The sequence below is a fragment of the Pontibacterium granulatum genome, assembly GCF_029961155.1.
Lineage (GTDB): Bacteria > Pseudomonadota > Gammaproteobacteria > Pseudomonadales > Balneatricaceae > Pontibacterium > Pontibacterium granulatum.
Genome location: NZ_JASBRH010000029.1, coordinates 1 through 49,288 on the forward strand (window position 1 = coordinate 1; position 49,288 = coordinate 49,288).

Annotated in this window: 41 protein-coding genes; 24 read left to right on the forward strand and 17 right to left on the reverse strand. The window is 53.6% G+C overall.

Features of this window, described 5'->3' with window-relative positions; all coding sequences use genetic code 11:
* Positions 1-226: 226 nt before the first annotated feature.
* Positions 227-715 (reverse strand): ubiquinone anaerobic biosynthesis accessory factor UbiT, encoded by a 489-nt coding sequence (gene ubiT / locus QKW35_RS18665; protein ID WP_282355590.1) that lies wholly within the window; start codon positions 713-715, stop codon positions 227-229.
* Positions 716-869: 154 nt separating this feature from the next.
* On the opposite strand from ubiT, the gene QKW35_RS18670 reads away from it, so the two are divergent.
* From QKW35_RS18670 to QKW35_RS18680, 3 genes are read left to right on the forward strand one after another with little or no spacing between them, the layout of a single operon-like run.
* A complete protein-coding gene (locus QKW35_RS18670; RefSeq protein WP_282355592.1) occupies positions 870-2,594 on the forward strand; it encodes a ribonucleoside triphosphate reductase in 1,725 nt (574 codons plus the stop codon).
* Positions 2,595-2,650: 56 nt separating this feature from the next.
* Complete coding sequence (gene nrdD, locus QKW35_RS18675) at positions 2,651-2,818, forward strand: anaerobic ribonucleoside-triphosphate reductase (protein WP_282355595.1); 168 nt, start codon at positions 2,651-2,653, stop codon at positions 2,816-2,818.
* Positions 2,819-2,859: 41 nt separating this feature from the next.
* A complete protein-coding gene (locus QKW35_RS18680; protein ID WP_282355596.1) occupies positions 2,860-3,564 on the forward strand; it encodes an anaerobic ribonucleoside-triphosphate reductase activating protein in 705 nt (234 codons plus the stop codon).
* A 15-nt stretch (positions 3,565-3,579) separates the two neighbouring features.
* Here the strand turns inward: QKW35_RS18680 and QKW35_RS18685 are convergent, their stop codons facing one another.
* Together QKW35_RS18685 and QKW35_RS18690 are read right to left on the reverse strand one after the other, a co-directional pair.
* Entirely contained in the window at positions 3,580-5,307 is a 1,728-nt protein-coding gene (locus QKW35_RS18685) for a bifunctional protein-serine/threonine kinase/phosphatase (protein WP_282355598.1), read from the reverse strand.
* Positions 5,308-5,415: 108 nt separating this feature from the next.
* On the reverse strand, positions 5,416-6,888 hold the full coding sequence (locus QKW35_RS18690; protein ID WP_282355600.1) for a NarK family nitrate/nitrite MFS transporter: 1,473 nt from the start codon (positions 6,886-6,888) through the stop codon (positions 5,416-5,418).
* A gap of 1,027 nt (positions 6,889-7,915) precedes the next feature.
* On the opposite strand from QKW35_RS18690, the gene QKW35_RS18695 reads away from it, so the two are divergent.
* Positions 7,916-11,650, forward strand: a complete 3,735-nt coding sequence (locus tag QKW35_RS18695; protein ID WP_282355602.1) for an EAL domain-containing protein — start codon at positions 7,916-7,918, stop codon at positions 11,648-11,650.
* Positions 11,651-11,723: 73 nt separating this feature from the next.
* Here QKW35_RS18695 and narL read toward each other — a convergent pair whose 3' ends face one another.
* Positions 11,724-12,389 (reverse strand): two-component system response regulator NarL, encoded by a 666-nt coding sequence (gene narL, locus QKW35_RS18700; protein ID WP_345774508.1) that lies wholly within the window; start codon positions 12,387-12,389, stop codon positions 11,724-11,726.
* Positions 12,390-12,408: 19 nt separating this feature from the next.
* Complete coding sequence (locus tag QKW35_RS18705; RefSeq protein ID WP_282355603.1) at positions 12,409-14,229, reverse strand: type IV pili methyl-accepting chemotaxis transducer N-terminal domain-containing protein; 1,821 nt, start codon at positions 14,227-14,229, stop codon at positions 12,409-12,411.
* 297 nt (positions 14,230-14,526) lie between these two features.
* Here QKW35_RS18705 and QKW35_RS18710 point away from each other — a divergent pair, with 297 nt between their 5' ends.
* The 17 genes from QKW35_RS18710 (at position 14,527) to ybaK (ending at position 33,665) form a co-directional block, all read left to right on the forward strand.
* The gene (locus QKW35_RS18710) at positions 14,527-15,777 is read left to right on the forward strand and encodes a nitrate/nitrite transporter (RefSeq protein WP_282355604.1); all 1,251 of its coding nucleotides are present in this window, start codon (positions 14,527-14,529) and stop codon (positions 15,775-15,777) included.
* A gap of 95 nt (positions 15,778-15,872) precedes the next feature.
* Positions 15,873-17,477, forward strand: a complete 1,605-nt coding sequence (locus QKW35_RS18715; RefSeq protein ID WP_282355605.1) for an MFS transporter — start codon at positions 15,873-15,875, stop codon at positions 17,475-17,477.
* 777 nt (positions 17,478-18,254) lie between these two features.
* A complete protein-coding gene (locus QKW35_RS18720; protein ID WP_282355607.1) occupies positions 18,255-22,010 on the forward strand; it encodes a nitrate reductase subunit alpha in 3,756 nt (1,251 codons plus the stop codon).
* A complete protein-coding gene (gene narH, locus QKW35_RS18725) occupies positions 22,007-23,563 on the forward strand; it encodes a nitrate reductase subunit beta (RefSeq protein WP_282355608.1) in 1,557 nt (518 codons plus the stop codon). The genes QKW35_RS18720 and narH overlap by 4 nt, the downstream gene beginning before the upstream one ends.
* A gap of 11 nt (positions 23,564-23,574) precedes the next feature.
* Complete coding sequence (gene narJ, locus QKW35_RS18730) at positions 23,575-24,339, forward strand: nitrate reductase molybdenum cofactor assembly chaperone (RefSeq protein ID WP_282355609.1); 765 nt, start codon at positions 23,575-23,577, stop codon at positions 24,337-24,339.
* Between the two features lie 19 nt (positions 24,340-24,358).
* On the forward strand, positions 24,359-25,033 hold the full coding sequence (gene narI, locus QKW35_RS18735; RefSeq protein ID WP_282355611.1) for a respiratory nitrate reductase subunit gamma: 675 nt from the start codon (positions 24,359-24,361) through the stop codon (positions 25,031-25,033).
* A 165-nt stretch (positions 25,034-25,198) separates the two neighbouring features.
* Positions 25,199-26,014 (forward strand): peptidylprolyl isomerase, encoded by an 816-nt coding sequence (locus QKW35_RS18740; RefSeq protein WP_282355612.1) that lies wholly within the window; start codon positions 25,199-25,201, stop codon positions 26,012-26,014.
* A gap of 19 nt (positions 26,015-26,033) precedes the next feature.
* Positions 26,034-26,657, forward strand: coding sequence for a carbonate dehydratase (gene can, locus QKW35_RS18745; protein WP_282355615.1), 624 nt, complete (start codon positions 26,034-26,036; stop codon positions 26,655-26,657).
* 369 nt (positions 26,658-27,026) lie between these two features.
* Positions 27,027-28,028, forward strand: a complete 1,002-nt coding sequence (moaA, locus tag QKW35_RS18750; protein ID WP_282355618.1) for a GTP 3',8-cyclase MoaA — start codon at positions 27,027-27,029, stop codon at positions 28,026-28,028.
* A 7-nt stretch (positions 28,029-28,035) separates the two neighbouring features.
* Positions 28,036-28,740 (forward strand): Crp/Fnr family transcriptional regulator, encoded by a 705-nt coding sequence (locus tag QKW35_RS18755; protein ID WP_282355620.1) that lies wholly within the window; start codon positions 28,036-28,038, stop codon positions 28,738-28,740.
* Complete coding sequence (locus tag QKW35_RS18760; protein WP_282355622.1) at positions 28,737-29,234, forward strand: putative zinc-binding protein; 498 nt, start codon at positions 28,737-28,739, stop codon at positions 29,232-29,234. The genes QKW35_RS18755 and QKW35_RS18760 overlap by 4 nt, the downstream gene beginning before the upstream one ends.
* Positions 29,180-29,728, forward strand: a complete 549-nt coding sequence (gene moaB, locus QKW35_RS18765) for a molybdenum cofactor biosynthesis protein B (protein ID WP_282355623.1) — start codon at positions 29,180-29,182, stop codon at positions 29,726-29,728. Before QKW35_RS18760 ends, moaB begins: the two co-directional genes overlap by 55 nt.
* A gap of 36 nt (positions 29,729-29,764) precedes the next feature.
* The gene (locus tag QKW35_RS18770; protein ID WP_282355626.1) at positions 29,765-30,994 is read left to right on the forward strand and encodes a molybdopterin molybdotransferase MoeA; all 1,230 of its coding nucleotides are present in this window, start codon (positions 29,765-29,767) and stop codon (positions 30,992-30,994) included.
* Between the two features lie 12 nt (positions 30,995-31,006).
* Positions 31,007-31,597: a molybdenum cofactor guanylyltransferase MobA gene (mobA, locus tag QKW35_RS18775; protein WP_282355627.1), complete on the forward strand. Its 591-nt coding sequence runs from the start codon at positions 31,007-31,009 to the stop codon at positions 31,595-31,597.
* Between the two features lie 411 nt (positions 31,598-32,008).
* Positions 32,009-32,557 (forward strand): BPSL1445 family SYLF domain-containing lipoprotein, encoded by a 549-nt coding sequence (locus QKW35_RS18780; RefSeq protein ID WP_282355628.1) that lies wholly within the window; start codon positions 32,009-32,011, stop codon positions 32,555-32,557.
* A gap of 6 nt (positions 32,558-32,563) precedes the next feature.
* Positions 32,564-33,094 carry a hypothetical protein gene (locus tag QKW35_RS18785; RefSeq protein ID WP_282355630.1) on the forward strand — a complete coding sequence of 177 codons (531 nt, stop codon included), beginning with the start codon at positions 32,564-32,566 and terminating at the stop codon, positions 33,092-33,094.
* A 97-nt stretch (positions 33,095-33,191) separates the two neighbouring features.
* A complete protein-coding gene (gene ybaK / locus QKW35_RS18790; protein ID WP_282355632.1) occupies positions 33,192-33,665 on the forward strand; it encodes a Cys-tRNA(Pro) deacylase in 474 nt (157 codons plus the stop codon).
* Here the strand turns inward: ybaK and QKW35_RS18795 are convergent.
* Positions 33,662-34,126, reverse strand: a complete 465-nt coding sequence (locus QKW35_RS18795) for a hypothetical protein (protein ID WP_282355634.1) — start codon at positions 34,124-34,126, stop codon at positions 33,662-33,664. The two genes, ybaK and QKW35_RS18795, sit on opposite strands and share 4 nt — an antisense overlap.
* Before the next feature lie 629 nt (positions 34,127-34,755).
* Positions 34,756-35,721 (reverse strand): GlxA family transcriptional regulator, encoded by a 966-nt coding sequence (locus QKW35_RS18800; RefSeq protein ID WP_282355636.1) that lies wholly within the window; start codon positions 35,719-35,721, stop codon positions 34,756-34,758.
* A gap of 156 nt (positions 35,722-35,877) precedes the next feature.
* On the opposite strand from QKW35_RS18800, the gene QKW35_RS18805 reads away from it, so the two are divergent.
* The 3 genes from QKW35_RS18805 (at position 35,878) to QKW35_RS18815 (ending at position 38,619) form a co-directional block, all read left to right on the forward strand.
* Positions 35,878-36,768 (forward strand): alpha/beta hydrolase, encoded by an 891-nt coding sequence (locus tag QKW35_RS18805; protein ID WP_282355638.1) that lies wholly within the window; start codon positions 35,878-35,880, stop codon positions 36,766-36,768.
* A gap of 54 nt (positions 36,769-36,822) precedes the next feature.
* Positions 36,823-37,704, forward strand: a complete 882-nt coding sequence (locus QKW35_RS18810) for an amidohydrolase family protein (protein WP_282355639.1) — start codon at positions 36,823-36,825, stop codon at positions 37,702-37,704.
* A 177-nt stretch (positions 37,705-37,881) separates the two neighbouring features.
* Positions 37,882-38,619, forward strand: a complete 738-nt coding sequence (locus QKW35_RS18815; RefSeq protein ID WP_282355640.1) for a hypothetical protein — start codon at positions 37,882-37,884, stop codon at positions 38,617-38,619.
* 160 nt (positions 38,620-38,779) lie between these two features.
* Here QKW35_RS18815 and QKW35_RS18820 read toward each other — a convergent pair whose 3' ends face one another.
* The 10 genes from QKW35_RS18820 to QKW35_RS18865 form a co-directional block, all read right to left on the reverse strand.
* Positions 38,780-40,099 (reverse strand): MmgE/PrpD family protein, encoded by a 1,320-nt coding sequence (locus QKW35_RS18820; RefSeq protein ID WP_282355641.1) that lies wholly within the window; start codon positions 40,097-40,099, stop codon positions 38,780-38,782.
* Positions 40,100-40,170: 71 nt separating this feature from the next.
* Positions 40,171-41,001, reverse strand: a complete 831-nt coding sequence (locus tag QKW35_RS18825; protein WP_282355642.1) for a type 1 glutamine amidotransferase — start codon at positions 40,999-41,001, stop codon at positions 40,171-40,173.
* A gap of 64 nt (positions 41,002-41,065) precedes the next feature.
* Entirely contained in the window at positions 41,066-41,947 is an 882-nt protein-coding gene (locus QKW35_RS18830) for a glycine betaine ABC transporter substrate-binding protein (protein ID WP_282355643.1), read from the reverse strand.
* Positions 41,948-41,982: 35 nt separating this feature from the next.
* Positions 41,983-42,714 carry an ABC transporter permease gene (locus QKW35_RS18835; RefSeq protein ID WP_282355644.1) on the reverse strand — a complete coding sequence of 244 codons (732 nt, stop codon included), beginning with the start codon at positions 42,712-42,714 and terminating at the stop codon, positions 41,983-41,985.
* 15 nt (positions 42,715-42,729) lie between these two features.
* The gene (locus QKW35_RS18840; protein ID WP_282355645.1) at positions 42,730-43,890 is read right to left on the reverse strand and encodes an ABC transporter ATP-binding protein; all 1,161 of its coding nucleotides are present in this window, start codon (positions 43,888-43,890) and stop codon (positions 42,730-42,732) included.
* Between the two features lie 38 nt (positions 43,891-43,928).
* The gene (locus QKW35_RS18845) at positions 43,929-44,552 is read right to left on the reverse strand and encodes an ABC transporter permease (protein WP_345774509.1); all 624 of its coding nucleotides are present in this window, start codon (positions 44,550-44,552) and stop codon (positions 43,929-43,931) included.
* A 347-nt stretch (positions 44,553-44,899) separates the two neighbouring features.
* Positions 44,900-46,240, reverse strand: a complete 1,341-nt coding sequence (locus tag QKW35_RS18850) for a sigma 54-interacting transcriptional regulator (protein WP_282355647.1) — start codon at positions 46,238-46,240, stop codon at positions 44,900-44,902.
* Positions 46,237-46,731: a hypothetical protein gene (locus QKW35_RS18855; RefSeq protein ID WP_282355648.1), complete on the reverse strand. Its 495-nt coding sequence runs from the start codon at positions 46,729-46,731 to the stop codon at positions 46,237-46,239. The genes QKW35_RS18850 and QKW35_RS18855 overlap by 4 nt, the downstream gene beginning before the upstream one ends.
* A gap of 2 nt (positions 46,732-46,733) precedes the next feature.
* Positions 46,734-48,134, reverse strand: a complete 1,401-nt coding sequence (locus QKW35_RS18860) for a sensor histidine kinase (RefSeq protein WP_282355649.1) — start codon at positions 48,132-48,134, stop codon at positions 46,734-46,736.
* A 182-nt stretch (positions 48,135-48,316) separates the two neighbouring features.
* Entirely contained in the window at positions 48,317-48,613 is a 297-nt protein-coding gene (locus QKW35_RS18865) for an EF-hand domain-containing protein (RefSeq protein WP_282355650.1), read from the reverse strand.
* Positions 48,614-49,288 lie beyond the last annotated feature (675 nt).

The window sequence follows — 49,288 nt, forward strand, 5'->3', positions numbered from 1 at the left end:
CATTGGGTGACCTCACCCCCTGGGAATATCTGGCCAAACATGACCCGCTGGAAAACTCTAATTATGCGTGTAACTAATTAGGGGAGGTTTACATATACATCACTGCGACTTGAATATTCCGGTCAGCTCAAGGATTACTGGGCTTCGTGGCGTTTACATTACTTTGATACGTTATGGGTGAAGGCATAATCTGTTGAGAAAACGACACTTTCAAGCCGGTACGTGGTTAAACCGGCAGCTTACTCACCAACTCAACCCCTTTACGCATCATCTGCGGCAGGTCGTCCCAATCGATGCTGTCGAGCAGGTTCTTTACCGCCAGTCCCAGTTCCGTATTGCCTTCGATCAGCAGGCGGCGTTGGAAGAAGAGGGTGTCCGGATCCTGTTCCCGGTTGGCCAGTTTTAAAAAGTCGCGTGCTTCACCTTTAACCCAGGCATCGGCGCTGTCTGAATTGCACACCACCAGTTGTTCCGTTTCGCAGCTGAGTACAACTTTAATACCCAGATCGGTCACTTCCAGACCCAGCTGGTGGTCTTCCAGAAAGTAAAACTCGTCATCGGCCAGCGGTTGCGAAAAGGCCTGATTCAGGGCTTTCTCCAGCAGTTGTTTCTTTACGCTGAACGGGATCAGGGACTCGGTTTTGCTGATCACCCGAGTCATCAGTTTTACCCTGTCGGGGCGGGTAAACGCTAAGCGTGCGGTGAGAAAGGCCATCTGATTACTCCTCTAAAGTGGCAGCCATCATAAGGGAAAATAATTTTTGGCCCCTTGATAACAATCAAGGCTATCTAGTGGTTGGGTTACGCACAATGCACTACATATTGTGCTAAGTTGTAAATAACCAACCATATATAGTGTTGAGGGTGTCATGGATAACCATCAGTCAGTAGCCGTCAGAAGTACCGTGGATGAGTATCTTGAGCGTAGCGACTGGCGTGTAAACGCGAATGCCAACCAGGGGTACTCGTTGGGAGGTCTGATTCTGAACGTTTCAGGCAAAGTGATCGCTAACTACTGGCTGAATGAGGTGTACACACCCCAGATCGGCCTGGCGCATCGTGAAGGGGATCTGCATGTCCATGACCTGGATATGCTGTCCGGTTATTGTGCCGGTTGGTCGTTACGCACACTGTTGCACGAAGGGCTGAACGGCATTCCGGGTCGCCTGGAAAGTGGTCCACCCAAGCACCTGAGCAGTGCGGTGGGGCAGATCGTTAACTTCCTCGGCACGCTGCAAAACGAGTGGGCGGGTGCGCAGGCGTTCAGCTCCTTCGATACCTATCTGGCGCCGTTTGTACGTAAAGATCAGATGAGCTACGAGGCTGTGCTGCAGTGTATGCAGGAGCTGATCTACAACCTCAACGTGCCGTCCCGCTGGGGGACTCAAACCCCGTTCACCAACCTGACCTTCGATTGGCACTGTCCGGAAGATCTGGTCGAGCAGATCCCGGTGATCGCCGGTGAAGAGATGCCGTTTAACTATGGCGAGCTGCAGGCAGAGATGGACATGATCAACCGCGCTTACCTGGAGGTGATGGATAAGGGCGACGCGATGGGGCGGGTGTTCACCTTCCCGATCCCCACCTACAACATCACCAAGGATTTCGACTGGGAGTGTGATAACGCCGAGCGTCTGTTCAGCCTTACCGCCAAGTATGGCCTGCCGTACTTCCAGAACTTTATCCGTTCCGACCTGGAGCCGAACATGGTGCGTTCCATGTGCTGCCGCCTGCAGCTGGATCTGCGCGAGTTGCTGAAGCGGGGTAACGGCCTGTTTGGATCTGCCGAACAGACGGGCTCTATCGGTGTAGTGACCATTAACTGCGCCCGCCTGGGGTATCGCAACAAAGGTGATTGGGATGAGTTGTACGAACAGCTGGACCACCTGCTGTACCTGGCAAAAGACTCGCTGGAACTGAAGCGCCAGCGTATTCAGCAGTTGATGGATGAAGGCCTGTTCCCGTACAGCAAACGTTACCTGGGCACCCTGCGTAACCACTTCTCCACCGTGGGCGTGAACGGCATCAACGAGATGCTGCGTAACTTCAGTGATGACCGTATGGATATCACCGGCGAGGAGGGGATGCGTGAGGCGATCCGCCTGCTCAACCATATCAACGAGCGCCTGACCGAGTTCCAGCAGCAGACCGGCCACCTCTACAACCTGGAGGCCACCCCGGCGGAGGGCACCACCTACCGCTTTGCCCGTGAAGACCAGAAACGCTTCCCGGATATCCTGCAGGCCGGTACCCGTGAAACACCTTATTACACCAACTCTAGCCAGCTGCCGGTGGGTTACACCGACGATCCGTTTACGGCGCTGGAGATGCAGGACGAGCTGCAGACCCGCTATACCGGCGGCACTGTACTGCATCTGTATATGCGCGAGCGGATCTCCAGCGTGCGGGCCTGCAAGCAGATGGTGAAAACCGCACTGAGTCAGTTTGCGCTGCCCTATATCACCATCACACCAACCTTCTCCATCTGCCCGGTACACGGTTATCTGGCCGGAGAACACGAGTTCTGTCCACGTTGTGACGAAGAGCTACTGCAGAAAAAGCAGGAGCAGATGAAGGCCCTGCTGGCCCACTGAAACGAACACTAAGCCAACAAAATTACTGAATACTAGAAGCGAACAAGGAGTTCACCATGAACGCACATATCGACGAAGCGAATACCCTGTTGAAACCGGAAGAACGCCAGCGCTGCGAAGTCTGGACCCGTGTCATGGGGTACCACCGCCCGGTGGCACAGTTTAATGCGGGCAAAAAAGCCGAGCACGCCGAGCGCTGCCACTTTGTCGAAACTAAGGCATAAGTAAGGCGTAAGTAAGGCCTAGAAAGCAGCGAGGAAATAGCATGACGGCAGCCCTGCAGATCAGTGGTCTCACTCCCCTCACCACGATCGACTACCCCGACCACCTTGCCTGTGTGGTGTACACGCAGGGCTGTCCGTTGCGCTGTGCCTATTGCCAGAACTCACACCTGATCCCCTTTCGGGAGGAACCGGGCCAGTTGAGTTGGTCGCGGGTGGTGAGTTTTATGGAGCAGCGCAAGGGGATGCTGGAAGCGGTGGTCTTCAGCGGTGGTGAGCCGACCCTGCAACCGGGTCTGCGTGAAGCAATGCTCAGTGCCATCGAGCTGGGCTATAAAGTGGGTTTGCATACTGCCGGTGTCAGCGCCAGTTCGCTGTCGAAGTTGCTGGGTCTGGCCGACTGGATCGGCCTGGATGTGAAAGCCCCGGATGATCTCTATCAGACAGTCACCGGGCGCGCCAACCAGCATATCCAGAACCAGCGTTGCCTGGACCTGCTGCTGGACAGCGGCACCCATTTTGAATGCCGCACCACGGTGGACTGGCGTCTGATGCAGCCGGACGATCTGTTACGTCTGGCAGAGCAGCTGATGACACGGGGGGTACGGCGCTATGCCTTGCAGATCAACCATGGAGGGCAGTGCCTTGATCCGAAACTGTGTGAACCGGCGGTGATCGCCACGTCCGAAAAGGTTCAGCTCAAAGCGGTACTGAATACGATGTTCCCGCACTTCGAATGGCGGGAATGAGCGGTTATCGATTGGTTATTTCAGCCAGAAAGCGATCAGGGTAAACAGGGCGATCATAAACCACACCAGCGACATCAGCTGCCAGAAGATCAGTGCGTTAGGGGATTTCTGCGCGGCTTCACGCGGTACCAGGAAGGCCGGGTTGGGTTCGGTCAGATCCTGCATAAAGTGGTTGATAGTGTCGTAACGTTGTTGCGGGTCGATCATCATTGCTTTTTCCAGTGCGCGGTCGAACCAGATCGGGATGATCGGATTGTAACGGTCCGCAGGGATGTATTTCAGTTTTTGCAGTTGCTGTGGCTTTTCGCAGTTTTCCAGGCCGTCGCCAAACGGCAGGTGGTGGGTAAAGATCTCGTAGGTGATCGCCGCCAGGGAGAACATATCCCCCTTGATTCCGGTGTTCTGGCCCAGTCGGAAAACCGGGTCAGAGTAGTTCATGGTGCCGAGGATCCGGTCGCGCTCGATCGGCACAAAAATCTCGTTAATCCCCGCCACAAACACCGAACCAAAGTCGACGATAACGGCTGTGTTATCCGGCCGGATCATCACATTGCTCGGCTTAAGATCCTGGTGCAGGGTTTCCCGTTTATGGAACGCCTTCAGACCATTGGCGATCTGCTTGACGATCTCAATGGCCAGTGCCGGTTTCGGGGTGGGATTGGCTTCGATCCACTCATCCAGCGGCACCCCTTCGATGGGCTCCATTAAGTAGTAGAGGAACGTTTTGGCACGGTTGGGGATATGCACTTTCACCACGTTGGGGCTGTGGATGCGGCTACCGACCCATTCCTCCATTACAAAGCGCTCGATGTAGGCGGCGTCGTCTTCGTAGTTGCGTGACGGGGTTTTCATCACCCAGAGCTGTTCGGTTTCCAGATCACGCACCCGGTACAGCTGGCTGCGGTTGCTGGCGTACAGTTCAGATTCGACAAAGTAGTTATCGATCTTCATGCCCGGTTCCAGATCCGGCGGGAAGGGCAGGTCGGTGAGGCGGTCGGTGATCTCGTCTACTGTGTTGTCAGAGAGTTTCTCCACACGGACCAACTGACAGCTCAGGTTATCGGTGCTGCCGGCGTCGTAGGCAGCCTGCACCAGCGCTTCGCTGCAGGCTTGCAGGTCGCGGTCGGCCAGCGCCATATTTTTCAGGACCGACGGTTCCAGCGTATCGTGGATGCCATCGGTGCTGAGCAGGAACAGGTCACCCTCTTCGATATCGATAGAGCGGTAGTCGATCTCCAGATGCGTATCCATGCCCATCGCCCGTGACAGGCAGCTGTTGCTCTCGCTCAGGCGGGTGATGTGATCCTCCGTCAGGAGCTCCAGGCTCTGGTTGCGGATCAGGTAGATGCGGCTGTCCCCGATATGGAACAGGTGTGCCTTGCGGGACTTGATAACCAGCACGGACAGGGTGCAGACGTGGCCGCGGCTGGTGGAGAGGTATTCGTGGCTGCGGGCATAGAGCAGCCGGTTGATGGAGGTCAGCACCTTCTGGGCGGACTTGCTGACCGTCCAGATATCCGGGGTATCGAAGTAGTCGCTGAGGAACTCCTGCACACAGTATTGTGCAGCTTCCGCGCCGGCTTCGGCGGTGCTCACACCGTCTGCAATGATCGCGACCGCGCCTTTGGTGGTGAGCAGGTTGCCCTCCGGTTGATAGGTCCCCAGGCAATCCTCATTGCGTTCTTTACGGCCCTTTTCACTGCACTGGCCGGTTTCAAGCTCAATTTCGTTGCTGAGATACATATCAAATTCCTGTTTTCTAGGAGCTTGTCTGGCTCCAGGCTTCCCAAAACAGCAAAAGGCAGGGCCAGAAGCTGACCCCACCTTTTAATTTAGCTGTGGAGTAATCGCTTATTCCACATCGATAAGCTGTACGGTGCCATCCGGCAGAACCTCAGCCATCTTGCCGCTTGGCTCATCCATGAACTGCACCATGCCGAACACGACAGCAGCAGAGGCGGCGATTACCATGAAGAAGGTAGAGTAGTCCACGAAGCTCAGTACTGTCAGGTAGCACACCGCACCGACGTTACCGTAAGCACCCGCCATACCCGCGATCTGGCCAGTCATGCGACGCTGGATCAGAGGCACCACTGCGAATACTGCACCTTCACCTGCCTGCACGAAGAAGGAACACGCCATAGTTGCGATCACTGCCAGAGGAATCCACCAAGTACCGTCGATCTGGCTCAGGATCATGTAACCAACGGCCAGACCCAGGATCAGCACGCTCAGGGTTTTCTTACGGCCGATCTTGTCACTCAGGTGACCACCGGTAGGACGTGCCACCAGGTTCATGAAGGCAAAACCGGATGCCAGCAGACCTGCTTTTACCGGGTCCAGACCGTCGAACGTCTCCAGGAAGAACAGGGGCAGCATGGATACTACCGCCAGCTCGGAGCCAAAGGTTGCGAAGTAAGCCACGTCCAATACCGCCACCTGCTTGAACTTGTAGCGGTGCAGTTCTGGTACGCCGTTTTTCAGGTTCTCTTCGTTAACGTGGTAGATCGCACGTACCTGAACCAGGAACAGGATCACCAGCGCCGCGTAGATTGCGTTAGTCGCGAATCCATCCAGCAGCCCGATGTTTGTTGGCGACAGTTTCCAGGTCAGAACCGCCAGTGCCACATACATCGGGATGTTCATCAGAATGTAGAAGACGAAATCGCCTTTGCTGGTAACTTCCAGGCCACCGCTTTTCTTCGGCTTGAAGTACGTGGAGCCTTTTGGAGTGTTGCGTGCCATACGGTAGTAGATCAGACCGTACACAATCGCGATCACACCGATAGACGCCAGAGCGTAACGCCAGCCGTTCTCACCGCCGTATATCAGGGCGATGGTTGGCAGGGTCATTGCCCCGGCTGCGGAACCGAAGTTACCCCAGCCACCGTAGATACCTTCAGCAACACCGACCTGTTTCGCTGGGAACCACTCGCTCACCATACGGATACCGATTACGAATCCGGCGCCGATGAAACCGCTGAGGAATCGCATGATCGCCAGCTGTTCATAGGTCTGTGCGGCCGCGAAGCCAAGACAAATCGCACCGCCAATGACCAGCAGGATGCTGTAGATCAAACGAGGTCCGTACTTGTCCACCAGTGTACCGATGACAATCCTCGAAGGAATCGTCAGTGCCACGTTCAGTATCAGCAGTGCCTTAATTTCCGCGCCCGACAGACCAAAGACGTCCTTGATGTAAGCCATCATCGGCGCGTGGCTGAACCAGACCACGAAGGTCAGAAAGAAAGCGAACCAGGTAATGTGCAAGGTTTTAATTTTGGGGTCGCCAAAATTCAGTAACCTTATTCCGCTAGTGGACATGTGACTGCTCCTAAATATTAACAGCGATTTTTGCAGTTTTACCGGCTAACAGATGGTGTGTAATTTCGTGGTTTACCGTTTGAGCAATCAAAAAGGTTTGAAGGTTTTTAAGTTGATAAACACACGATTTTTTACAGCAGTTATTCCAGTTGAGTCGGTAGTGATTAAGAGTAACTTGCAGTAAAAATATGCCCTTTCTAAAAGACGGATATTGACATATATCAACGGTTTTTCAGGCCGGTTTGAGGATGTAAAGGTGATATACCACCTTCGTGGTATTGGATGGGTTGATGTTTAATCCTTTGAATTTAAAAGGATATTTTTGTTTTTATAAGTGGGTGTTAGACTTTTTTCTACCCCTAGTAATCTTAAGGGGTACAGTGTGGCAAGAGAGGGGAGCAAATCGATGAATTTGGGGACGTAAAGTTCAGCCTCAATACACCCTGTCTGTAATTGATAAATATTAATTACAGGTGATTTTTTGAAGGGGTATATAAAACTTATCTCTTCAGAGGTATTGGTCAAATAATAAACCGGGTTTATCGTTGACAGCGTTCTGAAGGTTGTTGCACGTGCTGATCTAGATGCTCGGATCAGGTTCTGGATAATACCCTCTCTCCTCGTTATCCAGTGACGTGCAATGGCTTATCAGAAACCTTGACTCATGAGGTGTTCAGGGCCTCATATCAACTGGCAAGTCACCGGCGGAATCTGACCTATTCCGCCGGTTTTTTTCTAACTGAGATCACGTGATATTTGTCCGGATACTCGGCCCCCATTACTTGCATATATGCCTGTTGTTTTTTGCAACGTCTTTTTGTCCCCGGGCAATATATCTGTCTGAATTCAATTGGATAAATTGCGCTTGCCAGCGATGTTGTGCAACCATTCAACATGTTCGTAGTTCGGTATTCAGCCGCCCACGCAGTCGAATGCGATGATTCAAGGAAAATCAATGCGGAATCGCGACAGAGCCTCCGATAGAGATCGTGCTCAGATGCAATCTCACTCGTTAGCATCGCTAAACTTGACCCCGCCCGCTGTGTACGTGTTGGGCTTTATCTTGCTTCTTTCCTTCGTTACTGGCGCGTACTTCACTGAAAAATTCATTTACGAGCGGCATGCCATCCAAGTCCGTTCTGAAGTGCAGCAGCACCTGTACACCACCCGGGACCGTATCGATAACAACCTGAAAGGTGATATGCAGCTTGCCAGGGGGCTGATCGCTGCGATAGCCGCCGATCCTTATATGGATCAACTTACCTTTGAGCAGGCTGCAGAGGCGTTGATGGAAAAGAATCAACGTCTTAAGGAGATGTCGGCGGCGCCGGGGCTGGTGATCAAATTTCTTTACCCGATAGCAGGGAATGAAGGGGCTTTAAATCTGGACCTCGCAAAAGTCCCCGAACAGTTTGGAGCAATCCAGCGGGCACGCAGTACCGGTGAGATGGTGTTGTCGGGGCCTGTTGATCTGATCGAAGGTGGTACTGCGTTTATTTCCCGGATGCCCGTGTTTCTGAGCGATGAGGGTGGGCCTTACTTCTGGGGAATCGCCAGCGCCCTGATTGATGAGCATGCATTGTATATGAACAGTGGCCTTCTGAATGATGATATGCCCATCGAGATCGCCATTCGCGGTAAAGATGCGTTAGGGCCGGAAGGGGAGGTGTTCTTCGGGCGTGCCTCCCTATTTGATGAACACCCGGTGCTGACCGAGATTCTGTTGCCCAACGGCAGCTGGCAACTGGCAGCGGTCGCAAAAGGAGAGCAGGCACTGCCAGGCGTTATCTGGCTGATTCGCGGCGGATTTGCTCTGCTTGCGCTCGTAATACTGTTGGCTTTTGTTGCGATCGTGAATTCTCTGAGACAAGCCCACCTGGCTCAAGCCCAGTTGAGTCTATCCCTGCGTGCGCTGCACGAACGAGAGGCGTTGTTGCGTACCGTCGTCGATGAAATGCCTGATGTGGTGGTACTTAAAGACAAGGACGGTAAATTCCTGCTGGGTAATCAGGCGGTCGCTCAACTTTACAACACGACCCCGGACGAGATGCTTGGTAAGGACGATGCCGACTTTGGCGTGCCCAAAGAGATGGCCGATTTCTTCCGCGAGAACATACAGGCGGTGATCGCTAGGGGTGAAACAGAGGTTGTCTTTGAGGACAGTACGGATGCCGTAACCGGCGAAGTGCGCCACTTTAAGTCGATCAAGCGTCCTTTTAAGGATGTGGACGGTAACGACCAGATTCTGGTCATCGCACATGACATCACCGATATCGTTGATGCACAGGATCAGGTGGCCGCCAATGAAGCCAAGTTGAGCGCCATCCTGGATAACGTGGACGCTTATATTTACCTCAAGGATTCGGACGGCAAGTACCTGTTCGCCAACAAAAAGGTCTTGGATTTGTGGGGTGTATCGATGGATGAAGTGATCGGTTACACCGATGACCAATTCTTCGATGCTGAATCTGTTGTGATTATTAAACAGAATGACCGACAGGTCTTTGAAACAGGTGAAACCTTCCGGGAAGAGGAGTCAGCCACCAACCTGCGCGATGGCAGTGTAGGAATCTACCGCACGACCAAGCTTCCTTTACGTCGGGACGATGGATCTATCTACGCCCTGTGTGGGATTTCAGTGGATATCTCTGAGATCAAGCGGATCGAGCACGCCCTGCGTGAGAGTGAGCAGCGCTTTAAGGTGGCCGGGAAGGCGGCTTATGATCTGATTTACGAATGGGAGGTCGCAACAGACAGCTTGCGCTGGTTTGGTGATATCGACCGTATTCTGGGCTGCAAACCCGGAGAAATCTCTCATGAGGTAGACAGCTGGTTGGCGTTGATCCATCCGGATGATCGGCCAAGGCTGGCCGGTGTTGTGGAACAGCATCGTAATAGCATCCAGCCGATCAATTACGAGTACCGTATTCGCCATAACAACGGCACCTACCGTTATTGGAGTGACCATGCACTGCCGTTGCTGGATGACAACCGTAAGCCCTACAAGTGGATTGGTGTGTGCACCGATATCACCACCCAGAAGCAGCAACAGCGCGAACTGGAGTTCAGTGCTTATCATGATCGCCTGACCAGCCTGCCAAACCGTATGTTGTTGTCGGATCGCTTGCGTCAGGCGATGTATCAGGAAGCCCGTCGTGGGCAGAGTTTGGCGGTGGTCTACATCGATCTCGATGGCTTTAAAGAGATTAACGATACTCACGGTCATGAGATGGGAGATCACTTGCTGGTAGCGATAGCAAAACGTTTCCAGCGTGTGCTGCGTGAGGGCGATACGGTTGCCCGCCTGGGGGGCGATGAGTTTGTGGCGGTACTGATCGATATCGAAACCACTGCCAGTGCCATTCCTCTGCTGCGCCGTCTGTTGAAAGTCATCGGCGAACCGGTGTTGGTGGATGATCTGATCTTGCATGTATCGGCCAGCATCGGTGTCTCGTTCTATCCACAAAATGATGACGTGGATGCGGACCAGCTGTTACGTCAGGCGGACCAGGCGATGTACCAGGCCAAGCTGGAAGGTAAAAACCGCTACCACTTCTTTGATGCCGAGCACGACCGTAGCTTACGTGGACAGCATGAGATTCTGGAACGGATTGGAGAAGCCCTGTTGCGCAACGAGTTTGAGCTCTACTACCAGCCGAAAGTGAATATGCGCACCGGCCAAGTACTGGGTGTGGAGGCGTTGATTCGCTGGAACCATCCGGTGGAAGGGCATCTGCAGCCGGGTGAGTTCCTGCCGGTGATCGAGGATCACCCGCTCTCTATCGAATTGGGCGAGTGGGTGATCAATCAGGCACTTAAACAGTTACAGTGCTGGAGCCGCATGGGGCTGAATATACCCGTCAGTGTGAATATTGGCGGCTTGCAGCTACAGCAGAGTAATTTTGCAGAGCAGCTGCAGCGCCTGCTGGCGCAGTATCCGGATGTGGAGCCGGCGGACCTGGAGCTGGAGGTACTGGAAACCTGCGCGTTGCAGGATATCGTCAAGGTATCTAAGGTGATGCGGGCCTGTCAGCTGATCGGTGTAAATTTCTCGCTGGATGACTTTGGTACCGGGTATTCATCCCTGACCTATCTGAAATCGCTGCCGGCAGCGGTGCTGAAGATCGATCGCTCCTTTGTACGCGACATGCTGGAAGACCCGGATGATCTGGCGATTCTGGAAGGGGTTGTCGGCATGGCTGCGGCTTTCCGCCGTAAGGTGATTGCGGAAGGTGTAGAGTGTGTTGAACACGGAAAGCTTCTGTTGCAGTTGGGCTGTGAACTTGCCCAAGGTTACGCGATCGCAAAACCGATGCCGGCAAGTGAGGTTCCGCAATGGATTGAATCCTGGCAACCGCCAAAGGAGTGGCGTACGCAGAAGCCGATCAGCCGGGATGATCTTTCTCTGTTATTTGCAGCGATCGAACACAAGGCGTGGATGCGTACACTGGATTATTATCTGAGCGGTGATGTTGAACAAACGCCGCCACTGGCACCGGACACCTGCCGTTTTGGTCAGTGGTTGGATACCGAGGGCAAGAGACGTTACGGTGGTACGGCCTTGTTCAGTGAGGTTATTGAGCTGCATCGTCAGGTGCATCTGACAGGTCAGGATATCTGTCGTTTGTATGAAGCGAATGAAGTGCTTGCGGCACAGGCGAAGTTGGATGATCTGACGGATCTCAGCGATGACCTGCTCAGTTGCCTGGATGTGTTGCTCAGTGGTTATTCGCTGGAACGCTTGAACGTGGTATCAGATTAGACCGTTCCTGTTCAACTACACAGTACTGCGCTGCTTTTTGGATATAAGCGGCGCAGCACTGTGCCAAATCGATCTATTTAATCCCTTCCTGAACGGCCCAAACTGCGACCTCTACGCGAGAGCGCAGGTTCAACTTCTTCAACAGATGTTTCACATGCACCTTCACGGTGCCTTCGGTGATGCTCAGTTTACGGGCGATCAGTTTATTCGGAAGGCCTGCGGCGATCAGTTTGATGATCTGACGTTCGCGTGGGGTCAGGCTGCTGATGTCCGGGCCCTTGGCGGTACGTTTGCTCTGCAGCGCCTGGGCGAGCAAGGTGGTGAGGCGGTCGCTGATCACCATCTTACCCAGCGCGGCTTGGTTGAGGTTGTTCAGCAGCTCCTCCGGCTCCATATCCTTCAGCAGATAACCGTCGGCACCGGCTTTTAGCGCGGCGACCACATCCTCTTCATTATCGGAGACGGTAAACACCACTACACGGGAATCCACACCCTCTTCGCGCAGCATCTTGAGGGTTTCGATGCCGTTGATCTCTGGCATGTTGAGATCCAGCAGAATTAGATCGGGCTCATGCTCCAGCGCAGCGGCAACACCATCGTTGGCGTTGCTGGCTTCGGCGACTACTTCGAGATCCGTATCCAGTTCGATCAGCTGCTTCACGCCCTTGCGCAGCAGGGGGTGGTCATCAATCAGCAGAATGGATGCGGGGCTGCCTTGCTCACTGCTCATGTCGTTCATTGGGATTCCTGTAAATCAGTTATCTCTGTTTGGGTTGAAAGCGCATCAGTACCTGAACACCGCCCTCACTGCGGTTCTGAACCGACAGGTTACCATTCAGGGTGCTGGCGCGGTCACGCATAATGACCAGACCGTAATGGTTCGTCAGGTCTTTGTCGTCCGGCAGACCGATGCCGTTATCTTCGATAGAGACCTCTACCTCGCCGTTCGGTTGCATCACGCGTACTGATACATCGCTGGCTTCACTGTGTTTGACCACATTTGCGAGGGCTTCACGTACCAGTTGTAGCACATGTACCTCTTCATTAGGACTCAGACTTTGATGACGCAAGCCATACTTCAAACCGATATCGATGTTGAGGCGTTCGGAGAACTCTTTAATAGTCGCTTCCAGCGCAGGCTTCAGTCCCGGCTGATCCAGTGTCAGGCGGAAGGTGGTCAGTAGTTCACGCAGCTGACGGTAGGCGTTGTTGAGACCTTCCTTCAGTTCGTTGGTGACGTCATCAATCTGTTCTTCACTCGCTGCTTTATTGCGCAGGATCTGAAGACGACTCACCTGCATCTTAAGGTAAGAGAGGGACTGGGCGAGGGAATCGTGCAGCTCGCGGGCGATCACGGCACGTTCCTCCATCAGGGACATCTGCTGCTCTTTCTCTGCTTTCAGTTCCAGCGACAGTACGGTGCCCAGGTTCTCCACCAGGGTGGTGAGCAAGCGGATCTGTTCGTTGCTTGGTGGGCTCTCCGGACCAAACTCCACCTCAAACTCGCCGAAGTACGCCTCACGGGTTTGGATTGGGATACTTAGAGTGTCGTGCTCTTTGTTGTCTTGACGGGACACCAGGCAGTCGTTGCAGGCCTGATTGGCACAATCTGTCGGGCGTTCCAGTGACTGGGTGGTAAGGGTGCGGTAACTGCTGCGCTGGTTGGGTTCACACAGGGTTACACGTACGGGGCCGACCGGAATCACCTCTTCCAGCTTCTTCATCACCGGCATCAAACGGCGGCATATATCTTCGTCACGGTTAAAGCGACGGGTTGCCTCATAAAGCAGTTGCAGGGATTCGTTGGTGTAGCGCAGCTGGGCGGTTTTCTTCTGTACCCTGTTTTCCAGATCGGTGTAGGTCTTGGAAATCTCTTCAGCCATGTGGTTGAAGGTGGTGCCGAGCAAACCTAGCTCGTCATCACTCTGGTAATAAACGCGGGCGTCCAGCTTGCCCTGGCCGGCTTGTTTTGCCGCATCCAGTAGTTGCGCCAGTGGTTCGATCACGTTGCTTTTAATGTCGTACATAGCGATGAAGATGATCAGGATGGTCATGAACAGGCTGATGCCCTGAATCAGACTGAGTAGCTTGATCTTGGATTCGGTGCTTTCCTCTAACAGCTGTACCAGATGGTCGATCTTGGGCACGAACTCTTCAACGCGTTTCAGGTATTCCGCATTACCCTGGGGGCCTGCCTGGATTGCTACTGTCAGGGCGGGAGCGAGTTCATCCTGCCATTCCATGATCAGGCTTTCATAAAACTGACGTTGGTTGTGGTCGCTGTCGGTTGGGATCACGTTGGCCAGCTTCGGGCTTTTGATGCGTTGCTCAAACTCATCCAGCGAGGTTTGTACCTTAGACCGGGTCTCGGTGGTGCCGATGCTTTCGTGTTGCTGGGTTTCAGCGACGATACGGTACGACATCATACGCAAAGAGCCGGCCAGGTTTATGCCGGCCGCGTCGCCCTGGGTGCTTTCGGCCACGATCACCGAACTGATCATGCTGATCAGTGCCATCAGGCTGATGGCAAACATTGCGGTGCCCAGTCGGGTGATAATCGATTGGTTGAGGAAATTCATGCTCTGATCCCGTGTTATGTCCGGCGGTACTCATAAAGAACCGGCGGGTAAAAAGCCTTTTCCTGCGACTTAAGTTGGAGTCCACAAATTATCAGTTAAAACAGCGGCTTACAAAAGGAATAAGAGGTACCACCAAAGGGGTAATTCCAGAAAACCGCCATTTTTTCAGTAAGTTAGAACTTGATACGGATCAATACCCGAAGGGCCTCTCAGAGCTAGTTTTTGATCTAAAGCAAGTTCGACTTTCCCGAGATTGTGATGGCCCAGGATACTCAAAAGCAAATTTCAGCACTGATCATGAGCACACTGATGTTCGCGGCGTGCTTTGCTGCCTGGACGCTCATCTCCGTGATTGGGGTACAGATCAAGTATGAACTGCAGCTAAGCGAAACGGAATTCGGGATTCTGGTGGCTACCCCGATCCTGACCGGTGCGCTGGCCCGTCTGCCTATGGGCATGCTGGCGGAACGATTTGGCGGTCGTCGCCTGATGACCAGCTTAGTGTTGCTGGTCAGCATACCATTGTATGCCTTCTCTTACGCCGAAACCTACTGGCATTACCTGGCGCTGGGCCTATGTATCGGTCTGGTGGGTAGCAGCTTCGCCATCGGTATTCACTATGTTTCTGCTTGGGCCTCCCGCGATAACCAAGGGTTGGCGATGGGGGTTTTTGGCGCCGGTAACCTGGGGGCTGCACTGACCAACCTGGTCGCGCCACTGATCATTATCGCGTACGGCTGGCGTATGGCGCCGATTGCGTATGCCTTCGTGCTTGTGTTGCTGGGGATGTTGTTCTGGCTGTTGACCCAGGATGATCCCGTGCATCAGAAGCGCAGTGCGCGGCACGCTGAGCCGGGCTTGAAACAGCTGTTTTTGCCACTGATGGATCTGCGCGTGTGGCGGTTTGGCCTCTACTATTTCTTCTGTTTTGGCGGCTATGTGGCGTTGACACTGTGGTTGCCGGAGTATTACGTCAGTCAATATGGACTGGACCTGAAAACCGCGTCATTCCTGACGCTGCTGTTTACCGTGCCGGGTGCGCTAACCCGCGTGATTGGCGGCTGGTGTGCCGATCAGATTGGGGCGCGCCGGGTGAACTGGACGGTTTTCTGGGTCTGTCTGGTATGTCTCTTTTTCCTTTCCTATCCCCCTACAACCATGACTATTCATGGCATCGAGCGTGACATGACGTTCCTGCTCGAGATGCCGGTCTGGATGTTTACTGTGCTGGTGATGGTTGTGGGTGTGGCAATGGGATTTGGCAAAGCCAGCGTGTTCCGCATGGTGTACGACTACTACCCCGATCATATGGGGACTGTAGGCGGCGCTGTCGGGCTGCTGGGGGCGATTGGTGGTTTCGTACTGCCGATTAGCTTTGGTCTGGTGACAGACCTGTTTGGGGTTCGTAGCTCTTGCTTCATGTTGCTCTACGGATTGCTGGCCCTGTGCATGATCACCATGTACTACGGTATCAGCCTTCAGGACCAGCGACAGCGTTTGCAGGAGGCGATCCAGAATAACTTTCTGAAAGAGAACCTGGACGCTTAGGAAGGCCTTGGGTTTTGCCACCTCAGAAGGTGCCATTTTGAAATGTTTTAGGGGCGGGACTGTATCCTGTCCTGTTCTAGCCTGGAGAGTCAGTCATGTCTGATTTACGTTCGTGGGATGTCGAGGACACTAAGTTCTGGGAATCCGAAGGCAAGAAAGTGGCGAACCGTAACCTGTGGATCTCTATCCCGAGTTTGCTGTGTGGTTTCGCCGTTTGGTTGTATTGGGGCATCATCACGGTGCAAATGCTGAACCTGGGGTTCCCATTCGCCAAAGCCGAGCTCTTTACCCTGGCGGGTATCGCCGGTCTGACCGGTGCAACGCTGCGTATTCCGAGCAGCTTCTTTATCCGAATCGCGGGTGGCCGTAACACCATCTTCTTCACCACCGCGCTGTTGATGCTGCCAGCAGCAGGTGCAGGTTTCGCGCTGCAGGACAAAGATACTCCACTGTGGGTGTTCCAGATCCTGGCGTTCCTGTCCGGTATTGGTGGTGGTAACTTCGCGTCTTCCATGTCCAACATCAGCTTCTTCTTCCCGAAACGCCAGCAGGGTCTGGCATTGGGTCTGAATGCGGGTCTGGGTAACGCGGGTGTAACTACCATGCAGATCCTGGTACCGCTGGTGATGACCATGGGTATCTTCGGTGGCACGCCGATGATCCTGGAAAACACCTCCGGTACGCTGATCGGTAAGATCCCTGCAGGTTCTGAGACCTACATCCACAACGCGGGTTACATCTGGCTGGTGCTGTTGGTGCCGCTGGCGATCGCGGGCTGGTTCGGTATGAATAACATCCGTACCGAAGCGGTGTCCCCGGACATCGGTTCCCCGATGGGTGCGATGGGCAAAATCACCGGCCTGCTGTTGATCGGTTTCTTCACTGCAGCCTGTGGTCTGTACGTGATTCTGCCTGCGCCGCTGGGCATGGGCGCACCAGGCTGGGCTAAATGGCCTGTTATCGCCGGTATCCTCTTCAGCACCATTATGCTGATGAAGATGATCCCGGGTGATATCCGCCCGAACCTGCAGCGTCAGTTCAAGATCTTCAACAACAAGCACACCTGGGTGATGAGCATCATCTACACCATGACCTTCGGTAGCTTCATCGGTTACTCTGCAGGTTTTGCCCTGGCGATCAAAGTGGTATTCGGTTACCAGCACCTGATGGTTGACGGTGTGATGACCCATAACACTGTCAACGCCAACGGCCCATCTGCACTGATGTACGCTTGGATGGGGCCTTTCATCGGTGCTCTGATCCGTCCGATCGGTGGCTGGATGGCCGATAAAATGGGTGGTGCAAAAGTGACTCAGTACGTTGCAGTCGTGATGATCGCAAGTGCGCTGGGTGTGGCTTACTTCCTGAAAGCGGCTTACCAGTCTGCGACTCCGGAAGAGTTCTTCGTACCGTTCCTGATCCTGTTCCTGGTGCTGTTCGCAGCCACTGGTATTGGTAACGGTTCCACTTTCCGTACTATTGCGATGGTATTCCCGAAAGAGCAGGCCGGTCCTGCACTGGGTTGGACTTCCGCGGTAGCGGCGTACGGTGCCTTCCTGATTCCTAAGATCTTTGGTGAGCAGATCAAGCTGGCGACTCCAGAGGTTGCGTTGTACGGCTTCGCAGTATTCTACGCTGTGTGTCTGCTGCTGAACTGGTGGTATTACCTCAGCCCTAAAGCTGAGTTCAAAAACCCTTAAGGTTTCCCCTTAAGTTCGATCAGGCGGGGTCTTCGGACCCCGTTTTTTGTGTCTGTTTGAAGGGGAAGGGTGTTGGGCAACGCTTCATGTTGGCCGGGTTCCGATGCTCCGTATGGGGAGTCTATGTTGGGCAACGCTTCGCGTTGGCCAACCTACATACGGTCCGTAGGTTGGTCATTGCCATCGGCAATGCCCAACGTCGATTTGTAGCAGCCCTCTTTTATGCCCTTTAGGGTGCTGAAGGCGGCAGGCCTCAACACCGGAAATGTCGCGGTCGGAGACCGCTGCTACGTGTATTTCTGTCCAAATCTACACCCTTGTGGCAGCACTCTCCGAGCGCGACCAGCCCGTCTTGCAACCCTTTTTCACCCTTATTCCCGCTCTTCGGCCGAGGGGTACCCACTAAGAATCCCAGGTAGTACCCCGTATGCCCCTTCCTCTGTCCCCTGTTTGGGAAAGTCTTTGTAAATCAGCTATTTAAGCGTGAATTTCGATATACCTCTAAGGTGGTAAATCATTGATTTTCAAGGTTTTTCCGCTTTTCGAGTGTTGATCTGCGTCAACAGCCTCCGGCCGATAGTGGCGTAGTTTTGGTTACACAGTAAACGCAGATAGACCTGCAGGGATGTAGAGATATCTGTACAGACCAGCCGTCATCCGGCTGATGCAACAACCCAATCCGTGAGCAGATTGGTTTGTTGCACACCGGGTAAAACCGCCGGGTCCTTCAGAGGTGTGGGACCCAGTCCTGACCAAAGGGGTTTCAGGAGATAAGACATGAGCCATTTGCTTGATCGATTAAAATATCTGAAAAAAGAAAAACCGGAGAAGTTCTCCGATGGTCACGGGCAGACTACAGAAGAAAGCCGTGACTGGGAGGACGGTTACCGTCAGCGCTGGCAACACGACAAAGTTGTGCGCTCCACGCACGGTGTAAACTGCACCGGTTCCTGTAGCTGGAAAATCTACGTTAAGAACGGCCTGATCACTTGGGAAACCCAGCAGACCGACTATCCACGTACCCGTCCTGATCTGCCTAACCACGAGCCGCGTGGTTGTCCACGTGGTGCGAGCTACTCCTGGTATATCTACAGCGCAAACCGCCTGAAGTACCCAACAGTTCGTAAGCGCCTGCTGAAACTGTGGCGTGAAGCGAAAGCGCGCAACAGCGATGCGGTAACCGCGTGGGCGTCTATCGTTGAAGATTCTGGCAAAGCTCAGTCTTATAAGTCTGTACGTGGTCAGGGTGGTTTCGTTCGTTCCACCTGGGAAGAAGTGAACGAAATCATCGCAGCGGCGAACACTTACACCATCAAGCAGTACGGTCCTGACCGTGTCATCGGTTTCTCCCCGATCCCTGCAATGTCCATGGTGTCCTACGCGGCTGGTGCGCGCTACCTGTCTCTGATCGGTGGTGCATGTCTGAGTTTCTACGATTGGTACTGTGACTTGCCGCCGGCGTCTCCAATGACCTGGGGTGAGCAGACCGACGTTCCTGAATCCGCCGACTGGTACAACTCCAACTACGTAATCGCATGGGGTTCCAACGTACCTCAGACCCGTACCCCGGACGCGCACTTCTTCACCGAAGTACGTTACAAGGGTACCAAGACTGTCGCAGTGACTCCGGACTACTCCGAAGTTGCGAAGCTGTGTGACCAGTGGATGAACCCTAAACAGGGTACTGACGCAGCACTGGCGATGGCGATGGGGCACGTCATCCTGAAAGAGTTCCACGTCGACAAGCCAAGCGAGTACTTCACTGACTACGCCCGTCGTTACACCGACATGCCGCATCTGGTTCAGCTGGATCAGCGTGAAGACGGTAGCTACGTACCGGGTCGCTTTATCCGTGCCGCTGACTTCGATAAGAATCTGGGTCAGGACAACAATCCTGAGTGGAAGACTGTCGCGTTTGATGAAGCTAGCAACAGTTTTGTTACGCCAAACGGCTCCATCGGTTTCCGTTGGGGTGAAAAAGGTAAGTGGAACATCGAAGCGAAAGAGGGTGGTGAAGGCAAAGACACCCACCTGGCACTTACTTTCCTCGAAAACCACGACGAAGTGGTGTCTGTCGGCTTCCCATACTTCGGTGGTGTAGAGAACGAATACTTCACCAACAACAAGTTTGAAGACGTTATCCACCACAACATGCCAGCCAAGAAGATCAAGCTGGCCGACGGTAGCGAATCCCTGCTGGTAACCGTAGGTGACCTGATGCTGGCGAACTACGGTGTTGACCGTGGTCTGGGCGGTGACTTCGTCGCGAAGAGCTTCGATGACAACGCACCATACACTCCAGCATGGCAGGAACAGATCACCGGTGTAGACCGCAAGGTTGTGATCCAGATCGCACGTGAGTTTGCAGACACTGCAGATAAGACCAAAGGTCGCTCCATGATCATCGTGGGTGCCGGTATGAACCACTGGTACCACATGGACATGAACTACCGTGGCCTGATCAACCTGCTGGTAATGTGTGGCTGTATCGGTCAGACCGGTGGCGGCTGGGCGCACTACGTAGGTCAGGAAAAACTGCGTCCACAGTGCGGCTGGTTGCCTCTGGCATTCGGTCTGGACTGGCAGCGTCCACCACGTCACATGAACGGTACCTCCTTCTTCTACAACCACTCCAACCAGTGGCGTTACGAGAAGCTGGAAGTGGACGAGATCCTGTCTCCACTGGCGGACAAGTCCAAGTACACCGGCAGCCTGATCGACTTCAACGTACGTTCCGAGCGCATGGGCTGGTTGCCATCCGCACCGCAGCTGGGCACTAACCCACTGGAGTTGACCAAAGCGGCAGAAGCGGCAGGCGTGACGCCACAGGAGTACACCGTCGATCAGCTGAAATCCGGCGCACTGGGCTTCGCAGCGGAAGATCCGGACAACCCGCAGAACTTCCCGCGCAACATGTTCATCTGGCGTTCCAACCTGCTGGGTTCCTCCGGTAAGGGCCACGAGTACATGCTGAAGTACCTGCTGGGTACCAACCACGGCGTACTGGGTAAAGACCTGGGCGAAGAGGGCGGTAAGAAACCGGAAGAGGTGAAATGGCACGACAAGGGTTCCGAAGGCAAGGTTGACCTGTTGGTAACCCTGGACTTCCGTATGTCCACCACCTGTCTGTACTCCGATATCGTGTTGCCAACTGCAACCTGGTACGAGAAGGACGACCTGAACACCTCGGATATGCACCCGTTTATCCACCCACTGTCCGCAGCAACCGACCCAGCTTGGGAAGCGCGCTCTGACTGGGATATCTACAAAGGCATCGCTGAGAAGTTCTCCGAAGTCTGCGTCGGCCACCTGGGTGTAGAGAAAGACCTGGTAACCGTGCCTCTGCAGCACGACACCCCAGGGGAACTGGCGCAGCCATACGACGTTAAGGACTGGAAGAAAGGCGAAGCTGATCCGGTACCGGGCAAAACCATGCCAAACTTGGCGGTGGTTGAGCGCGATTACCCGAACACTTACAAACGCTTCACCTCTGTAGGTCCATTGCTGGAGTCTCTGGGCAACGGCGGTAAAGGTATCACTTGGGATACCAAAGAAGAGGTCGATTTCCTCAAGAAACTGAACTGGACTCACACCGAAGAGGGCGCTCACGAAGGCCGCGCGAAGCTGGATACAGCGATCGATGCCGCCGAGATGATCCTCAGTCTGGCTCCTGAAACCAACGGACAGGTTGCTGTGAAGGCATGGGAAGCACTGGGTGAAGCCACCGGTCTGGACCACACGCATCTGGCGATTCCTAAAGAGGAAGAGAAGATCCGCTTCCGCGATGTACAGGCGCAGCCACGTAAGATCATCTCCTCCCCAACCTGGTCGGGTCTGGAAGATGAGCATGTGTCCTACAACGCCGGTTACACCAACGTACATGAGCTGATCCCTTGGCGTACCCTGACCGGTCGTCAGCAGTACTACCAGGATCATGAGTGGATGCGTGACTTCGGTGAGAGCCTGCTGGTGTACCGTCCGCCGATCAACACCAAGGCTGTTGCACCGGTGATGGATAAGAAGCCGAACGGCAACCCGGAAATTGCGCTGAACTGGATCACCCCGCACCAGAAATGGGGTATCCACTCAACCTACTCCGATAACCTGATCATGCTGACCCTGTCCCGTGGTGGCCCGATCATCTGGATGTCTGAAGTAGACGCGAAGAAAGTGGGTATCGAAGACAACGACTGGGTAGAGATCTTCAACTCCAACGGTGCGATTGCTGCCCGTGCGGTTGTCTCCCAGCGTGTGAACGAAGGTATGACCATGATGTACCACGCCCAGGAACGTATCGTGAACGTCCCTGGTGCGGAAACAACCGGTACCCGTGGTGGTATTCATAACTCGGTAACCCGTGCGTGTCCGAAACCAACTCACATGATCGGTGGTTACGCACAGCAGTCCTACGGCTTTAACTACTACGGCACCGTAGGTTCTAACCGAGACGAGTTTGTTGTGGTTCGTAAGATGAAGAACATCGACTGGCTCGACGGTGAAGGCAACGATTACGTTCAGGAGGCAGCCAAATGAAAATTCGCTCCCAAGTAGGCATGGTGCTGAACCTCGATAAATGTATCGGCTGTCACACCTGCTCGATCACCTGTAAGAACGTCTGGACCTCTCGCGAGGGTATGGAGTACGGCTGGTTCAACAACGTTGAAACCAAGCCGGGCATCGGTTACCCGAAAGAGTGGGAGAACCAGGACAAGTGGAAAGGTGGCTGGATCCGCAAGGCGGACGGCTCCATCGAACCACGCATCGGTGGTAAATGGCGTGTGTTGGCGAACATCTTCGCCAACCCGGACATGCCGGAGATCGACGACTACTACGAGCCGTTCGATTTCGATTACCAGCACCTGCACAACGCACCCGAAGGCAAACACCAGCCGGTGGCTCGTCCACGCTCACTGATTACCGGTGACCGTATGAAGAACATCGAATGGGGCCCTAACTGGGAGGAGATTCTCGGTACCGAGTTCTCCAAGCGTTCCAAGGATAAGAACTTCGACAACATTCAGAAGGAGATCTACGGCCAGTTCGAGAACACCTTCATGATGTACCTGCCGCGTCTGTGCGAGCACTGTCTGAACCCTGCCTGTGTAGCATCCTGCCCATCCGGCGCGATCTACAAGCGTGAGGAAGACGGCATCGTACTGATCGACCAGGACAAGTGTCGTGGCTGGCGTATGTGTGTCAGCGGCTGTCCGTACAAGAAGATCTACTACAACTGGAAAACCGGTAAGTCCGAGAAGTGTATCTTCTGTTACCCACGTATCGAGTCCGGTCTGCCAACCGTCTGCTCCGAGACTTGTGTAGGGCGTATTCGTTACCTGGGCGTGATGCTCTACGATGCGGACCGCATTAAAGAGGTCGCAGCATCCGGTAACGAGCAGGATCTGTACGAGAAGCAGCTGGAGATCTTCCTGGATCCATTCGATCCGGCCGTAATCTCCCAGGCACGCAAAGATGGCGTTGAAGACAACGTGATCAAAGCGGCCCAGCAGTCCCCGGTGTACAAGCTGGCAATGGACTGGAAACTGGCGCTGCCGCTGCACCCTGAGTACCGCACCCTGCCAATGGTTTGGTACGTGCCACCACTGAGCCCGATTCAGTCGGCAGCTGATGCAGGCCAGATCGGCATGAACGGTGCAATCCCGGATGTGGACAGCCTGCGTATCCCGGTTAAATACCTGGCTAACCTGCTGACCGCCGGTGATGAGAAACCGGTTGTGTCCGCGCTGAAACGTATCCTGGCGATGCGTGCCTACAAGCGTGACGAGCAGGTGGAAGGCAAGATCAATCTGGAAGTACTGGAAGATGCGGGTCTCACCGAGGGCCAAGCGAAAGAGATGTACCGCTACCTGGCAATTGCGAACTACGAAGACCGCTTCGTGATTCCAACCAGCCACCGCGAACTGGCGAAGGAAGCCTTCCCTGAACGCAACGGTTGCGGCTTCAGCTTCGGTAACGGCTGCGCCGGCGGCGAGACTGAGTTCAACCTGTTCGGTGCCAAGAAGCAGAACGTCACCATGGTCGAGAAGATCAGCGGCGTGAAGCAGGTTGATCCTGCCCAGTTGGACTAGGAGATTAAGCGATGCGTAATCTGAAAATCCTCTCCGCCCTGATGGACTATCCGGAAGCCGAGCTTCTGGAGGGCCGTCAGGAGCTGATCGCCGAACTGCGTAATGACGCGTTCCTGGCGGCGGAGCAGAAGGAAGCGCTGATCGAGTTTGTCGATCAGCTCTGCACCTCCGATCTGCTGGATGCCCAGGAGGAGTACGTTGCACTGTTCGACCGCGGTCGCTCCAACTCCCTGCTGTTGTTTGAACACGTTCACGGCGAAAGCCGTGACCGTGGCCAGGCGATGGTGGATCTGATGTCTGTGTATGAGAAGCAGGGATTCGTAATCGATCAGCGCGAGCTGCCTGATTATATCCCGCTGTTCCTGGAGTTCCTGTCCTTGCGGCCGGAACAGGAAGTGCGCCAGTGGCTGATGGATGTCAGCCATATCCTGGCCCTGCTGGAAGCTCGATTGCAACAACGTGAGAGTCACTATGCGGTGCTGTTCGAAGTGCTGCTGAGCCTTATCGGCGTTGAAGTTGAGCGTGCCGAGCTGAAGGAGAAAGTTGCCACTGAAGAGCGCGACGATACTCCGGAAGCTCTGGATAAAGTATGGGAAGAGGAGATGGTGCGCTTTACCGAGGGCAGTGCGCAGGACGGGGCAGCAGGTTGCGGCGACAGCCTGCTCAATCAGCGCCGTCAGGAGCTGAATGCGCCTGACATTGCTAAGCCGGTGCACCTGGCGCCAATGTCAGGGCAACCATCTCAGAAACCGACTCAGAGAGTAACCGGCTCCTGAGGGGCCCGGGAGAATTATCATGTCATACATTAATGATCTTCTGTTTGGGGTATACCCATACATCGCCGGTGCAGTCTTTCTGATTGCCAGCTGGATTCGTTACGACCGGGAGCAGTACACCTGGCGTGCGGGTTCCAGTCAGATGCTGAACTCAAAAGGCTTCCGTCGTGCGAGCAACCTGTTTCACGTAGGTGTGCTGTTTATCTTCTTCGGTCACCTGGTGGGGCTGCTGACGCCACATGCAGTGTACGAGCCATTTATCTCCAGCGGCAACAAACAGCTGCTGGCGATCATCTCTGGTGGTGCTGCGGGTATCGCATGCTGGGTTGGTGCATTCCTGCTGCTGAAACGTCGTCTGGGTGACCCTCGCGTACGTGCAACCAGCAGCAAAGCGGATATCTTCATCCTGGTACTACTGTTCGTACAGGTAACCCTGGGTCTGCTGACTATCCCATTCGCACTGAACCACCTGGACGGCAGCGTCATGTTGCTGCTGGCCGGTTGGGCACAGGGTCTGGTGACTTTCCAGGCGGATGCTGCAGACCACCTGCTCGGTGTGGGCTTCATCTACAAAGCACACATCTTCGTGGGTCTGACTATGTTCATTGTGTTCCCATTCACCCGAATGGTGCACATCTGGAGCGTACCGGTGAAATACTTCGCGCGCAGCTACCAGGTTGTACGTCAGCGTTAATCAGTAACACCCTAAGTAAGACGACACCTGCGGCCTTGCCGCAGGTGTCACACGCAAACGGCGAATAAGCCCTATGGGTACTCTCGAACGGCACCAGCGGAGTACCTATAGGACTTGCTCGAAAGCACTACACAGCGTAATCGCCCTTTTCTTTGGAGGCACACCATGCAGCTGATCGATACCACCTCTCTGCCAACTGAAGCACCTGACTTTCCTGATGTGGTTGTGAACGGCACCACCATCGATTCGCACACCATCCTGCAGGAGATGCAGTACTACCCGGCTGAATCCATGGAAGACTCCCGCCAAAAAGCGGCTCAGTCGCTGGTGGTGCGTGAGTTGCTGATGCAGCGTGCGCGCGAACTGGGAATGGACGTCTCCGAAGAGGATGATGCCAACGAAAACATGATCGCAGCCCTGCTGGAGAAAGAGGTCGAACTGACCACCGCCGATGCTGAGACCTGCGAGCGTTATTACGAAGCCAACAAAGAGCGCTTCAAAACACCGGTACTGATCGCCTGCAGCCATATCCTGCTGGGTGCTGACCCGAACGATCTGGAAGAGCGTGCTGCCCGCAAAGTGGAAGCGGAAGGCCTGATCGAAACCCTGAAAAACACACCGGAAAAATTTGCGGCCCTGGCAGAGCTGAACTCCGATTGTCCTTCGAAAGAGGTGGGTGGGCAGATGGGGCAGCTGGACAAGGGCCAGACCGTTCCCGAGTTTGAACGTCAGGTTTTCACCCTCGGCGTGGGACTGGCGGAGCGCCCGCTGGAGAGTCGCTATGGCTTCCACATCGTACGTATCGACCAGCGCGTAGAGGGGGAACAGCTGCCCTACGAAGCCGTGGAAGAGCGTATACGTGGATACCTGCAGGAGCGTAATTATCGCAGTGCTGTAAATCAGTATATTCAGCTGTTGGCGGGGGAAGCCGAGATCTCCGGTGTGGAGATTCAGGGTGCAGATTCCCTGCTTGTGCAGTAACGCCTGAAGGACGATATCTATGCTTTCCGATCTACTGGCGAACAACAAAGCTTGGGCAAAACAGATGGAGGAGCGCCATCCCGGATTCTTTAAAGAGCTGGCGGCGCAGCAGAAACCGGAATACCTCTGGATCGGTTGCTCCGACAGTCGCGTCCCTGCAAATGAGATCGTAGGTATGATGCCCGGAGAACTTTTCGTTCACCGTAACATCGCCAATATGGTGCTGCACACCGATCTAAACTGCTTGTCCGTTATTCACTTTGCTGTGGATGTCCTCAAGGTAAAGCACATCATTGTCTGCGGTCACTACGGCTGCGGTGGCGTGCGCGCCTCTCTCGGGAATGCGGATTTGGGACTGATCGATAATTGGCTACGCCACCTGAAAGATGTCGCCTACGCCAACCAAGAGATCCTGAATGGGCAAGAGGACGAGAATGCCCGCGTCGATCGCTTCTGCGAACTTAACGTTATCGCTCAGGTGTCTAACGTCTGCAAAACCAAACCGGTGCAGCGTGCTTGGAAAACCGGCCAAGAACTCTCCGTCCACGGCTGGATCTACGGTATCGAAGACGGCGTGATCAAAGACCTGAAAGTGGATGCCAGCAGTGTGGATTGTATGCCTGAGTTGTACCGGGTGGATTGATTTAGCAGTCGCTTTCTTTGAATCTGAAAGGCTCCTGGTTAGGGGCTTTTTTTTTGAGTGTATTAATACCTTTTTTGTTCGTCTGTAGGGCAGCGTTCACGCTGCCGACAGGCTAAAGCCTGCCCTACAATCTATTCGTTTAATTTTGTTGCCCTCAGAACCCTGCTCCAAGTCAATAGAATGTTCATTCGCTATCTTCGACATCCTGCCAAAGGGGGTAGCCCTCAACCCCCTGTAAATTGGGCGAAAACGCCCATATCATCGTGTTTTTCTAACACCAATACTCCGCGCCGTTACCACCTGTGAGGTATACAGGGCCCCGGATGCCGTTGCGATAATCGATTGCAATTAGATTCCTGGGAGTTCGTTATGAACACATCTGAAACACAGTTGATTGACGGTTTTGGTCGCAAGATCGATTACATCCGTTTGTCGGTGACCGACCGTTGTGATTTTCGCTGTGTTTACTGTATGGCTGAAGATATGGAGTTCCTGCCGCGTGCCAAGGTGTTGTCGCTCGAGGAGCTGGCCACTCTGGGGGAGTCCTTCGTTAATCTGGGGATCAAACGCATCCGCCTGACCGGTGGTGAGCCGTTAGTACGTCGCGGTGTGATTGATCTGATCGCCAAGCTGTCGGCACTGCCGGGGTTGGATGAGGTGACACTCACCACCAACGGGTCGCAGCTGAGCAAGTTTGCCAAACCGTTAAAAGAAGCGGGGCTGAAGCGTATTAACATCAGCCTCGATAGCCTGAATCCGGAACGCTTTGCCCGTATGACCCGCCGCGATATGTTGCACCAGGTGTTGGCGGGTGTGGATGCGGCCGTGGCGGAAGGGTTTGAGAAGATCAAGCTCAATGCTGTGGTGATGAAGAACCACAACGATGACGAGATCCTGCCGCTGGTGGCTTACGCCCAGCAGCGCGATATCGATATCAGCTTCATCGAGGAGATGCCGCTGGGTCAGATTCAGCATCATGATCGTCAGCAGGCATATTGCTCCAGCGATGATGTGCGCCAGGTAATCGAAAGCCGCTATGCGCTGCTGCCGAGTACCGATTCCACGGGTGGTCCTTCCCGTTATTTCCGTATCCCGGATGCCAAGGGGCGGATCGGTTTTATCTCGCCACACAGCCACAATTTCTGCTCCAGCTGCAATCGCCTGCGGGTGACGGCAGAGGGACGATTGCTGCTCTGCTTAGGGCAGGAGAACTCCGTAGATCTACGCGCGGTGCTACGCCGTTATCCTGGTGAAGCGCACCGCATTGAATCACTTATTCGCGATGCGATCAGCCGCCGTCCGGAAGGGCATCAGTTTGCCGAGGACGACGCACCTCAGGTGCTGCGGTTTATGAACATGACCGGAGGTTAAGCGAGCGATGAATAAGGTTTGTGACAAAGAGACTCAGATGGCCGAGGCCCTGAGCCAGATCCGCAACCATACGTTGCTGTCCTCACTGAACGACGAACAGTTTCAAGCGCTGACCGCGCATTCCCGCCTGATTGATCTGAAACCGGATCAGACCCTGTTCCTGCAGGATGATGAAGCCGAGCGTTTCTTTATTGTTATCCAAGGCAGCATCAAGATGTTCCGTCTCACTGCCGAAGGGCGTGAGATTGTGATGAACGTGCTGACCCGGGACCAAGCCGTGGGCGAAGCGGCGATGTTTATGGCCGAACACCACTATCCGGTGAATGCCAGTGCGATCGAGCGGTGCCAGGTGATCTCCCTGAGCAGCAATGTCTATCAGCGCCTGCTGCGGGAATCGACCGATAGCTGCTTTGGCGTACTGGCCGCGATGGCGTGCCGTCTGCAGAACAGTATGGCGGAGATCGAAACCCTCACTTTGCAGAGTGCTTCCCACCGCGTGATCCGCTTCCTGCTGGGCTTGGTACCAGAAGGTGCCGAACGTGCCGAGGTAAAACTGCCGGTGGCGAAGCAGTTGATCGCCGCACGACTGGCGATGCAACCGGAAACCTTCTCCCGCGTAATGCGGGATCTGAAAAGCCGTGGCTTGCTGCTGGTGGATGGTTGTCATCTGACCATCCTCAGCGTACAGGGCCTGAGGGGGATGATGGCATGAGCGAACAGGGCAATGGGAAGCGGGTGAAGCGCAGAGAGCTGCCGCTAGTATACGCCTGCTCCGGTTGCTCCAGCGTTGCTCAGCTTGCCAATGACGTGGCAGTGCATCTTGATCATCAATCCAAAGCGGAGATGTCCTGTATCTCCGGTGTGGGTGGTGGTGTCGAGGCCCTGGTGAAGGTTGCCCGCTCCGGTCGCGACATTATCGCCATCGACGGCTGTCAGTTGCACTGCACCGAAGCCTGTCTTGCCAAGTGCGGCGTAAAGCCCACAGAGCATGTGAAGTTATACGAGTATGGCCACAAAAAGCGTATTGGCGAAAAAGCGTCCGATGCGGATTTCGAGGCAGTGGTCGCTCATGTTGAACAATTGCTGGCGGGGTTGACGGAAAAGACCGATCAACCGGTCAGCGAACAGCTAGATTTTGATGGAGACTCCAGATGGGACACGCAAAAAAAGACGCGGTCTTTCAGCCGCTCAACATTGCGGTATTAACCGTTTCAGATACCCGGACACTGGAGACTGATACCTCCGGCGATACCCTGCAACAGTGTATTACCGATACCGGCCACGCCCTATGGTGGCGTGACATCAAACCGGATTGCATCTATCAGTTGCGTTCGGTGGTATCCCAGTGGATCGCCCATCCGGATGTACATGTGGTACTGGTGACCGGCGGAACCGGTTTTACCGCCCGCGACACCACCCCCGAAGCATTGACTCCGCTCTTTGATAAACAGATCGAAGGCTACGGCGAGTTGTTCCGGCAGGTCTCTTATGAGGAGATCGGCACGTCAACCGTCCAGTCCCGCGCCGTAGCTGGGGTCGCCAACCGTACGGTAATCTTCGCCATGCCGGGCTCGCCTAAGGCGTGTAAAACTGCTTGGGAGAAGGTGATCCGCGAGCAGCTGGATGCCCGCCACCGTCCGTGTAATTTTGTTGAGATGGTTATGCCGAACGTGGACACCGCCTGCGGTTCCCGTTCCTGATCTGCCATCCACATCGAGTTTGCCGAGAGATCTACTATGACTGCGTGTAGCTGCGACTATGACCGCCTGATGTCCTTTAACGTGGGTTTGCAGCGTTTGCTGGATTCTGCAAAGCCGGTTACTGAAACAGAAACCGTGCCGCTGGAGGACGCTGCAGGGCGTGTATTGGCTGCGGATGTACTGTCAACGATTGCAGTGCCACCGGCTGCCAACAGCGCGATGGATGGTTATGCAGTGAATACCAGCGCATTGCCGGAAAGCCTGTTGGTTCCTGTTAGTCAGCGTATCGCAGCAGGGCAGCAAGGCACACGTCTGGAACCGGGTACTGCCGCACGCATCTTTACCGGTTCGGAGATCCCGCCGGGTGCCGATGCGGTAATCATGCAGGAACAAACCCGTCATGTGGGTGAAGATATCCAGTTGTTAATGCTCCCCAAGGTCGGAGATCATATCCGTCCTGCCGGACAGGATATCCAGCCCGGCCGTTGTGTGGTGAAACAAGGTACGAAACTGGATGGACGTCACCTGGGCGTTATTGCCTCCGTGGGTGTGGCTAACGTCACTGTGTATCGACGGCTCAAAGTGGCCATTCTGACCACCGGTGATGAACTGGTATTGCCGGGTGAAGAGGCCGGTCCGGGTAAGATCTACAACTCCAACTACTTCACTCTGAAAGGGTTGCTGGAGCGCATGGGGATTGAAGTGATCTTCCCCGGCATTATCGAAGATGACCCACAGGTAACCCTGGATGCGCTGGCATCTGCAGCTCAACGCTCTGATTTGGTGATCAGTAGTGGCGGTGTATCCGTTGGTGAAGAGGATCATGTTAAAGCCGCTGTGGAGAGCCTGGGTGAGCTGATGCTCTGGCGTCTGGCCATCAAGCCGGGTAAACCACTGGCATACGGACGGGTCGGTCAGACCCCGTTTATCGGCCTGCCTGGTAACCCCGCTGCGGTGCTGGTGACCTTTCTGATGCTGGCTAGCCCGTACATCAAAACCATGCAGGGCAGCAGTGAAGTTCTGCCGAAGCGTTATACCGTGAAGAGCGGTTACGAGCGCACCAAAGTGGTGGCACGTGAAGAGTTTCTGCGAGCAGCGCTCAGTGCACAAGATGGAGAACTGGTCGCTGCACCCGCTCACAGCCAAAGCTCCGGTGTACTGAGCTCATCGGTGATGTCCGATGGTCTTTTGGTCATTCCAGCCGAACAGGCGGTGGCGGTAGGTGATCCGCTGGAATTTATTCCATTTGACGGGCTCCTGGGCTGAGGAGTCACGGCGATGAGTGAATCCTTCCTTTCAATCGCAGCCGTTATTCTGGCTGGAGGTCAGGGGAGCCGCATGGGCGGTGAGGACAAAGGCCTGGTGCCGTTCCGGCAGGGGCCGATGATTCGTTGGACGCTTGATCGCGTGCTATCCCAAGTGGATGAACAGGTAATCAGCTGCAACCGCAACCGTGAAACCTACGACCGTTTCGGCGTGGCCACAGTGACCGACGATACCCTGGGTTTTGTTGGCCCGTTGGCGGGTGTGCAGGCGGCGATGAACCATCTGGATGGCCGCCACTCACATCTGCTCGTGCTGCCTTGCGACACACCGCTGATCAGCGAAGCGTTGATTGGTCTGTTGATCGACAAGGCGAAGCAGCAGCCGGATGCGATTACGTTGCTTTATGCTGACGGCCGTCCCCAGTTTCTGCATGCGGTGATCCCAGTCCAGTACCACGCCAACCTGGATGCTGCGTTGGAAAGCGGTCAGCGTGCTGTATTCAAGTGGTATAAACAGTTCCCGATCCAGACGGTGGAAGTGGAAAACCACGCCCAGTGTTTGGTGAACATGAACACCTTCGAGCACCTCTCTTTATCTGCATGATTTGTGTTGGGCATCACGACGTGATGGCCAACCTACCTTTCACACAGTACCTGTAGGTTGGTCATTGCTATGCAATGACCAACGGACCCTAATTCGCACTGGGCTCCGGTTTTCTTAATCTGTGTGAGTTTTGTTGGGTATCTCTGCGCGATAGCCAACCTACATTACACACCGTACCCGTAGGCTGGTCATTGTGCAGCAATGCCCAACAATCCTTTCAAGTTCCTACTTTTGCGAACTTTTTACGGCCGTTGCACTCACATTGTCGTGATCTTTTTGCCAGAACCCGGTTATCACACTACGCTGAAGTTCAGGACACCTGAGATCGGAAACGGAACAGTTTTGCTATTTTCGTTCTAAGGCCTTTACAGGTAAGTAACACAGCAACAGTCCCAGTGACGGGGGAGATTGATGATGTTACGGAAACTTCAATGTGCATTTCTGTTGGTGATCAGCATGCTGCTGGTGGTACCGCATGCCGGGGCCGCTTCCGGAGTAGAGATCGACGCGAAGGTCCAGGAGGCGCTGAGCAATCTCTATAAAACCTCGTCTTCCGCCAAGCGCTTGTCCCAGAAAGCGGCGGGAATACTCGTGTTCCCTGAAGTAATCAAAGCAGGGTTTGGTATCGGTGGCGAGTATGGTGAGGGTGCACTTTTGCGTGGCGGTAAAACGAGTGGTTATTACAGTGTAGTTTCGGCTTCTGTAGGGCTTCAGTTTGGGGCACAGTTGAAGGCAGAGGTCATTCTGTTCATGACCAATGACGCAATGAATAAATTCCTTAACAGCGATGGTTGGGAAGCGGGTGTTGATGGCAGTGTGGCGGTTGCGACCCTGGGTGCGGGTGGTGAGATCGACAGCAACACGGCCCAGCAGCCGGTCATTGGTTTTATTTTTTCCAATAAAGGGCTGATGTACAACCTTACGCTTGAAGGGGCCAAAATCAGCAAGATCGATAGGTAAGTTGTTATGCGCATATTAATAGGATTGATTTGTCTGGCGTTGACTTCAAGTCCAGCATTGGCCGCTAAGCCAGAGTGGGCGGGTGATGGCAAGAAGGCTGAAAAACATCAGCAGAAAGAGACGAAGAAGGCCAAGTCAGATAAAGGGAAGGAAAAAGCCGAACACAAGCGCTACTTCTCAGCACAGGAACACGATGTTATCCGGGAATATTATGCCGACCATGGCGAAAAGGGACACAAAGGTGGCAAAGTAAAAGACCTTCCCCCCGGTCTGCAGAAAAAACTGGATCGCGGCGGAGAGTTACCTCCGGGCTGGCAGCGTAAGCTTGAACGTGGTGATGTGGTTGACCGTGAAGTGCGTGCCGCATCTCACCCAATTCCAGAGCAGCTAGCTGAACGTTTGCCTTACGATGCTGCGACCGAAGAGATAATCCGAGTGCAGGACAAGGTGATCCGTATGAGCAAAGGGGAAGGGACCATCATTGATGTGATCGATATTGCGGATGTGCTTGTGGGGCGTGGGAAACGCGGCGAGTAAGCGAAGCGCCTGGTGTGGTAAGACCAGATACCCGCGATATTTGGGGATTAAAACAGAGCGGCCTATAATGGCCGCTCTGTTGTTTAAGGAGCTTACGATGACACCGGCAATTAACGCGGCCAAAAAGGGCAAAGTGAAATATGCACTCCATGAGTACAGCCACGATCCAGCGGCGGCTTCGTATGGAGAGGAAGCGGCCGATGCGTTGGGTATGGAGTACGGCCGTGTATTCAAAACCTTGCTGGTGGAGATCAACGGCGACAACCGCAAGCTCGCCGTAGGTGTTGTACCGGTGTCAGGCCAGTTGGATCTGAAAGCGATGGCATCCGCGCTAAAGGCCAAGAAAGTAGCCATGGCCAACCCGGCCGATGCCGAGCGGGCAACCGGCTACGTGGTCGGAGGGATCAGTCCGCTGGGCCAGAAAAAACGCCTGCCGATGGTGATCGACAGCAGTGCAGAAAAATACGACGCTATCTGCATGAGCGCGGGCCGCCGAGGCCTGGAGATCGAGATGTCAGCTGTAGATCTGATGAAGCTCACAGGGGCGATCTTGGCGCCGATTGGGCGCTAATCACCGATACTGTGTTTAAAAGCGTCCAGCTTTTCTTTTAGCTCCTCACTGTCTTGAAGGTGGTTTAGCTCCGTTCTGGCATTTTCCGTTATGTTTTGAACTTGGGCCAGTGCGTCGGATAGGTGGGAAACGGCATTCATGAGGGCTTGATAGGTGTCTCTGTCTAACTCTTTCAAGTTGCCAAGTGAGTCACATGCCTGGTCAATCATCTGCGGTAGAGCCTTGAGGGCGGCAATTTCCGCAGGCGTTTCATTTAGCTCGGCTTGCAGCTTTGCCCTGTCCTCGAGCCAGAGTTCTAGCTCTCGAATTTCTATCTCGCTAAGCTTGGCAGCCACGTGAGGGGCGATAGTCTCAACCGCTGAATCGAAAGTAGCGACGACCACGCGTGTGTCTGGGTTGCCCTGATCGCCAGGAACGATCCGGATACATTGAACGGTGGCATCATCTGTGACGAACTCCATAAACGTTCTCCCTTTTGTTTTATTAACCTACTACCAAAAGAGATAGATGTTCTGTCGTTTAGTTCAACTGGTTTGTGCTATGGGTGTAACTCTCGACTAGGAACAAGCCTGTTCTCTGTCGATACGTTGCCTTGGATACACACTACACGGGGGCATGAACGCACTCGGTACTAATCCGCCAGCCAAGGCCTGGATCGAAACTCCAATTGGTACCACAAACTTCGCACGTGTGAAGGCTGAGGGTTTCGAATTTAGCGATCTCTTTTAGCTCACTGTGTCCGACCAAGGCTTGAACAGTGAGGGTCCGGTGACCTGCCTCCGTGTTCTTCAATGTGAAACAACGCGAACAAACTTCCTTTTGGCTTTCCATAAAGACACTCTGCTTGTGTACTGATGGTTAAGCAATATACATATGTGTCCGCGGTATATATATGGGAAAAATTTCAATTGAAATTTGGATATTTGTAGGAATGTTCAACAAGGTTGAGCAACCTATCGAACTACAGATGGCCTTGTAGGAGGTAATTGAATACTTGATTAAGCATTCACTGATCCGTGTGACGACAGTTGAGAAGTGCCTTATTTGTAAGATAAAAACTTTCATCGCAACAAGTCATGAACCAAACGCTTCAGGATGGAGACGCATTCCGTTCATCTCGTGGCGAGTGTCCATAGTGATTGCGATAACAGCGTGCGAAGTAAGAGGTTGAGCTGAAGCCACAGGCAGTGCTGATTTGCAGAATGGAGAGGGTGGACTGGCGAAGCAGGTGTTGGGCGCGTTCCAGCCTCAGGTTCATATAGTGGGTGGCGGGAGACGCGCCAACGGTATTACGGAACAATCGTTCAAGCTGTCGCGTCGAAAGGCCAACAAGGTCACCGATCTCCTGACATGTCAGCACCTCTTCAATGTTCGCACGCATCAATTCCAGTGCTTTTAGTAACCGCGGGTGGTTTGTTGGATGTCGCATCTGTAGCTCCATCCGTTGCTTCTCGTGTGCGGGGCGAATTGCCGGGTGAATACACTGCTCGGCGACGTCTTTGGCGAGTTCTTCACCATGCTTCCAGGAGATCATCTGCAACATCATATCCAAGCCAGCTAGTCCGCCTGAGCAGGTCATGATGTTGCGATCGATTTCGTATAGCTCGCCGGTAACGTTCAGCATGGGAAACTGCTCGGCGAGACTGGCCTGATTCTCCCAGTGGATGGTACAGGTGTGGTCTTTCAGCAAGCCTGCTTTTGCAAGAATCAAGCTACCGGTTGATGTTCCCCCCATGCCAATCCCTTTGCGACTGTTATGTTTCAGCCAGTGGTACAGCTCTGGGTTGCCCGCATGTTGTGCGCCAATACCCGCGACAACCAGAAGAATATCCAGCTGATCGGATTCCGACTGTTTCAATGTCGGACTGAAAGGCAGGCCATTGCTCGCAGTAACCGTCTTATCATCGGGCGTCAGAAAGTGCCATTCGTAGAGGTGCTTTCCACTCATGCGGTTCGCCATACGCAGTGGTTCCAGTGCCGCGGAAAAAGAAAGCATGGAGAAATCCTGAATCAGGAAGAAGCCGACATGTTGAACATCGGAAGAGGCGGAGGACATACAGAGAACTACCAAGAAGTCGTAATTTTATTCAATGATGTCGTAATTTTCAGATTTTGACCACCGTGATTTGGCGATTATTTACTCCAACAGCCGGGATTACAGGATTCCGGTGTTAACAATAAAAATCCCACTTTGAGATCGGAATCACGAATCATGATCGAACAGAAAGTTAAATTTTATAGCGATGGCCTGCAGCTTGACGGTGCGTTTTTCACCGATGAATCCAACAACAATCCAGACCTGCCAATCGTAATTGCGTGTTCCGGTTTTACCGGTCAGAAAAACATTCACCCAGAGCGTTATGCACGTGCCTGGACGCCAAAAGGTTATACCGTATTTGGCTTCGACTACCGTGGTTTTGGTGAATCTGAGGGTATCCGTGAGCGCGTAATTCTGGAAGAACAGGTACGTGATATCGCGAATGCCGTGGCTATTGTGCGTGAACGTGCCGATGCTGAAAACCGCAAAGTAGTTCTGGCGGGTTGGGGCATGGCGGGTGGCCTGATTCTTGATGCTGTGCGTCTTTGCGAAGGTATGGTTGATGGCCTGGTGGCGATGAACGGTTTCTTTGATGCAGTACGTGTACAGAAAGCGCTGCGCGGTGAACACGGCTGGAAAGAGTTCAAGCAGTTTATGGCAGATGAGCGTCTTCGCCTGGCGAAAGGTGGCGAGAAGGAAGGTATCGATCCATTCAAGATCTACCCACTGGATCCGGTAAGCCGCGAATACGTCTACACGGAGCTGGTGAAAGCACCGGGCTACGGCGTAACCTCCGATTTTGATTTTGCAGACTCCCTGATCAGCTTCAAACCCGAAGCGCACCTGGATGAGCGTTTCAGCGTGATCCCGCTACTGATCGCGCACGGTGCAGAGAATGACCTGCATCCGGTGACTGAGCCGAAGTCCCTGTATGCGGCTTACCCAGGTCCTAAGTCCCTGTTCCTGCTAGCAAATGGCGGTCATACAGAGTGGATGCTGGATGATGACCCGCGTTTCATCGAGTTCTCCGGTCACATTGCAAACTGGGTTGCTGAGAACGTTTGATGATCAGATTGCTGCAGGTGGATGATTGTCTACCTGCAGCATTTGGAGATACCGATGGACGATAATATTCCTCTCTGTGATGCGGCTGATCCGTTTCCGAAGCCTCCCGAGTTCGAACTGCCCGCTGGTGCCTGTGACACCCACGCACATGTCTTTGGTCCCCAGGATCGTTATCCCTACACACTAAACCGCACCTATACCCCACCCGATGCACCACCGGGCGCTTATCTGCATATGCATGAGCGTCTGGGGATTGAACGCGGTGTGCTGGTGCAACCCAGTGTGTATGGCACCGACAACAGCCTGCAGATGGATACGCTGAATTACCTGAACAATCGAGGTAAGCAGTACAAAGGCGTTGCGGTTGTCGCCGCTGATGTTAGTGACGCTGAGTTGGATAAGCTCGAAGCGGCAGGTCATTGTGGCGTACGCATGAATCTATTGTTTAAAGGCGGTATCGAGTGGATGGATGTGCAGGGATTGGCGGAACGTCTGGCAGATCGTAACTGGCATATACAGTTTTTGGTAGATGTATCCGATTTCGATGATCTGGAATCTCGCATCCGAAAACTGCCGGTACCCGTGGTAGTAGATCATATGGGGCATATGAGCTGCGCCAAGGGAATTAATCATGATGGCTTCCAGTCACTGCTGCGTTTGCTGGCTGATGGTGAGGCATGGGTGAAATTGTCCGGTGCTTATCGCATTACCGGCGAACAGTTGCCGCCTTACAGTGACGTTGCTCCATTTGCGCAGGCGCTGATCGAAGCGAACCCGGAAAACTGCGTATGGGGTTCTGACTGGCCGCATCCCCACTTTTCTATCCCAATGCCTAATGCAGGAGACCTGCTGTCTCTGCTGGCTGCTTGGGCGCCCGAAGAGGCACAACGTCGGGCAATATTGGTCGAGAACCCCGCTCGGCTGTACGGATTTTAATCCTCATAATGGTCGACTAGCTCGTGCTTTTGCTAGCCATTCTTGCCGCCCTTAGGGCGGCTTTTTTGTGTGAGCATAATCAATAACTTATTGAACTACAGTTAGGTTGGGTTTTGTTTCTAAGGTTGATGGGAGATACTGCTCACGCTTAAGGAAAACATCAGGAAGGAATCCTAAATGAAACAAGCCAAGAAACTGCTTGCCTGCGCCATTATCGCTTCAACCGTTGTGTTACCTGGATGTGTAACCAATCCTGCCAAAGAAAAGATAAAAGCCTACCAACAAGGAATGGTGTTCGAGGACACTTTAAGTATTGGTAATCATGAGCTTCCGTTGCCTGAAGGAAAATGGACATACGTTGGCTCTCAATTTCATATAAGTGATCGAAATCGTCCTTTCGGCATTGTTTCCTTGATAAAGAGTGATGGCAAAGTGCTTACAGATGCTTTGCTGGTTATGAGTGCTCTTGATCAAGGGGGAACCGCTGGATATTGGAGCAGTTCTTTCTGTGAGCGCCGAGATCTACTGTACAAAGAAGTTAGAACAAATGTCGAAGGCAAAAAGCAAGATTGTTGGGGCATTAACTACTTTGTGACAGCGAGAACGCAGAAAACAGGTTCGGCTGCGCGGAAAACGCTGGAATATATTAAGAAGCATCGATTAGAGATGCCGAGCTTCGCAGTATATTCTCAGCACAGACTGACTGAGTATGGGAACTTTGTTGAATATCAGCATGCTACCAATCCGGAATACTACTCCAATGTAGAGCCCGTACCGGCAAGTAGTTGGTTATCTTCCGAGTGGCATGTTGACCGCTATTATCGCGATCCGCAAAAAGTTCAGTACGTCGATAGAGTAAAGCGTCAGGCTCAAAAGCTACACGAGAAACTCAAGCTGGGTTTTGCTGTGAATTAACAGCGTTTAGGCTTTGATGTGTTGGGCATCAGTTTGTGATGACCAACCTGCTTGGCAGGGAAGAGTGGTAGGTTGGCCAAGCAGTAAGACGTGCCCAACTTACAAATTACTCAAATAAAAAAGCGCAGCCAGGCTGCGCTAAACGTGCTTGTTATAGGGCTTAAACGCTCAATAGTTTCAGGTAGTGTTTCAACTCTGTGCAGCTCAACCTGTCCAGCTTTAGCGTTAAGTCACAGATCTCGTCAGCCTGTTCACGGCTGATTCCTGATGTACTCAGGGTGTAAAATTTCTCGATCAGTTCTTCATCCGTGAGCGGGTTTTCCGGATTGCCACGTGCAATCGATGGTTCTGATTTCAGCGTACGGCCATCCTTCAGTTCAACCTCCGCGTGAGCCCAGCGCTCGGCCGGGAATACTGCGTTGTATTGATCGGTCTCGTGGGTAACAACACGGCTACTGAGATCCAGCCGTTGTGGATTGCCCAATCCCTGCTCTGTTTCGGCTACTGCTTCGGCGGTGACCACATCGTCGATCAGCGCAGAGGCAACGGAGAAAGGCAGGCTGTACTGCGCTTGTTCAGTGGTTTGCGGGCGTTTGACGTGCAGGCGGGTGGCTTCATGAAAACTGTAGATATGGATTGTTTCGATCTGATCTGGATCGAACGCTTCGCGGCTACGGATCTGACGTACGGCTTCTACGGCCGGTTGGGCCCAACGGCAGACCGGATAAGCTTTGAAGTACTGTTCTAAGATGTACCAGCGGGATCCCAGGTCATCCCAGATTGGAGCCAGTTTTTCATCCGCCAATGTGATCGCCGGTGCGCCGGTAAAACCGGAGCGAGCCAACAGGGCAGCGCTAATGCCTGCCATGGCACCCCAGCCAGAACCATCCTTCACCATGGTCGGGAAGTCGATGCAACGCATCATCTGGCTACGTGGGCCGTAGAATTCAGCCGTGCCCAGGGCTTCCAGTGTTTGTTGTTCATCCAGCTTCAGGATGCGTGCAGCAATCGCTGCAACGGCGATACAGTTCCAGGCACCGGAGGTGTGGTAATCCTCTGCGCTGGCGTGCAAGGCTATACCTGCACGGGTGGCTATTTCGTAGCCGATGACCACGGCATTAATGAACGCCTCACCGGAAAGTGCTTCTTCTTCCGCCAGTGCCAGCAGTGCTGGTAAAATCGCCACACCAACATGGCCTTTGGTGAGGACCTGTCCATCGTGGGCGTCGATGCTGTCGATCAGCATACCGCCGAACAAAGTCGCCCCCACCAGGCTGCCGTGCTTATCGCTGAACAGCAGTGGTGTTTTCCCCGGATACTGGCTGGTAACGAATTCGCCCAGAATGCGGCTTAAGCGGGTTTTGTGTCCGGCTACTGCGACACCGAGCAGATCCAGAGTGCAGATTCGGGCCAGGTGAACTACATCGTTTGGCAACTGGCTGAATTCGAGCTGATGAATGAAATGAGTGATCTTTTGCATGACAAAAGTGTCCTGGGGCAGGTGTGGCCATCTGCCCTGTTAGCAATTGATTAAGGATAATCCGGTTATGTTCAGCGGCCTTTGGTAAAGCCGCTCAATGATGAGCGATGGGCTATCAGCGCCAACCAATTGGTCAGCTCCAGCATCCTCGTGTGTGGAACGAGGTCTTTGGCATCTACCCCCAGTCGTGCTGACGCATCTGCTTTGGACTCGCTCTCCAGTAGACGAAGATCGCGTGCCAAGGAGGCGCCGGAGGCAAACAGACCGTCGGCTTCGACGATATCGGCGATCTCGGTTGCGGAAATTTCCGGGTGATACTGCATCCCCCAAAAACTCACGCCGTTATTTTCATAGGTAAACGCTTGCACCGGTGAGTGGGCATTGGTTGCCGTCAGAAGAGCTCCACTTGGAAGCTCGGAGACTTCATCTCGGTGGATGCATGGGCAGGTAAATTCTGTGTTACGGCCTGCGTGGATCGGGTGCTTTTGGCCTTCGGTTGTCAGCTGGATTTTTTTTGCTAAACCCAGTTCCAAACCGTTGGGTGAGGAGTGAACTCTACCACCCAGTACCACCGCGCCCAGCTGCATACCGTTGCAAGAGCCCAGCACAGGTTTACCACTGCTAAGTGCTTTTTCCATGGTATCCCGCAGAGGTTTGGCCTCCGGTGCGTCGACCGACCAGTTTACGGTGGAACCGGTAAAAACGATTCCGTCCACATTATCGAAGGTGAGATCTTGCAGTGAAAAGTCCGGATGGTAAGGCTGCAGAAGCTGAGTAACGGTATTCGGCCGACAGCTTAACAGTGCATTCTGGTAGTACTGCGCATTGCTGGTCACTCCCTGTTGAACGTTGATGCGCAGTTGCTCGGGCGTATCGCCCTCAATGATAAGTATATGTGCCATTGTCAGGATTCATCTGCACGTTGGGGCTGTAGGCCCAACCCCGATTGGGGTTGAGCCCTCACGCTTATAGTCCGTTTTCTTCCAGGAAGTCGGAAGCAACCTGTTCGATTGACTGGCGCTGAACGTCTACACGCGCGTTCAGGTCAGACATATGGTAATTATCGATCAAAGCTGACAACTTGTTCATCTGTTCCGCCAGCTTCGGATTTGCTTTCAGGGCTTCTTCACGCACAACCGGTGTGATCGCGTACTCAGGGAAATAGTTTTTGTCGTCTTTAAGCACTAGGAAGTCGAATGCCGGAATACGGCCATCGGTCGCGAACACCAGCGCCACATCAACTTGGGATTCCTTCAATGCGGTATAGGTTAGGCCGGTATCCATACGCTTGATGTCAGAGCGTGGGAACTTGAAATCGTACGCTTTCTGCAGTGGTTTCAGACCGTCTTTGCGGGCATAAAATTCCGCATTCACCGCCAACGTCAGGCCGCCACCTGTATTTACGGCTTTGGCCAGATCAGTCAGGGTGCTGATGCCACGGTCGTCCGCGTCGCTACGACGCATTGCCAGTGCATAAGTGTTGTTTGCCTTTGAGGCATTCAGCCATACCAGGCCTCTCTTGGCATCCAGCTCTTTAACACGGGAGTACACTTCGCTTGCGGGAACCTTCTCTTTAACCTTGTTGTAGTTCAGCAGCGAGGTGCCGGTGTATTCCCAGTACAGGTCGATCTGACCGTTTTCCTGGGCTTTGCGCAGCACGGAGCTGCCCATGCCCGCTTTGCGCTCGATATCGTAGCCGTTTTTGCTCAGGTACTGGGAGGTGATTTCGGTCAGCAGCTGCTGTTCGGTGAAGTTCTTGCCACCGATAACCAGTTCGGTTGCTTTTACCGGAAGGGCCATTGCCATAGAGATTAGGCTTGTAGCAGCAAGTTTGGTAATACGCTTCATCTTTGAATATCTCCTGTTATTTTTGTCTATTCAGGTTATGCGCGTTGTGGATTGACTCCCTTGGGAACCATCAGAAATGCGATTGCGGCGATCAGGATGTCCACCAATATGGCCAGCATAGCGGTAGGGATAGCCCCTGCGAGCATCATGTACGGTTCATCCAGATCAATACCGGTGAAGATCAGTTCGCCCAGACCGCCACCGCCAATCAGGAAGGCTAGAGGTGCGGTGCCAACATTGATCGCCAGCGCGGTGCGGATACCGGCGAAGATAACGAACAGGGCATTGGGCAGTTCAACTTTGAATAGCATCTGGTTGGCGGTCATGCCGATACCAGCTGCTGCTTCTTTCATGTGAGCAGGTACTTCTTTCAGGCCGGTGTAGGTGTTGCGTACGATCGGAAGCAGCGACGCAATACACAGACCAAATACCGCTGGGAGTGTACCGATACCCAGGAAACTCATGGCTAGCGCCAGGATTGCCAGGGTTGGAATTGTGGTACCGATGTTCAGGCCCTGCATTGCGGTCTCGGCAATCGCGGCAAAGCGTGGACGGCTCAGGATGGTGCCCAGTGGAATCGCAACCGCGATCGCAATGGCGCCGGAGATCACAACCAGCTCGATATGCTGTACAACGAGATACATCACGTCTTCCTGATAGCTGTACATCTCATCAATGAAGCCATCACCCTCGAGCTGAATGCCCAGAACAAAGGCCAGCAGCACCAGTCCTACGTAGAGGTAGCGTTTTAGTGTTTGTTTATCCATGGTTTCGCTCCTGGCTTAAGCCTGTTGCAGCATCGGCTCGAGCGGCGCAACGCCACCGTCACGGTGATAGGTGGCCCCTAGGTAGTGGGTGATGCCGCGCTGGGAGATATAGCCAACCAACACACCGTTATCATCTACACACGGCAGCCAGGTCTGGTCGTGGGTAAACATCAACGATGCGATCTTGCGCAGGTCATCATTCACGTGGGCAATCGCTTTGAGGCCGAAGTAGTGTTCGCCGCAAGTACCACCGGTAGTTTTGGCAACCCCCTTGGAGACATAACCGATAGGCTGACGCTGTGCGTTCACCAGTGGAATAGCGTGGTAGTAACCATGCTCTTCCATGCGGTGCAGGGCGGTGGACAGGTTATCCCGTTCAGTGACGTAGCTTCCCGGGCTTTCCATCACCTGGCTGACTTTTGCCAGTCGCAAGCGTTTCAGCGCACGGTCATCACCCACGAAGTTTTCGACGAACTTGTCTTTCGGATGGGCCAGCAGGTCATCCGGCGTGTCGTACTGCACCAGTTTGCCATCGCGGAAGATCGCGATACGGTCTGCCATCTTTACTGCTTCGTCGATGTCGTGGCTGACGAACATGATGGTTTTCTTCAGTTCCTGCTGCATCTTCAGGAACTCGTCCTGGATCACTTCACGGTTGATCGGGTCGATTGCGCCGAACGGCTCGTCCATCAGCATCACAGGGGGATCGGCGGCCAGCGCTCGTGCAACACCCACACGTTGTTGCTGTCCACCCGACAGCTCTTTCGGGTAACGCTTCAGGAATACGGATGGATCCAACGCCACCATCTCCAGCAGTTCTTTGGCGCGGGCCTTATATTTGGCTGCATCCCAGCCCAGCAGTTTTGGGACGATGGCGATGTTTTCTTCAATGGTCATGTTTGGGAACAGACCGATCTGCTGAATGACGTAGCCGATGTTGCGGCGCAGATCGACGGTGTTCATGCCGGTGGTGTCTTCGCCACCGATCAGTACCCGGCCTGAGGTGGATGGGATGATGCGGTTGATCATCTTCAGCGTGGTGGTTTTACCACAACCGGATGGGCCCAACAGAACGCAGATTTCACCTTCGGGCACTTCCATCTGGATATGGTCTGCAGCGGTAACCGGACCGTTTGGGGTTTCAAAGATTTTGGTGAGGTTGTCGATTGTTATCATTGTCTTGTCTCAGCGGAAATCAGTACTAAAGGTCGGGTTTAGGCTGTGGTCAGGCCTTTCGGGGTTAGGCGTTTCTGGAGCCAGAGCAGGGCGTAGTCCGTTACGATCGCAAGGATGCTGACGGCGATTGCACCGGCGACCAGCTGTCGCGGATCACTCTGGGAGATACCGCGGCTGATCAGCACGCCCAGGCCGCCGGCACCGATATAGGCTGCGATTGCCATTACACCGATATTCATCACAACCGCTGTACGCACACCGGCCATGATCACCGGAATGGATAGCGGGATTTCCACCATACGTAGGCGCTGACGCGGGCTCATACCGATGCCTCGGGCGGCCTCCCGTAAGCTAGGATTCACGTTGTTAATTGCGGTGTAGGTGTTGCGGATGATCGGCAGCTGGGAGTACAGCAAAACGGCAATGACCGCAGGTAGGTAACCGATGCCGTGTCCGAAGGTGGAGAGCAGTGGGATCATCAGACCAAACAGGGCAATGGATGGGATAGTGATGATGATTGAGGCTATATAGAGCACAGCTTTTGCCAGCTTCTCGTTCTGAGTGATGGCGATACCGATGGGTACACCGGTCAGGGTGGCCAGCCCGACTGCCACTGAAACCAGAGAGATATGCTCCAGCGTCAGTTTCAGAATCAGCTCCATGTTGGATGTCAGGAAATCTAGAGTTTCCACACGCGACCTCGCAGTTGTTTATAGTTTTTAATGGGTGCGTATTGCTAATAGTCATGCGCTCAGCAATAGAATACACATTAAGCGGTTAATGAGATCGTATTGGAAAATATTGCGACATTTTAGGCTATAAATGCGTCGTTTTCGTCCTGGGTGACCAGTCTCTTCTTGAGAAAAGGGTGGATGTATCGTGCGGCTAAAAATGCGAAATAGACGGCTTATAGCGGCTAAGTTGCTGGAATTTGACGTGTTCTGCGGTAGGGGGGTAGAGCGAAGGGGAGGGCTGGAGATCACACCAGCCCATCGGATTTCTGTCTGAATCAGCTCGCCTTTCGACCGTTCTCGGACTTGAACTGTGCGGGTTCCAGATCGTACTTGTTGAGCAACTTATAGAAGTCGGTGCGATTACGTCCGGCGATGCGGGCTGCCTGGCTGGCGTTGCCCTCGGTGATCTGCATCACCTTGATCAAATACCGTTTCTCGAACTCAGCGCGGGCATCATTGAAGGTTGGCAGGACGTGATCCTGGTTGGATAGCGCCTGGGCAATAGCACCCTCGGAGATGATCGGAGTGGTGCTGAGGGCGGTGACCTGTTCAATCACGTTTTCCAGCTGACGTACATTGCCGGGCCAGGCCATCTGTGCCAGCAGTGTCAGAGCGGCCGGTGACAGTCCTTTTACCCTGCTGTTATGGCGCTCGGCAGCACGTTCAACAAAGTAGCGGGCCAGAAGCGGGATATCTTCCGGGCGTTCGCGCAGGGGCGGCAGGCAGAGATTCACCACGTTGAGACGGTAGTAGAGGTCTTCACGGAAGTCATTCTCCTGCATCGCCTTGTCCAGATCGCGGTGGGTCGCGGAGATAACGCGTACATCAACCGGGATGGTTTCGGTGCTGCCGACCGGGCGGATCTGGCGCTCTTGCAGTGCCCGCAGCAGTTTCACCTGCAGCGGCATCGGCATATCGCCAATCTCATCAAGGAACAGCGTGCCCCCATTGGCCGCCTGAAACAGGCCTTCGTGGCGGCTGACTGCACCCGTAAAGGCGCCTTTGACGTGGCCAAAAAGTTCCGATTCCAGCAGCTGTTCGGGCAGGGCACCACAGTTGATTGCCACAAACGGATGGCTACGGCGCGGGCTGGCCTTGTGGATGGCACGGGCGAGCAGTTCTTTACCACTACCGCTGGGACCGCTGACCAGCACGCTTACCGCAGAGTGAGCCACACGTTCGGCTTGTGCCAGCAGGTCAGCCATTGTGGTGCTGCGGGTAACGATTTCCTGGCTCCAGTCATCCGGGCTGGAGGGTGTGCCGGAGAGTGCGCTCTCAATGGTTTCGAGCAGTTGTTCGCGGTTGATCGGTTTTGTCAGGAACCCAAACACGCCGTCCTGTGTTGCTTTTACCGCTTCTGGAATGGAGCCGTGAGCGGTGATAATTACTACCGGCAGTTCAGGGCGGCGCTTCTGCACCTGATTAAAGAGTTCCAGTCCGTCCATGCCTTCCATGCGCAGATCGGTCAACATCAGGTCGATGTTGTCATCCAGCAGTTGTAAGGCCTGTGGGCCACTTTCCGCGCAGGTTACCTTGTAACCGCTTGAACTCAGGCGCAGGCTTAAAAGTTTCAGCAGGCTGGTATCGTCATCGACAAGCAGAATGTGGGCACTCACTGGGCTATCTCCCGATCGCGGCTGATCTCCCGTTCTATCTGAGTCAGCGCTTCAATCTTCTTACGCAGTTCCTGGTTTTCTTCTTGCAGCTGGTAACGTTGCTGGTTGTTATCCAGCATCAGTTTGGTTTGTGTAAAACGCAACAGCAGGTAACGATCACCCGGGCAATCCCGGGTTGGATTGATTCCCTGCTTACTGAAGTATTGCAGGGACTTCTCCAGATCGCTGGCGCTGGCGGAAGGTTGTGATAACAGCAGGGCGGTTTGAGGGTGATCTCCCGCAAGGATTGCCTGTTTTATCATCGCTGTGCGTTTGTCAGTTTTGGCGGACAAAAAGTTACGCTCCTGATAAAGAAGCCCACTAAGGCGTTCGTCGCCTATATGGCAGCCCGTCAAAGCATCAGGTGTATCTTCGTAGAACTCTTTCAATTGGCGCTGAAACTCACAGCCTGTGATCAGTGTGCTCAGCAGTAACACGATTCCTATACGCATCTTCAGGTACTCAATTCACTTAAAGCCAGGCGGAAACACACTTTGTTCTGTTGGTTGTAGTGCAGGCTAAGTTCGGATTTCAGAGCATGGGCTGCATCCTGCGCGATGCTCAGGCCAATACCTGAGCCTTTGATGGCGCCTGCACGTTTGTGGCTGCCTTGGTAAAACGGTTCGAACAGATGAGGGATATCCTCATCTGGAATAACGGGGCCGCTGTTTTCCACATCAATCAGCATGGCGTTTGCTGCCTCGGATACATTGATGGCGAGCTCGCCCCCCTTGTAACCGTAATGGGCGGCATTCGAGATCAGATTGCTGAGAATTCGCATCAGCATCTCCCGGTCAGTGTGACAGTATACCTTGTTTTCCGGAGTGAAGACCTGAATCTTTTTCTGTTCCAACAACAGCTTATGCGGTGTCAGCGCCTCGTTGATCAGCATGCGTAGGTCCAGTTTCTGTGGTTGGACCGGTTCCTGCTGACCCAGTCGGTTGTAGTCCAAAAGCTGTTCGATCAGAGACTGCAATTGAACTGCGTTGGTCTGCAGCAGGCCTACAATTTCCCGTTGAGAATCGTTCAGGTTGCCGGCGACCTCTTCTGCCAGCAGGTCCGATCCCTCGCGCAACGTGGTCAATGGTGTTTTCAGTTCGTGCGACATGTGGCGCAGGAAACGCTGTTTTTCGCCTTCCAATTGCTCCAGTTGCTGGCTGAGCCAATCCAGCTGTTCATCCAGTTCGACCAGTTCCCGGGGGCCACCAATGCGTGTGCCGAAGCTGCGTTCTCCACGTCCAAGTGCACGAATACGGCTGCCAAGGCGCAAGACAGGCCGACTGATCCGGCGACTGAAGAACACCATTAAGATCGCCGACATCGCGATCAGAATTGATGCCTGGATCACCAATTCATTCTGTGTGTTGTGAGCGACGGTATTCAGATCTTTCAAGCGGATATCCAATGCTTGATCCAAGCGAACATTCAATTCACGGGTCAGGCTGATCAGTATCAGGTTGTCAGGATCAAACTGATCGTCCGTCAGCTCGTCGAGGTGTTTGTATATCAGCTGAATGTGATTGCTTTCATCAAGCGCAAAGCTTTGGATGGTCAGCAGCTGTCGGTAATCGTCGAGTTGATCGATGAGGCGGAGTTTGATCTCTTCCTGAGCAAGAATTTTGTACTGGCGGGCTGCGCGGGTGATGTCTTCGGCAAGCAGCTGCATGGTTTGGCCTCGACGGCTTATCTCAAGGGACTGTCTGGCCAGATCGCGTCCCATTGCGGATTGCTCAACCAGTGCGTTGCTGGCCTGAAACAGCAGGATGCCCAGTGGCATGACCACTAGGATAAATGCCAGTAAAACCAGCTGTTTGAGCGAATTGGGGCGCCAGTTGGCGAAGCGGGACTGAGTCATGAACGGTCGAAATATGTGAATGCAATAACGAAAATTATCTACCAAAGCGTCCATGAGGTTAAGTCCATTGTGAAAGGGGACAGGCCATATTGGGTAGGGTAGGGTAGGTAATATGGCCTGTTAGGGGGCGCATCCGAGTCATCAGTTGGGAGGGATATGACTCGGGGCGCTAATGCTGTGACTTAGAGAGTAAATACAGCGCTTTTAGAAAATAGACGTGCAGTTGTTTCCGTATCTGTCTGGATAAGGGAAAACTCGGCTTCCGTCAGGTAGCCATCTTTGTTGATGTCCAGTTCTTCAAATTGCTGTGCCAGTGGAGCGGTATCTTTCGCTTCAATAGCACTGATCTTGCCATCTTTGTTCTGGTCCAGCTGCTCGAATGCAGTTGGTTTTTCTTCTGCAGTAGTATCGGTTGCCATCACCACAACAGGGGATGCCAACAGTACCGCAGCCAGAGCGATTGCAGACGTCTTTTTCATACTTGATTCCTTCAAATTTTGAGTTGGCTGTAGTTTCAAATCGCAATGTATATATCAAACGGTGTGCCAACTTTTTAAAATCCTTTAAAAACAAGTATTTAAATGATTCTTTGTGAAGGCTTTAGGATAAAGAAGAAAAAAACAGCACAATAGTTCTGAAATTGACGCTATTTGTGTCTGTATCTGGCGACAGGAATTGATCAGGTGCTGGAAAAGCTCAGTTTTAAAGGGCTATGGCGTTGTAGCGAAAATGCGACAGCTAAAATGATGTGTCCCGGATGTAGCGACAAAAGGGCGGAAAGAGATGCTTAAATGTAACCGCGCGCCGTTTTTGGCATTGGCTCGCGGTTGTTTTGGCATAGTTTTATCACGTTACTTCTCTGTTATTCGTAATTCAACTCACCGAATAGACCTATCATCAGATCGTCACGCAGAGCTTTGAACGGTAGCTCCACATAATCACTAGGGTGTCTGGGTGTGGCACGCCCATCGTTGGGTGCATTCTTGGTATGACCTTTCACGTAACCCCCACTTTCTTTGATGTAGGGTAATACGACTATTCTTCCGTGATTTTTGGAGACAATCTGTAGTGGTCAACTAATTCCGGACAGTAAATTAAGCTGTTCTTCGGCTCGCGCAGGAGCCAATCCCTTGTTGTGCTGATGAGGCCTTTGG

Bases quoted from the DNA above. Each gene is read 5' to 3' on its own strand.
- ubiT (WP_282355590.1), bottom strand. From the start codon at position 715: ATGGCCTTTCTCACCGCACGCTTAGCGTTTACCCGCCCCGACAGGGTA.
- QKW35_RS18670 (WP_282355592.1), top strand. From the start codon at position 870: ATGGATAACCATCAGTCAGTAGCCGTCAGAAGTACCGTGGATGAGTAT.
- nrdD (WP_282355595.1), top strand. From the start codon at position 2,651: ATGAACGCACATATCGACGAAGCGAATACCCTGTTGAAACCGGAAGAA.
- QKW35_RS18680 (WP_282355596.1), top strand. From the start codon at position 2,860: ATGACGGCAGCCCTGCAGATCAGTGGTCTCACTCCCCTCACCACGATC.
- QKW35_RS18685 (WP_282355598.1), bottom strand. From the start codon at position 5,307: ATGTATCTCAGCAACGAAATTGAGCTTGAAACCGGCCAGTGCAGTGAA.
- QKW35_RS18690 (WP_282355600.1), bottom strand. From the start codon at position 6,888: ATGTCCACTAGCGGAATAAGGTTACTGAATTTTGGCGACCCCAAAATT.
- narL (WP_345774508.1), bottom strand. From the start codon at position 12,389: ATGAACGACATGAGCAGTGAGCAAGGCAGCCCCGCATCCATTCTGCTG.
- QKW35_RS18705 (WP_282355603.1), bottom strand. From the start codon at position 14,229: ATGAATTTCCTCAACCAATCGATTATCACCCGACTGGGCACCGCAATG.
- QKW35_RS18710 (WP_282355604.1), top strand. From the start codon at position 14,527: ATGAGCACACTGATGTTCGCGGCGTGCTTTGCTGCCTGGACGCTCATC.
- QKW35_RS18715 (WP_282355605.1), top strand. From the start codon at position 15,873: ATGTCTGATTTACGTTCGTGGGATGTCGAGGACACTAAGTTCTGGGAA.
- QKW35_RS18720 (WP_282355607.1), top strand. From the start codon at position 18,255: ATGAGCCATTTGCTTGATCGATTAAAATATCTGAAAAAAGAAAAACCG.
- narH (WP_282355608.1), top strand. From the start codon at position 22,007: ATGAAAATTCGCTCCCAAGTAGGCATGGTGCTGAACCTCGATAAATGT.
- narJ (WP_282355609.1), top strand. From the start codon at position 23,575: ATGCGTAATCTGAAAATCCTCTCCGCCCTGATGGACTATCCGGAAGCC.
- narI (WP_282355611.1), top strand. From the start codon at position 24,359: ATGTCATACATTAATGATCTTCTGTTTGGGGTATACCCATACATCGCC.
- QKW35_RS18740 (WP_282355612.1), top strand. From the start codon at position 25,199: ATGCAGCTGATCGATACCACCTCTCTGCCAACTGAAGCACCTGACTTT.
- can (WP_282355615.1), top strand. From the start codon at position 26,034: ATGCTTTCCGATCTACTGGCGAACAACAAAGCTTGGGCAAAACAGATG.
- moaA (WP_282355618.1), top strand. From the start codon at position 27,027: ATGAACACATCTGAAACACAGTTGATTGACGGTTTTGGTCGCAAGATC.
- QKW35_RS18755 (WP_282355620.1), top strand. From the start codon at position 28,036: ATGAATAAGGTTTGTGACAAAGAGACTCAGATGGCCGAGGCCCTGAGC.
- QKW35_RS18760 (WP_282355622.1), top strand. From the start codon at position 28,737: ATGAGCGAACAGGGCAATGGGAAGCGGGTGAAGCGCAGAGAGCTGCCG.
- moaB (WP_282355623.1), top strand. From the start codon at position 29,180: ATGGGACACGCAAAAAAAGACGCGGTCTTTCAGCCGCTCAACATTGCG.
- QKW35_RS18770 (WP_282355626.1), top strand. From the start codon at position 29,765: ATGACTGCGTGTAGCTGCGACTATGACCGCCTGATGTCCTTTAACGTG.
- mobA (WP_282355627.1), top strand. From the start codon at position 31,007: ATGAGTGAATCCTTCCTTTCAATCGCAGCCGTTATTCTGGCTGGAGGT.
- QKW35_RS18780 (WP_282355628.1), top strand. From the start codon at position 32,009: ATGATGTTACGGAAACTTCAATGTGCATTTCTGTTGGTGATCAGCATG.
- QKW35_RS18785 (WP_282355630.1), top strand. From the start codon at position 32,564: ATGCGCATATTAATAGGATTGATTTGTCTGGCGTTGACTTCAAGTCCA.
- ybaK (WP_282355632.1), top strand. From the start codon at position 33,192: ATGACACCGGCAATTAACGCGGCCAAAAAGGGCAAAGTGAAATATGCA.
- QKW35_RS18795 (WP_282355634.1), bottom strand. From the start codon at position 34,126: ATGGAGTTCGTCACAGATGATGCCACCGTTCAATGTATCCGGATCGTT.
- QKW35_RS18800 (WP_282355636.1), bottom strand. From the start codon at position 35,721: ATGTCCTCCGCCTCTTCCGATGTTCAACATGTCGGCTTCTTCCTGATT.
- QKW35_RS18805 (WP_282355638.1), top strand. From the start codon at position 35,878: ATGATCGAACAGAAAGTTAAATTTTATAGCGATGGCCTGCAGCTTGAC.
- QKW35_RS18810 (WP_282355639.1), top strand. From the start codon at position 36,823: ATGGACGATAATATTCCTCTCTGTGATGCGGCTGATCCGTTTCCGAAG.
- QKW35_RS18815 (WP_282355640.1), top strand. From the start codon at position 37,882: ATGAAACAAGCCAAGAAACTGCTTGCCTGCGCCATTATCGCTTCAACC.
- QKW35_RS18820 (WP_282355641.1), bottom strand. From the start codon at position 40,099: ATGCAAAAGATCACTCATTTCATTCATCAGCTCGAATTCAGCCAGTTG.
- QKW35_RS18825 (WP_282355642.1), bottom strand. From the start codon at position 41,001: ATGGCACATATACTTATCATTGAGGGCGATACGCCCGAGCAACTGCGC.
- QKW35_RS18830 (WP_282355643.1), bottom strand. From the start codon at position 41,947: ATGAAGCGTATTACCAAACTTGCTGCTACAAGCCTAATCTCTATGGCA.
- QKW35_RS18835 (WP_282355644.1), bottom strand. From the start codon at position 42,714: ATGGATAAACAAACACTAAAACGCTACCTCTACGTAGGACTGGTGCTG.
- QKW35_RS18840 (WP_282355645.1), bottom strand. From the start codon at position 43,890: ATGATAACAATCGACAACCTCACCAAAATCTTTGAAACCCCAAACGGT.
- QKW35_RS18845 (WP_345774509.1), bottom strand. From the start codon at position 44,552: ATGGAGCTGATTCTGAAACTGACGCTGGAGCATATCTCTCTGGTTTCA.
- QKW35_RS18855 (WP_282355648.1), bottom strand. From the start codon at position 46,731: ATGCGTATAGGAATCGTGTTACTGCTGAGCACACTGATCACAGGCTGT.
- QKW35_RS18860 (WP_282355649.1), bottom strand. From the start codon at position 48,134: ATGACTCAGTCCCGCTTCGCCAACTGGCGCCCCAATTCGCTCAAACAG.
- QKW35_RS18865 (WP_282355650.1), bottom strand. From the start codon at position 48,613: ATGAAAAAGACGTCTGCAATCGCTCTGGCTGCGGTACTGTTGGCATCC.